The sequence below is a fragment of the Pseudomonas sp. MS01C9 genome, from assembly GCF_058202755.1.
Genome location: NZ_CM177073.1, coordinates 2539841 through 2585000, shown reverse-complemented (window position 1 = coordinate 2585000; position 45160 = coordinate 2539841). Strand labels below are relative to the sequence as shown.

Genomic DNA, 45160 nt, shown 5'->3' with positions numbered 1-45160 from the left:
ACAGGAGTTGCGTTTCATGATCGAGGTGATCTCCACCGCAGCCGTACCCTCATCCTTCATGCGACCCAGGCGCAGACAGCCTTGCAAGGCAAGAGTGATTTCGGTCTGCATATCGGCCAGCTTCTTCTGGATCAGCTGATTGGCCGCAAGAGGACGGCCAAACTGCTGACGATCCAGCGTGTATTGGCGAGCGGTGTGCCAGCAGAATTCAGCGGCCCCCAAGGCGCCCCAGGAAATCCCGTACCGCGCCGAGTTGAGGCAGGTGAAAGGCCCCTTCAAGCCCCGCACATCAGGAAAGATGTTCTCTTCCGGAACGAATACGTTATCCATGACGATTTCACCGGTGATCGAAGCTCGCAACCCGACCTTGCCATGAATGGCCGGCGCGCTCAGCCCCTTCCAGCCCTTCTCCAGCACAAAACCACGGATATCGCCGGCGTCGTCCTTGCCCCAGACGACGAATACGTCGGCGATCGGGCTGTTGGTAATCCACATCTTGCTGCCCGTCAGGCTGTAGCCGCCTTCGACTTTGCGCGCACGAGTAATCATCGCGCCCGGGTCGGAGCCGTGATTTGGCTCAGTCAGACCGAAGCAACCGATCCACTCGCCGGAGGCCAGCTTCGGCAGATACTTCTGCTTTTGCGCCTCGGTACCAAACTCATTGATTGGCACCATGACTAGCGAGGACTGCACACTCATCATTGAGCGATAACCGGAATCGACACGCTCCACTTCGCGAGCGATCAGGCCATAGCTGACGTAATTCAGCCCACTGCCACCGTATTGCTCGGGGATCGTCGCGCCGAGCAACCCCATGTCACCCATCTCACGAAAGATCGCCGGGTCGGTTTTTTCATGACGGAACGCCTCCAAGACCCGCGGCGCAAGCTTCTGCTGGGCAAACTGCTCGGCAGTGTCGCGAATCATGCGTTCTTCTTCAGTGAGTTGCTGGTCCAGCAACAATGGATCGATCCAGTTGAAGCTCGCTTTAACGGCCATGACAAAACCTCGCCAATCGAGTGAGAAATCGTGGATTGATCCTAGGCGCGGTTTCCTACCAGAGCAAACGAGGATTCCGCATGCTGTTGTGCTAATTTCTCACTCCGTAAACGCCAAAGACCTCGTTTACAACAACCATCAGTGAGGTGAGCGTATATGCGTCGGAAGATTCCCAGCACTGCCGCCTTGGTCAGCTTCGAGGCGGCCGCACGTCATGAAAGCTTCACCAAGGCCGCGCAAGAGCTTTCTCTTACCCAAGGGGCCATATGTCGTCAGATCGCCAGCCTGGAGGATTTCCTCGGAGTGGAGCTGTTCCGGCGCTCTCGCCGCGGCGTCAAACTCACCGAAGCCGGTATTTCCTATAGCCGTCGGATCGCTACCCAACTGGACGCAGTCGAGCGCGACACGCTTTCGGTGATGGGGCACACCGGCGCGAATGTAATCGAGCTGGCGGTAGTGCCGACATTCGGCACTCAATGGCTACTACCGCGCCTGAAGGATTTCCAGCAGCAACACCCGGAAGTCACCGTCAACCTGACTAACCGCACCCGTCCATTTCTCTTTGCGGACACCGAGTTCGACGCGGCTATCTATTTCGGCGATGCAGACTGGTCCGGTACCGAGTCCCACAAGCTCATGGGTGAAAATCCGATGCCGGTTTGCAGCCCCGCTCAGTTGGGCAATCAGACTCACCTGACAGCGGAAGCAATCGCCGAGCTGCCGCTCCTCCAACAAACCACCCGCCCATACGCATGGCGCCAATGGTTCAATGCCCAGGGCCTCAACGTCGCCCGAGACCTGACAGGACCGCGTTATGAACTATTCTCCATGCTTGCCCAAGCAGCCATGCACGACATGGGGATAGCCTTGATTCCACCCTTTCTCATACAGCGCGAGCTGGCGGAAAAACGCCTGGTCGTGGCCAATCCCAACGCGCTGTCGAGCCTCAAGGCGTATTACTTGATGATCCCCGAACGAAAAGTGGAATCGGCATCCTTGCGTGCTTTTCGGGATTGGCTGGTCAATCAAGCGAGGAGCTATCAGCTTGATATACAAGGAAAAGTTATATAATCGAGTCCGGTAGTCAGCTAACCAAAAGCGCTACAAATATAAGTTTTTGTCGCATACAGTCAATCTGTTATGAAATCGGTACAGTAGTCTCAGAACCGTTCAAATACGTGGCTTTGAGCCATATTGCGCAACCCATGTGTGCTCATTCATCCAGCCAATGGGAAATTTTATCGATTTGCGCCTGAATCCTTGAAAAGCACGGCCTGCACGGGATCAAGCCTAGTGATTGCGACATTCAGTCACAGGGTGACTTGTAGTTAATTTTTCGTCACCAGTCATAATCCCTTGATGGGCTGAATTTTCGCCTGCAAAATGCCGCGCCCCGCCTGATTCGGCGGGATCGTGCTGATCCGCCGCCCCAGCAGCACCATCCGAAGTGCCTGGGCTTACTCAATAAGATCACGCAGGAGATTTGACGTGCACATTGGTGTTCCTCTCGAAACCCAAACGGGTGAAACACGGGTTGCTGCTACCCCGGAAACCATCAAGAAGCTGATCGGCCAGGGTCATAAAGTCACTGTTCAAAGTGGCGCGGGCGTCAAAGCCAGCGTTATCGACAGTGCCTACGAAGCAGCAGGCGCGACCATTGGCAGCGCCAATGACGCATTCGGGGCCGAACTGATTCTCAAGGTGGTCGCTCCCAGCGACAGCGAGCTGATGCTGATCAAGAGCGGCACCGTTCTGGTGGGTATGCTCAATCCATTCAACAACGACATCATTGCCAAGATGGCCGAACGCGGCATTACCGCTTTCGCCCTCGAGGCCGCGCCACGGACCTCCCGCGCCCAAAGCCTGGATGTGCTGTCGTCCCAGGCGAATATCGCTGGCTATAAAGCGGTGTTACTGGCGGCTCATTACTATCCACGCTTCATGCCGATGCTCATGACCGCCGCAGGCACCGTGAAAGCGGCGCGGGTGCTGATCCTGGGCGCCGGCGTGGCCGGGTTGCAGGCGATCGCCACCGCAAAGCGTCTGGGCGCGGTGATCGAGGCTTCGGACGTAAGGCCCGCGGTCAAGGAACAGATCGAATCCCTCGGCGCCAAGTTCGTCGATGTGCCTTATGAAACTGATGAAGAGCGTGAATGCGCAGTCGGTGTTGGCGGCTATGCCCGCCCCATGCCGGCGAGCTGGATGCAGCGCCAGGCCCAGGCCGTGCACGAGCGCGCCAAACAGGCCGACATCGTCATCACCACCGCACTGATCCCGGGCCGCAAGGCACCGACCCTGCTGAGCGCGGAAACAGTCGCACAGATGAAACCCGGCTCGGTGGTCATCGACCTCGCCGCAGCCCAGGGTGGCAACTGCCCGCTGACGGTGGCTGACCAGGTAGTCGTCGAACATGGCGTGACCATCGTCGGTCCGACCAACCTGGCCGGTGAAGTCGCGGCTGACGCTTCGGCGCTGTACGCCCGCAACCTGCTGGACTTCCTGAAGCTGGTCTTCACCAAGGAAGGTCAGTTCGACGTGAACCTGGAAGACGACATCGTCGCCGCGTGCCTGATGTGCCGCGATGGCCAAGTCATCCGTAAAAACGCCTAAGCAGGGATTCAGACAATGGAAGAGCTTATCTCCCCCGGTATCTACAACCTGATCATCTTCGTGCTGGCGATCTATGTCGGTTACCACGTGGTCTGGAACGTTACACCCGCGCTGCACACGCCATTGATGGCAGTCACCAATGCCATCTCGGCCATCGTGATCGTCGGCGCCATGCTCGCCGCTGCGCTGACCGTCACACCACTTGGCAAGACCATGGGCACCCTTGCCGTGGCCCTGGCCGCAGTGAACGTGTTCGGTGGTTTCCTGGTCACGCGCCGGATGCTCGAGATGTTCAAGAAAAAAGCCCCGAAAGCCATAAAAGAAGAGGCGCCCAAGTAATGAGCATGAACCTGGTAACGACGCTCTACCTGATCGCGTCCGTTTGCTTCATCCAAGCCCTCAAAGGCCTGTCGCACCCCACCACGTCCCGCCGCGGCAACCTGTTCGGCATGCTCGGCATGGCCTTGGCGGTACTGACCACTGTCGGGCTTATCTATAAGTTGGGCGCCGAGCTCGCAACCGCAGGCATCGGTTACGTCATCGTCGGTCTGTTGGTGGGTGGCACCGCCGGTTCCATCATGGCCAAGCGTGTCGAGATGACCAAGATGCCGGAACTGGTGGCGTTCATGCACAGCATGATCGGCCTGGCAGCGGTGTTCATTGCCATCGCAGCTGTCGTCGAGCCTCAGTCTCTGGGCATCGTCAAGCAGTTGGGCGATTCGATTCCGGCCGGTAACCGCCTGGAGCTGTTCCTGGGTGCAGCCATTGGTGCAATCACCTTCTCCGGTTCGGTGATCGCCTTCGGCAAGCTGTCGGGTAAATACAAGTTTCGCCTCTTCCAGGGCGCACCGGTACAGTTTGGCGGCCAGCACAAGCTCAACCTTATCCTGGGCCTCGCTACGCTGGGCCTGGGCCTGACCTTCATGTTCACTGGCAACCTGGGCGCCTTCGCCCTGATGCTGGCCCTGGCATTCGTGCTGGGCGTGCTGATCATCATCCCGATCGGCGGCGCGGACATGCCGGTAGTGGTGTCGATGCTCAACAGCTATTCGGGCTGGGCAGCGGCGGGGATCGGCTTCTCCCTGAACAACTCGATGCTGATCATCGCCGGCTCCCTGGTGGGCTCCAGTGGCGCGATCCTGTCGTACATCATGTGCAAGGCCATGAACCGTTCGTTCTTCAACGTGCTGCTCGGTGGCTTTGGCAACAGCGCCGATGCCGGCGGCCCGGCGGGCTCGAAAGAGGCGCGCCCGGTGAAATCCGGTTCTGCCGACGATGCCACGTTCCTGCTGACCAACGCCGATACGGTCATTATCGTCCCGGGTTACGGCCTTGCGGTGGCTCGCGCGCAACACGCACTGAAAGAGCTGACCGAGAAGCTGACCCATCATGGAGTGACCGTGAAATACGCAATCCACCCGGTAGCCGGACGCATGCCCGGACACATGAACGTCCTGCTGGCCGAGGCCGAAGTGCCCTATGACCAGGTGTTCGAGATGGAGGACATCAACTCCGAGTTCGGCCAGGCAGACGTGGTGCTGGTGCTGGGCGCCAACGACGTCGTCAACCCGGCGGCGAAGAACGATCCGAAGTCGCCTATCGCCGGCATGCCGATCCTCGAGGCGTTCAAGGCCAAGACCATCATCGTCAACAAGCGCTCGATGGCCAGCGGGTACGCTGGCCTGGATAACGAGCTGTTCTACCTGGACAAGACCATGATGGTGTTTGGCGACGCCAAGAAAGTCATCGAAGACATGGTCAAGGCAGTCGAATAAAACCTGCGCGATTCACCCAAAACGCCCCGACTTGTCGGGGCGTTTTGATTTGTATCAAGCCCATTCGTTACCGATCCGGTAATAATGTTTTGCCTGAAACGCCCGTAATAGACGCCTCAAATGCGACTTTTGTAGCGGGACGGGCACGGAGTGAATTCACTAGACTGCGCATCCTGCTTCCAGCCCGAGATAGCCCCCCATGTACCAAGATCGCATCCGCCTGCCTTCGTTGTCGAATAAAGTGATGAGCGCTGCTGACGCAGCTTTGTTGATCGAGGACGGCATGACCGTAGGCATGAGCGGCTTTACTCGCGCTGGCGAAGCGAAGGCCGTGCCTCACGCCCTCGCCGAGCGTGCCCGGATCTCGCCGCTCAAAATCAGCCTGATGACCGGAGCGAGCCTGGGCAACGACCTGGATAAACAACTCACCGAGGCCGGTGTACTGGCGCGACGCATGCCTTTCCAGGTCGATAGTACCTTGCGCAAGGCGATCAATGCCGGCGAGGTAATGTTCATCGACCAACATCTTTCCGAAACCGTCGAGCAACTTCGCAACGCTCAGCTCAAACTGCCCGATATCGCCGTTATCGAAGCGGTGGCTATCACCGAACAGGGCCATATCGTACCAACGACGTCAGTAGGCAATTCGGCCAGCTTTGCCATCTTCGCCAAACAGGTAATTGTCGAGATCAACATGGCCCACAACCCGAACCTGGAAGGGTTGCACGACATCTATATCCCGACCTATCGCCCAAGCCGCACCCCCATCCCCTTGGTAAAGGTCGATGATCGTATCGGCAGCACCGCCATTCCGATCCCGCCCGAAAAAATCGTTGCCATCGTCATCACCAATCAACCGGACTCGCCTTCCACCGTTCTGCCACCGGACAGCGACACCCAGGCCATTGCCGATCACTTGATCGATTTTTTCAAGCGGGAAGTTGCCGCCGGACGCATGACCAACCGGCTCGGACCGTTGCAGGCCGGGATCGGCAACATCGCCAATGCGGTGATGTGCGGCTTGATCGACTCCCCGTTCGAAGAACTGACCATGTATTCCGAAGTGCTGCAGGACTCTACGTTCGACCTGATCGACGCCGGCAAGCTGAGCTTCGCATCGGGCAGCTCCATCACCCTGTCCAGCCGTCGCAATGCCGATGTGTTCAGCAACCTCGAGAGATACAAGGACAAGCTGGTCCTGCGACCGCAAGAGATTTCCAACCATCCGGAAGTGGTACGCCGCCTGGGCATCATCGGCATCAATACCGCGCTGGAGTTCGACCTGTACGGCAACGTCAACTCCACCCATGTCTGTGGCACCCGGATGATGAACGGTATTGGCGGATCGGGTGATTTCGCCCGCAACGCACACTTGGCGATCTTCGTCACGAAGTCGATCGCCAAAGGAGGGGCAATCTCCAGCGTCGTGCCGATGGTCAGTCACGTGGACCATACCGAGCATGACGTCGATATCCTGGTCACCGAGATTGGTTTGGCCGACCTGCGGGGCCTTGCGCCACGGGAGCGGGCACGGCAGATCATCGACAATTGTGTGCATCCCTCCTATCGTCAGGCCTTGAACGAATACTTCGAAGCTGCCTGTGCCCTGGGTGGGCATACGCCACACATCCTGCGTGATGCACTGCGCTGGCACCTGAACCTGGAAGAAACCGGGCGCATGTTGGCGGTTTGATACAGCTGGAATACCGGTGTCGCGAGTACAGTTTTTGCTGGCCATGAAATTCAATGCAGTCCTGGCAAAATCTGTACTGCTGTACCGGTGTTTTCCTACAAGGTATTCCTACCAGAGCGCCGAAAATGACCAAAAACGCACCAAATAAGTGCAAACAAGTACAGTTGCCTCAATATTGACCAGCACACCCCTATTTAACAGTTAACTGGTCTCGCACAATACAGATGAACTGTATCTACAGAGACTGGCTAAACGAGAGGATCATGGGCACCAGTCAAGCCACTACCTGATCCCGCCAAAAGCGGAAGGATGTCAACCATGGAACGTACACTCAGTTCCGAGCTGTTTTTCGAAGACAAAGCTGCAAAAAACCAGGCTTCCCTGCCTCTTCGCGTTATCGCCAACCTGATGCTGTGGCAGCGTCGCATTGCCAGCCGCCATCAACTGGCTCGTCTGGATTCGCGCCTGCTGGCCGATGCCGGTATCAGCGAAGCACAACGCTACGAAGAGCTGAGCAAGCCGTTCTGGCGCTAACTCAGCGTCGCTGGCCCTGACCCGTCGGGTCCACCGCCAGCATCGAATTGAACAAACAAAACCCGTCGCGGGAAACCGCGACGGGTTTTGTCGTTTAAAGGCGTTTCGATTCACTGTGACCTCGAACAAAACAGTTTAAATAAATTGCACGACAGACCAGTACAGTCAGAAGAGCGGAAGATTAAAGCATCCAAATCTTTTGAGAGCTGCCATCTCTCCCGTTCTGACTTAATATCTGGTTGACCGTGGCGAAGCGAGCCGAGCCTGCGTCTGCTCAGGTACCTGCATCGGCGTCACCCCACAACTCAAGGAGTTTCATCATGATCCGTCTTCGTCTGCTCAGCGCCGCGACCCTGCTGGCCATAGCCGCCCAAGCCAATGCCAGCAGTTTCATCGTCACCACCGATTCCATCGTAGGCGCCCTCAAGGCCACGTCCGACGTGACCTCCGATGCCACCTCCTCGCTGCGAGACAACAAAATCGTTCAGGCGGCCCGTGACGACGCTGCCAGCTTCGTGGCCAGCGAAGGCGCAATCCGCGGCGTCAAGCTGGAAAGCGCGCTGGATTACATCCGTCAGCAAGCCCCACAGTTGAAAGCCACCGACGCGCAATTGGCCCAAGCCATATTGGTGATCTGAGCTACATGAAACATCGGGACGCCAAAGGTGTTCCGATGTTTCAGCGCTGGCTCTGGCCCGCCGGTTTGCGCTAGCCTTCAGGTTCGTCATCAACCGTCGAGTCCCATGCGTTTCCATTCGAATCTGTTCGTCACCGCTGTCTTCACCACTGTCTGCTGGTCCGTTCCGGCCCATGCCCTGGATGTCTCCACCCAACAATTGGTCGCCAGCGGCTACGCCACGAGCATGGTGACCTCAGCGCCCTTCGACCATAAAATAGTCGCCGCCGCCCGCGACGACGCCGCGGCATTCATAGCCAGCGACGGGCAATTGCGAGGTGCACGACTGGAATCGGCCCTGGGTTACCTGCGCCAGAACCAGCCAAAACTTCATGCCAGCGACCTTGAACTGGCACAGGCAATTCTCGTCCAATAGTCATCCTTATCTTTCGGAGTCGTTCCATGCGTAGCCCGCTGATTGCTGCCGCCCTTGGCCTGTTGGTATTGGCCGATATGGCCCAGGCGCATACCCTGGTAGCCACCAGTAACATCATCGTCCGCGCCTCCCAGCGCTCGATCGATTTCACCTCCGATACCACCACTTCCATCCGTGACTCGAAAATCGTGCGCGAAGCCCATGACGATGCCGCCAGCTTCGTTGCCAGCAACGGTGAGATCCGTGGCGCACACCTCGAGGCCGCTTTCGATACCCTGCGTGCCCGCGTGCCGGAAGCCCGCGACGCCAGTGACCAGGTTCTCGCCGAAGCCATCCTCGCATTGTGAGGCGGCTCGCCGCCTGGTTGACGACCGGGGTGCTGCTGCTCATGGGCAGCACCGCCCAGGCCGGCCTGCAACTGCACCTCAATACTGAAGGCTTGAGCCCGGCAGAGCAGCAGGCCAGCCAGGCGCTGCTCGATGAAGCCATGCAGGCCTTGCCGCCGCGCTTCATTGAACAGTTGGATCGACGCATCGATGTCGGCTGGACCGACCAGATGCCAGCCAATGCCTATGGCCAGGCCGCGCTGGTGTCGCAGCTCGACCTCAACAGCAATTTGCTCGAAAGCCTCACTGACGGCAGCGCTGCCACGCAGAAGACCCACCGTCCCCACGGCACCGTTAGGCGGGAATTGCTCGCCACCGTCCTGCATGAGCTGACTCATATCTACGACCGCGCGCGCTTGTGGCCCGATGCCGAACGCACGCAGATCCAGCGCTGTACCCGTCGCACCGCAAGTTCCGGGCTGATCGGCCTGCCTGACAATTGCCGAGGCCAGAACGACCGTCGCTTTACCCTCAGCGATGATCCGCGCCTGCTGGATCTCGCCGGCTGGCCGCAATATGTCGGTCGTCGCGGCGAACGCGAACAGCACAACCGCCAGGTCGCCCGCAGCCCGGATCTCTACGAGACCAGCAGCCCCAAGGAATTTGTCGCGGTCAACATGGAGTACTTCCTCCTGGACCCAAGCTACGCCTGCCGCCGGCCCGCCCTGTATCGCTATTACCAGCAGCATTTCGGCTGGGCTCCTGCTGCCAGGGATACCTGCGCCAAATCGTTCGCGTTTCTCAACGCCGGCAATGATTTCGCCAGGACGCCGCTGGGCAAGGTCGATCCGGAACGCGTCTACGCCGTCGACTACCTGCTGGCCGAAGCCAACCAGAACTGGGTCAGCCGTTGGGGGCACAGCATGCTCCGGCTGGTGATCTGCGCACCGGATCGCCCCCGTGGGCCGGATTGCCGGTTGGATCTGGACCAGCATCTGGTGCTGTCGTACCGGGCGTTCGTGGGCGACGTACAACTGTCGAGCTGGGATGGACTGGTGGGCAAGTACCCTTCGCGCCTGTTCGTGCTGCCGCTGGCCCAGGTGATCGATGAATACACCAAGACTGAACTGCGCAGCCTGGCATCGGTGCCCTTGAACCTGTCGCGTACCGAAATCGAGAAAGTAGTCGAGCATGCCGCCGAAATGCACTGGAGCTACGACGGCAACTATTACTTCCTGTCCAACAACTGCGCCGTGGAAAGCCTGAAACTGCTGCGCAGCGGAAGCGACAACGAGCAACTCAAGGGGCTGGACAGCATCATGCCCAACGGCTTGCTCGAAGTGCTCAAGGGTCGCGGGCTTGCCGACACCAGCGTGCTCGACGACCCCAAGGAAGCGTTGCGGCTGGGCTACCGCTTCGACTCATTCCGCGAACGCTACCAGGCCATGTTCGAAGTGCTGAAAAAGCACTTGCCCATCAAGCAACAGACGGTGGAGGACTGGCTGGCCCTGGACGCCGCAGAGCGTCGCGTGTGGTTCGAAAAGGCCGACCTGCGTACCAGCGCAGCGTTGCTGCTATTGGAACAGGCCAGCTATCGTCGTCAGTTGCTGCTGGCCCAGGATGAAGTCAAGCAGCGTTACCTGGGTGCCCGCGAACTTCAGAACGGCGGTATGGAAAGGGCCAACGCTACGCTGCAACAGATCCTCGCCAATAGCGGCTTCCTCAGTCGTCCTGCAGAACTGCTGGGCAGCAGCGGCTATGGCTTGCCACAACCCAGCGAATGGCAGCGGCTGGAATCGGAAAGCAGCTTGCGTCAAAAGCAGCTTCAGACACTGACCGGGGATCTGGACAAGGAAGTCAGGGCCTTGCTCGAGCCAGGTCGGGCCGCAGAAATCAACGCGAACGAAGCCAACGTCAAGGCCATCGGCGAGCATCTGCGCAAACTGCACAAGGCCGGCGGCGGGCTGGAGTTGCCCTGATTATGTGACGCTCTGAAAGGCGTCGAATCTCAGGCTAAGCCAGTCATCTGTCCGTGCTTATGAAAAAAGGGTTCAGAACCAGGTCCTGAACCCTTTTTTCATGACCAAAAACCGCTCCAATCAGCTGAGGCGTGCTTTCTGCACTCCGTCGGCCAGGGCGGCACACAAACTCAATACGCCATCAATCGCCTGCTCCGGGGTGTCGGCGCTGGCGATATGGTCGATCAGTGCGGAGCCCACCACGACACCATCAGCCAACCGCGCAATAGCGGCGGCTTGCTCAGGCGTACGAATGCCGAAGCCGATGCTGATTGGCAAGTCGGTGTGCCGCCGCAGACGTGTGACGGCCTCTTCCACATGCTCCAGCGTCGCGGCACCAGCGCCGGTCACGCCCGCCACCGATACGTAGTACACGAAGCCCGAGCTACCGTTGAGCACCGTAGGCAAGCGCACATCGTCAGTAGTCGGCGTGGTCAGGCGGATGAAATCCAGCCCAGCCGCCTGGGCCGGCTCGCACAGCTCGCTGTTGTGCTCGGGCGGCATGTCCACGACGATCAGGCCGTCGACCCCACTGTCCAGTGCCTCGCCGATGAAACGCTGCACGCCATAACGATGGATCGGGTTGAAATAACCCATCAGCACCAGAGGGGTCTGGGTGTTGTCCTTGCGGAACTCGCGAACCATCTGCAAGGTTTTGGCCAGATCCTGCCGAGCCCCCAGCGCACGGATGTTCGCCAACTGAATAGCCGGGCCGTCGGCCATCGGATCGGTGAAGGGCATGCCCAGCTCGATCACATCAGCGCCGGCCGCAGGCAGGCCCTTGAGAATTGCCAGCGAGGTGTCGTAGTCCGGGTCTCCGGCGGTGACGAAGGTCACCAGGGCGGCACGGTTCTGTTCCTTGAGTTCGGCAAAACGGGTTTGCAGGCGGCTCATCAGTGTTTCTCCTGCTGGGACTGTTCCATGTGGTGCATTACGGTTTGCATGTCTTTGTCGCCACGACCGGAAAGGTTGACCACCATCAGGTGGTCTTTCGGCAGGTTCGGCGCGCGTTTGAACACTTCCGCCAGGGCATGGGAGCTTTCCAGGGCCGGAATGATCCCCTCCAGGCGGCAGCACTTATGGAACGCATCAAGGGCTTCGGCATCGGTGATCGAGGTGTACTGGACACGGCCGATGTCGTGCAACCAGGCGTGTTCAGGGCCGATGCCCGGGTAGTCGAGGCCGGCGGAGATCGAATGGGCGTCGATGATCTGGCCGTCTTCGTCCTGCAGCAGGAAAGTGCGGTTGCCGTGCAACACGCCGGGGACACCGCCGTTCAGGCTCGCCGCGTGCTTGCCGGTCTCGATGCCGTAGCCCGCCGCTTCGACGCCGATGATTTCGACGCTCTTATCGTCCAGGAATGGATGGAACAGGCCCATGGCGTTGGAGCCGCCGCCGATGCAAGCCACCAGGCTATCCGGCAGACGGCCTTCCTGGGCTTGCAGCTGATCGCGGGTTTCCTTGCCGATCACTGCCTGGAAGTCGCGAACCATGGCCGGGTACGGGTGCGGGCCGGCCACGGTGCCGATCAGGTAAAACGTGCTATCGACGTTGGTGACCCAATCGCGCAGGGCCTCGTTCATCGCATCCTTCAGCGTGCCGGTGCCGGCGACCACCGGGATCACCTCGGCGCCGAGCAGCTTCATGCGAAACACGTTGGCCTGCTGGCGTTCGATGTCGGTGGTGCCCATGTAGATCACGCAGTCCAGACCGAAACGCGCGGCCACGGTAGCGGTCGCCACGCCGTGCATGCCAGCGCCTGTCTCGGCGATGATGCGTTTCTTGCCCATGCGCCGCGCCAGCAGGATCTGGCCGATGCAGTTGTTGATCTTGTGGGCGCCGGTGTGATTCAGCTCTTCGCGCTTGAGATAGATTTTTGCGCCACCGCAGTATTCGGTCAGGCGTTCGGCAAAATAGAGGGGACTTGGACGACCGACATAGTCACGCTGGAAGTAGGCCAGTTCCTCGAGGAACGCAGGATCCTGCTTTGCCACTTCATATTCGCGGGCCAGATCCAGGATCAGCGGCATCAGGGTTTCGGCCACATAACGGCCACCGAAGGCACCGAACAGGCCGTTGGCGTCGGGGCCGCTGCGAAGGTTGAAAGGGGTCGTAGGCTGGGTCATCGGGGCGCTCCAGGCAATGCGTAGAAGAACAATGAGCCCACTCTACCCCTGACATGCCACGCTGAAAACCGATAAGATCGCCACAACCTGTCAGGAAATCTCACATATAAAATGAGTCATGACCTTCCTCCACTCAATGCCCTCAGGGCGTTCGAAGCCACCGCCCGCTTGAACAGCGTAAGCCAGGCGGCCGAGCAGCTTCACGTTACCCATGGGGCCGTCAGTCGGCAACTGAAGGTGCTGGAGGAGCATCTGGGCGTCAGCCTTTTCGTCAAGGAAGGGCGCGGCCTTAAACTCACAGATTCCGGCGTTCGCCTACGCGACGCCAGCGCCGAAGCCTTCGAGCGGCTACGTACCGTTTGCGCCGAACTGACGCGAAGCACGGCGGATGCGCCTTTCGTATTGGGATGTTCGGGCAGCCTGCTGGCGCGCTGGTTCATTCCGCGGCTGGGCCGGCTCAATACCGACCTGCCGGACTTGCGCCTGCATCTGTCCGCTGGCGAGGGCGACCTGGACCCCAGGCGGCCGGGACTGGATGCCTTGCTGGTGTTCGCCGAGCCACCCTGGCCAGTGGACATGCAGGTGTATGAACTGGTCAGCGAGCGGATCGGCCCGGTGATGAGCCCCCGTTATGCCGGCTTCGCTCGTTTACAGGCCGCACCGCCAAGGGCCCTGTCGGACGAGCCGTTACTGCATACCACCTCACGCCCCCAAGCCTGGCCGACCTGGGCACGACAAAACGGCCTCGACCCACAAACCCTGAGGTTGGGCCAAGGTTTCGAGCATCTCTATTATCTTCTGGAAGCTGCTGTCGCAGGGCTGGGCGTGGCAATCGCTCCCGAGCCGCTGGTCGCCGAAGATGTGCGCGCCGGACGCCTGGTCGCGCCATGGGGCTTCGATGAAACCCCGGCGCGACTGGCGTTATGGCTACCCAAGCGGGCGGCGGATGGCCGGGCGCGGCAATTGGCCCAGTGGCTCAGGCACGAGTTGAATCAACCGGCTCAGTGACCGCGTTTGCACAGCAGATAGGCGGCGAGCAAACCAATCGCCCCCACCGCGACACCTGCCGTGGTCCATGGGTGCTCCTGGGCGTAGTCACGGGTAGCGAGCCCGGTTTCACGGGTTTTCACCTTGACTTCCTCGTAGGCGTCGCTGAGCAGATGACGAGAATGTTTCAGCGCATTTTCGGCATTGGCCTTCAACGACTTGAGGGTCTTACGCGACTCGTCCGAAGCGTCGTCCTTCAGGGTCTCCAACGACTTGAGCAGACTCTCGATCTCCGCTTCCATGCTTTGCAACGAGGCTTTACGTAATGAAGTGCTGGCCATGGTGGCTCTCTCCTGCAGTGGTTGAGTGCGTGTGAAGTTGGGACTGCGAGGGTTTGTGAAAGTGCAGTAAATCTGAACTTCGAAGCGTAAACGGCACCACACGTAAGGCGAAAAATCGCTGCTAGGCTGTTAAAGACAACCAAGGAGAACGTCATGAGTGATCATCACACCTATAAGAAAGTCGAGCTGGTCGGCTCGTCTGCTACCAGCATCGAAGATGCCATCAACAATGCCCTGGCCGAAGCCAGCAAGAGCCTCAAGCACCTGGAATGGTTCGAAGTCACGGAAACCCGTGGTCATATCGAAAACGGCCGGGCCGCGCATTTTCAGGTGACACTCAAAGTCGGGTTCCGGATTGCAAATAGCTGATGAAGCTGTGAACTTGCACGCTGGCGGAGTGCCATAGGGAATGGCGATGCGCTATCCGACAAGCGCATCCGCTTTCTCGATACCAGCCCAGTCTGATCCGACCAAGGAGTGCGAGCGATGAAAAAGTTGATGGTGGCCCTGGGGTTACTGAGCCTTGCAGGTTCTGCGTTTGCGGCCGGTAAACCCTGCGAAGAGCTCAAGGGCGAAATCGCGGCGAAGCTTGATGGTAAAGGCGTGTCAGGTTATTCGCTGGAGATCGTTGATAAAGGCACAGCGTCCGATGGGGAAGTCGTCGGCAGCTGCGAAGGTGGTACAAAGGAAATCGTCTATAAACGTTGATTTCGCGTGTATGCAAAGCCGACGCATTGCGTCGGCTTTTTTCATGGGCGCGATTCAGCCTTTCATGACCTGGGCCAGCACTTCATAGGAACGCAGGCGGTCGGCATGTTCATACAGGTCGCTGGTGAAGATCAGTTCGTCTGCCTGGGTCTGCTCGATCAGCACCTCCAGTCTGGCGCGGATCTTCTGCGGTCCACCCACCATGGCCAGGCCCAGGAAGTCGCCCACCGCTTCCTTCTCGTGGGGCAGCCACAGACCATTCATGGTTTCCACCGGAGGGCGCTGCACCAGGCTCTGGCCACGGATCAACGCCAGGATGCGCTGGTACACCGAGGTCGCCAGGTAATCGGCCTGTTCGTCAGTGTCCGCCGCCACTAACGGTACGCCAAGCATCACGTACGGCTTGTCGAGCGTCGCCGACGGCTTGAAATGGTTACGGTAGATGCGAATCGCCTCGTGCATGAAGCGCGGTGCGAAATGGGATGCGAAGGCGTAGGGCAAACCGCGTTCACCGGCCAGCTGCGCACTGAACAGGCTCGAACCCAACAGCCATACCGGCACGTTGGTGCCGGTACCGGGCATGGCGATGATCCGCTGATCGGGAGTGCGTGGGCCGAGGTAGCGCATCAGTTCGGCGACGTCATCCGGAAAGTCATCCGCACTGCCGGAGCGTTCGCGGCGCAAGGCCCGGGCGGTCATCTGGTCGGAGCCTGGCGCGCGCCCCAGGCCCAGGTCGATCCGGCCAGGAAAAAGGCTCTCCAGCGTGCCGAACTGTTCGGCGATGACCAACGGCGCATGGTTGGGCAACATCACTCCGCCGGAGCCGACGCGAATGGTCGAGGTACCCCCTGCCAGATAACTCAGCAGCACCGCTGTCGCTGAACTGGCGATGCCATCCATGTTGTGATGCTCGGCCACCCAGAAGCGCGTATAGCCGAACTTTTCCACGTGCTGCGCCAAATCCAGGGAGTTGCGCAAGGACTGGCCGGCGTTGCCGTCCGCACGGACAGGGACCAGGTCGAGGGTTGAGAATTTCACGTCGGACAGCTGTTTCATGGGCCAGGATCTCCAACGGCGCTGGGGCTTTTCCACGGGCAAAAGCCTGCCGTTTACTAAAGGTGTGTTCCATGCAATGTGGGCATATACCCGAGTTTCAATAGCTGGATCGAATTTTCCTACTAAATCGGTCAGCTAATCGACAGGATGAACTTTATCGACCGGTCTATCCTCACAACCCTGACAACGGAAAACACCCTGGCGCGAATTCCTCGCGCCGGTTCTTGAGGAGGCAAACATGGCTATCGTTAAGAAAGCATCGGCACACTGGGAAGGTGACCTGAAAACCGGCATCGGCTCCATCTCGACGGAAACCGGCGTGTTGCGCGAAGCCCCTTATGGCTTCAAGGCGCGCTTCGAAGGCGGCAAGGGCACCAACCCTGAAGAATTGATCGGCGCGGCCCATGCGGGCTGCTTCTCCATGGCGTTTTCGATGATCCTGGGGGATGCCGGGCTCAAGGCCGACAGTATCGACACCAATGCCGAAGTGACCCTGGACCAGGTCGATGGCGGCTTTGCGATCACGGCGGTCAAGCTGATTCTCAAGGCGAAAATCCCCGGCGCGAGCCAGCAGCAGTTCGAAGAACTGAGCAACAAGGCCAAGGAAGGATGCCCGGTCTCCAAGGTGCTTAACGCCAAGATCACCCTGGACGCGACGCTGGTGGGCTGACGCGTGGAAACGGTCGCAGCCTTCAGGCGATAAAGGCTGCGACCTTGCAGGGTATCTGTCAGCCCCGCTCAAATTGTGGTCGAATGCACGCCAGCAGTTTCAGCGCCCAGGCAGTGCGCGCTGCAATGAGGAATTCGAGCATGAAACGACTTGCCCTGATGGTCATCGGTTGCGCATTGGCCTCATCGGCGCTCGCCGCACCCAGGTCCTGCGAAGAACTGAAGGCGGAAATCGAAGCGAAGATCCAGGCCAACAACGTGTCGTCCTACACCCTGGAAATCGTCGCCAACGAGGAAGTCCACGACGAGAACATGGTGGTGGGCAGTTGCGAAAATGGCACCAAGAAAATCATCTACCAGAAGAACGACCGTTAGAACACTTCAGGGGATACAACGGGCCTGGCGATCCTCGGCCACGATTTCCCGCCTGGCGTTATAGAGCCGGGCGCTTGGGGTGTAGGCCAGGTTACGCGCTTCCAGGCGATAGCGCTGGCCCGCCTCGAAATGATCGTACCGCACGGTCAGGTAGCACAGCCGTTCTTGCGGCTCGCTCAGCATTCCCAGGCCACCGCCGCTGAACACTTCAAAATCGAAGCGCGCTTCCAGTTCGTGACTGCCCGGCGAAACCTGGAAGAAGCGTCCGTCCTGCAGTCGCTGACCATCCAGCTTCTCGGCCATCAGCACCTTGCCACCTGGCATGGGCGTCGAAAAATCGATCCAGGCCATGTTCGGATCAACCGCAGGCAACGGGCTCGTGGCGCAACCGCCCAGAGCAGCGAGGGCGAATAACAGCATATGAATGCGCATGATCCAGGCTCTGTTCGAAAAGTCTTGAGACGAAGGTCAAGCAAGGCCGAAACAGCCGAGCAAGCGCAGTGTAGTGGAGTCCATGAGCATTGCGAGGTAGTTTTCAACGCAGCATGAACGAGTGTCAGGGCTTTGCGTACAGAGCCGGGACCTGGGCAGTCAGGCCCTGGGCACAGCGCCGATCAGCTTTGTTGGCAGCCCGCCGGCGTACCTTGACCTACCACTTTGCGCTGTTGGTCATAAAGCTTGGCCCAGGGCCGAAATCCAATGTTGCCGGCCTGCAATTGATAGCGCTGGCCTGCGTTGAAATCCTCGAATTTCACATTCAGACGGCAATCGCGCCACAACGGCTCGGCATCCGGGCCGATGTTGCCGGGCTCGACGGCGAACTGATAACGCACCGTCAGCTCATGGCTGCCGGGCTGCACTTCGAAATAGCGTCGGTCGACGGATGTCATGTCATCGACCTCCAGAGCCTGCAGTGCGGTGTTCTGCTGGTTTCCCAGGTCGATCCAGGCTTGCGACGGATCAGGGTCAGGCAGACCGGCACAGCCGGTCAGCAACAACAGGCCACTTGTCAGCATCAAGACGCGCATAGCGAAGCTCCGGGCAGGCGGGATAGTCTTGTTGGTCAGACTTTTCCCAAGGTGATTCCAATTGATCAGGCCGCGTTCAAGCCATCGGTTACTCGACCGCGTTTTCCGGATTTTGTTTCCAGGCCTCCTGCTTTTGTTACTCAACGGTTGCTCCAGCGCCGGTTACTACAGCCAGCTCGTCGGTGGACAGCTGCGGCTGCTGCAGGCCCGCGAGCCTATCGACCAGGTCATCGCCGACCCGGCGCGCGATCCCCAACTACAGGCGCATCTGGTCCAGGCCCGGGCAGCCCGGGAGTTCGCCAGTTCGCACCTGCACCTGCCCGAGAACCAAAGCTATCGCCTGTATGCAGACATTGGCCGGCCATTCGTAGTCTGGAATGTCTTCGCCACGCCTGAATTTTCCCTGGCACCGCAAATCCACTGCTTCCCCATCGCCGGTTGCGTGGCGTATCGCGGTTACTACAGCCAGGGCGCCGCCCGTGGCGAGGCCGCGCTGCAGCGCCTGAAGGGCATGGACGTGGCGATTGGCGGTGTAGAGGCCTATTCGACGCTGGGCTGGTTCGACGACCCGATCCTCAGTTCGATGATGCACTGGGGCGATGAGCGCCTGGCAACGCTGATCTTTCACGAATTGGCACACCAGCGCTTCTACATAAAGGACGACACGGAATTCAACGAGTCCTTCGCCACCTTCGTCGAACAGGAAGGCACTCGCCAATGGCGGGCGAGCCGCGGGCTGGCGCCGGACACCGGTAAACGAATGCGTCAGCGCGATCAATTCATCCAACTGGTCCTCGACACACGTCAGCGGCTCGAACAGCTCTACACCCAACCTCTACCGGCCGAGCAGATGCGCCAGCGCAAGGCCCAGGAGTTCCAGCGCCTGCGCACCCACTATGAACACCTGCGCGACAGCCAATGGGCGGGTGACAAATACTTCGACGCGTGGGTCTATGCGCCGCTGAACAACGCGCGACTGTTGCCGTTCGGATTGTATAGCCGATGGGTGCCGGCTTTTGGGGCATTATTCAAGCAGGTAGACGGCGATTGGCTAGCGTTTTATACCGAGGTCGAAAAGCTGGGCAGGCTTGGGGCTCAAGAACGCAAAGCGGCACTGGAGGCGCTGATGGAGCAGGCCACTTCGCGAGCGAGCTGACTTCGCATTCGGTTGTTGGCAGTCAAGCTTTGGGCTTATAGCCAAGCCTTTGTAGACCAGATGACTGGCGAGAACAGACCCGCCAAATGCGGTCATTGCCGAACCAGCATCCCGGCTCATTGAACATAAATGCAGACGGGCACAGTGCAAGCGCCATGCTCGCCCGTTACGGTGATGTATTTGATAAGGCTGTTTTCCGGAATCCTTATGCTGATAGGAGCCTGGGGATAACTCACGCTGTCATAGCCGCGCGTGGGTTCAATGGACACCGGTGAACGGCCTTTCTGGCTGACTTCAATGGGTACTTTGCTTCTGTTCCAGACCTGCGCCGTCACCGGCTTCGTGACATCCGGAGGCTGGACAGTAGCCGCAGGCGTTTCGCCTTCGGGTAGGCCGGCGGGTGCAACCGTTGTATCGGCATGGGTAGGTTGCAGGTATGACGCAAAGAGCAGGACCACCCAGCAGTGTCTTTTGACGTCCATTTCCGGTTCCCTTGGTCAGGTTGGAAAGTGCACAAAGCCAACGCGCATCATGGCCTCGATTAAACAATCCGTTTGACCGGCCGTCACCTGTAAGAACTAACAGGGCCTCTAGCGAAAAACGCGATCTTTCCAGGGTCTGGAAACCCTGAAGCTCCAAATGGAAAACCTGCACCTAGCTGGCGTGCAGGTGCACATTGCAAAGACCTGAGCTTGGCAACACCCAGGTCGTAGCCGATCCTATGCCGTTTTCACGTTCATGGTGATCTTGGCGGTAAACACCTTCACATTCCCTTCATCAAAGATATCCACAGGAACGATCTTGTCTCCGGCTGTCTCCCAATCGATGCCATTGCCATCCGCAACGGCGCGAACATCTGATTTAGCTTTCGCCAGGTATTGCACCGTCATGCCCTTGGGAATCCATCTGGCGCCCGAAGGGATGGAGGCGTCGGTCATCATCCCGCCCGCCAATTCGGCGGCGTTGCACAGCGCGATGGCGTGTACCGAGCCCAGGTGGTTGGTGATTTCCTTGCGAAAGGGAACATTCACCACCGCATGCCCCTGGCTCAGCTCGGAAATTTCGGGCGCGATAGTGCTGAAGTAGGGCGCCATCTGACACGCCAGCTGACTGAACGCAGCGGGACCAACGCTGTTAAACATGCTTAGAGCCTGGCTCATAGGATTTCCTCTTGTTAGTTACAGAATAATATTCTGTAACGGAACAATATTCCGCATTTTCCAGGCTTGTCAAGCATCACTTTCCTCGCCAATCGATGTACCTTTACGCCTCTGGCAACCCGGCATTTTCTTTATGCATTCAAACGATCTGATCGAACGCGCCTTCCCCGGCAGGCGAGGCGAGCTCAAGCGCAGCATTCTGCGCCAGGCACTGGCCTGCTTTAACGAGACAGGTATCGAAGCGACAAATATCGAAACGATCCGCGCGAAATGCGAAACGAGCGTGGGGGCGATCTATCATCATTTCGGTAATAAAGAGGGCATTGTCGCCACTCTGTTTTTCACAGCCCTGGAGGATCAAGGCGCCCTGCGCGACAGCTATCTGCAAAAGGCCCAAACCGCTCAAGAGGGCGTCGTTGCCCTGGTTCACAGCTATGTCGAGTGGGTAGATGAGCATCCAGACATGGCGCGCTTCGTGTTCCAGAGCCGTTTTGCCGTTTCAAGCGGCCCGTTCCAGCAGCAATTGCTTTCGCGTAACAAACAGCGCAATAAGCAGCTATTGGAATGGATAAATGTGGAAGGTCGTAAAGAGTATTTCCGCCATATTCCCGCCGAGCTCTTGCCGTCGCTCATCATCGGTGCTGCAGAAAACTATTCGCGGGCCTGGCTTTCCGGAAGGGTCAGCAAGAGCCCTCGTGAATACAAGGATCTTCTGGCAGAAGCAGCCTGCAGAGCCATCATCTGATCTGCAGGCTTGCCTGCGCCTGCTCGGCAATCTGGTCTCTATCCGTTGTTGCCTGGCCGTGTCACGCGGTGACGGACGAGCACCTGAGGAGCATGCCTGTCACCCGCGCATGAATGCCTGGTGCAACGCTTCCAAGGTCTGGAAGTGGAACGCCGGGTTTTGCGCGCTCAACTCTTCATGGCTTCCAAACCCATACCCCACCGCTGCCGCATCCAGCCCATTGCTGCGGGCACCAATCAAATCGTGCTTGCGGTCACCGATCATCAGGGTATTGGCCGGATCCAGGCCTTCCTCAGCCATCAAGTGAGCAATCAACTCGACTTTATTGGTACGGGTGCCGTCCAGCTCACTGCCGTAGATCACCTTGAAATGCCGGGCAAAGTCGAAGTGCCGGGCGATTTCCCGGGCGAAGACCCAGGGTTTGGAGGTAGCGATGTACAGCTGCCGGCCCTGCTCGCCCAGGGTTTGCAGTAAGGGCATCACGCCGTCGAAGACCCGGTTTTCGTACAGCCCGGTGACCTTGAAGCGCTCGCGGTAGAAGTTGACCGCTTTCCAGGCCCTGGCTTCGTCGAAGTCATAGAACTGCATGAATGCCTGCAGCAGCGGTGGACCGATGAAATGTTCCAGGCGAGAGAGGTCGGGCTCGTCGATGCCCAGTTTGCCCAGGGCGAACTGGATCGAACGGGTAATGCCCTCGCGCGGGTCGGTGAGGGTGCCGTCGAGGTCGAAGAGTACGGTCTGGTAATGCATGGCAATTCCTGGGGCAGCGTCACGATGTTTGCGAGAGCAGGCGCCCTCGCCACAATGGAAGGTTCGAACGACTCAGGCCTGGTCGTAGCCTTCGGCCAGGTGCAGATCCTTGAGTTTTACGTAGTTGGCTGCGCTGTAGGTGAAAAAGGCGCGTTCCTTGTCCGTGAGTGGCCGGGCCTGCTTGACCGGGCTGCCCACGTACAGAAAGCCGCTTTCCAGGCGTTTGCCCGGCGGTACGAGGCTGCCGGCGCCGATAATCACGTCGTCTTCGACAACCGCACCGTCCATGACGATGCTGCCCATGCCGATCAGCACCCGGCTACCCACCAAGCAACCATGGAGCATGACTTTGTGGGCGATGGTTACATCATCGCCCACCAGCAAGGGGAAGCCATCGGGGTTGAAGGGGCCGGCATGGGTGATGTGCAGCACGCAGCCGTCCTGGACGCTGGTTCGGGCACCGATACGGATGCGGTGCATGTCGCCGCGAATGACCGTCAGCGGCCAGACGGAGCTGTCTTCGCCGATTTCGACGTCGCCGATCACCACCGCGGTGCTGTCGACAAAAGCGCCACGGGCGAGCCGCGGGGTGTGATTCTGGTACGTGCGGAGGGTCACGATAGGCTCTCTCTTCTGTATTGATAGCTGCGGTGAGGGGCGATTGTAATTAAGATGGGGCCATGTTTCTTCCAGCCAAGGTGCCCACCGTGAGCGTGAACAACCCTCTTTTGCAGCCCTACGACCTGCCGCCATTCTCGGCGATCCGTGCCGAACATGTGCAACCGGCCATCGAACGGATCCTGGCTGACAATCGTGCCGCCATCGCTGAAATTCTCAAGACCCAGGGCAACCAGCCTACCTGGGCCGGCCTGGTACTGGCCATGGACGAGCTCAACGATCGCCTGGGCGCGGCCTGGAGCCCGGTGAGCCATTTGAATGCCGTTCGCAACAGCCCGGAACTGCGCGAGGCCTATGAGGCCTGCCTGCCGGCATTGAGTGCCTACTCCACGGAACTGGGTCAGAACCGCGAATTGTTCCAGGCCTACGAGGCGCTGGCCAACAGCCCCGAAGCCGCCAGCTTCGACGTGGCACAGAAAACCATCCTGGAACATTCCATGCGTGACTTCCGCCTGTCGGGCATCGACCTGCCGCCCGAACAGCAGAAGCGCTACGCCGAAGTACAAAGCAAACTGTCCGAACTGGGCAGCCGTTTCTCCAACCAACTGCTGGATGCCACCCAGGCCTGGACCAAGCACATTACCGAGGAAGCCGCCCTCGCCGGCCTGACCGACTCGGCCAAGGCGCAAATGGCCGCCGCAGCCCAGGCCAAGGAACTGGACGGCTGGCTGATCACACTGGAATTCCCCAGCTATTACGCGGTGATGACCTACGCCGAAGACCGCGCCTTGCGCGAAGAGGTCTACGCCGCGTACTGCACCCGGGCGTCCGATCAGGGCCCCAACGCCGGCCAGCACGACAACGGCCCGGTGATGGAGCAGATCCTCGACCTGCGCCAGGAACTGGCCCAACTGCTGGGCTTCGCCAATTTCGCGGAGTTGAGCCTGGCGACCAAGATGGCCGAGTCCAGCGATCAGGTCCTGGGCTTTCTGCGCGACCTGGCCAAGCGCAGCAAGCCGTTTGCCGCGCAGGACCTGGAACAGCTCAAGGCCTATGCCGCCGAGCAGGGCTGCCCCGACCTGCAAAGCTGGGACAGCGGTTTCTATGGTGAAAAACTGCGCCAGCAACGCTACAGCGTGGCCCAGGAAGCCCTGCGAGCCTACTTCCCGATCGACAAGGTACTGAGCGGCCTGTTCGCCATCGTGCAACGCCTCTATGGCATCGAGATTGCCGAACTGAAGGGCTTCGACAGCTGGCATCCGGACGTGCGCCTGTTCGAAATCAAGGAAAACGGCCAGCACGTCGGCCGCTTCTTCTTCGATCTCTATGCCCGCGCCAACAAGCGCGGCGGCGCCTGGATGGACGGCGCCCGGGACCGTCGCCGCACGATCGATGGCGTGCTGCAGAGCCCGGTCGCCAACCTGGTGTGCAATTTCACCCCGGCCGACAGCGGCAAGCCGGCACTGCTGACCCATGATGAAGTCACCACGCTGTTCCATGAGTTCGGCCATGGCCTGCACCACCTGCTGACCCGCGTCGAACACGCCGGTGTGTCCGGCATCAACGGCGTGGCCTGGGACGCGGTGGAGCTGCCGAGCCAGTTCATGGAAAACTGGTGCTGGGAGCCAGAAGGCCTGGCACTGATTTCCGGCCACTACGAAACCGGCGAGCCGCTGCCTCAGGACCTGCTGGAAAAAATGCTCGCGGCGAAGAACTTCCAGTCGGGCCTGATGATGGTCCGTCAGTTGGAGTTCTCGCTGTTCGACTTCGAACTGCACGCCACCCATGGCGATGGCCGCAACGTCCTGCAGGTGCTCGAAGGTGTGCGCGACGAGGTGTCGGTGATGCGTCCGCCGGCCTACAACCGCTTCCCCAACAGCTTCGCCCATATTTTCGCCGGCGGTTACGCGGCGGGTTACTACAGCTACAAATGGGCGGAAGTCCTGTCGGCCGACGCGTTCTCCAAGTTCGAAGAGGACGGCGTGCTCAACCCCGACACGGGCCGCGCCTTCCGTGAGGCGATTCTGGCCCGCGGCGGTTCCCGGGAACCGATGGTGCTGTTCGTCGACTTCCGTGGCCGCGAGCCATCGATTGACGCACTCTTGCGCCATAGCGGCCTGAGCGAGGACGCGGCAGCATGAGCGAGGGGCCTGTGATCACGAAGAAACGCTTTATCGCCGGGGCGGTCTGCCCGGCGTGCAGCGAGCCGGACAAGCTGATGATGTGGAACGAAGACGGTGTACCACATCGCGAATGCGTGGCTTGCGGTTATTCCGATACGCTCAACGAACAAGGCCTGTCGGTGCCCAAGGAACTGGGTACCCGGGTCAATACATCGGCGCTCAAGGTGCCCGATGCGAAGGTCCAGGCGGTGCAGTTCTTCCCCAATCCCAAGTTGAAGAAAAAGACCGACTGACACGTCATGTATCACCTGCGGGCCGTCCGGGTCGCAGGCGATACATATATACCGCCAACCCGCGCGCCTTCCTGCCCAGACTGTCCCTCCAGTCCAGACAGAAAGGTTTCCCATGCGCGACGATGACAATCCGCTGTTGCAGGCCCATGACCTGCCGCCCTTTGAGCAGATCCAGGCCAAACATTTCCTGCCGGCCCTGGAGCGGATCCTTGCGCAAAGTCGTGCCCAAGTGGCCGCGATCATCAAGACCCAAACGCCGTTTCCCACCTGGGATGACCTGGTGTTGGCCATGGACGAAATCCATGCGCGCCTGAAAACCTTCGACTACGTCCTCGATACCCTGGCCTCCACCCGAACGGAAGACGCCTGGACCCAGGCCTCACTGGACTGCCGGGAGCGGCTACACGACTTCCAGCAATCACTGGCGAGGAATCCCGATCTGTTGCGCCTCTATCGACAGTTGGCGGACAGCCAGATCGCCAGGCACTTCGAACCCGCGCGAAAGCGAGCCCTGGAAAAGATCCTGCAGCGTTTTCGCCAGCAAGGCCTGAACGGCTTGCCGGACGCTGTCCAGGCAGACTTGAATGCCTTGGAAAGGCGAATGCAGACGGCTCGGAATCTGTTTCTCGATCACTTGCACCAGGCCAACAAGGCCTGGAACACATCACTTGTCGATGAGGCTCAGTTGAGCGGCCTGCCACAGGGTTTCAGGCAGCGAATGGCGAACCAGGCACGGAAAGCCGGGCGCCCGGGTTGGTTGTTGACGCTCGATGATGAGTCGTTCGGCATCGTCACAACCTATGCCGACAGTCGCCTTCTGCGTGAACAGATCTACCTCGCCTACAGCACACGCGCATCGGATCGAGGGCCCCACGCCAGTCAGTTCGACAACGGCCCCGTCCTCTGGCAACTGCTGCAGGACCGCCGTCGCTATGCCAGCTTGCTGGGCTACACGGACTTTGCCCAGATGGCTATCGAGCCGGAACAAGCCGAATCCACGGCGCAGGTCATGGCCTTCCTGCACGAGCAGCTCCAACGGCACCAGGACGCGTTCAGAGGAGATACCCAACAGCTCGAGGCATTCGCCGCCCGGCAAGGTTTCAGCGAGCTCCACCCATGGGATTACCCCTACCTGGCGGAAAAACTCCGCGAGCATACGACGGGCCTTTCAAGGCAGGCCCTGAGCGCCTGGTTCCCGATGCAATCTACGTTTTCACAATTGCTGCTGATCGCCAAGGACCTGTTCGGCGTGGAGTTCATCGAGCGCCGGGATGTGCCGACCTGGCATTCGGACGTTCGCCTTTTCGAAGCCAGGGAATGGGGAGAAACCATCGGCCATCTCTATTTCGACCCTTTCGAAGAGCCCGGCCGGGACGGTTATCCCAACACCACCACACTGCGCAATCGCCGCATCACCGCGGAGGGACGCCCCCGGCACCCGATTGCGGTCCTGCATGGCTGGTTGCCGCGCCCTGCCGACGACAAGCCGGTGTTGCTCAACCATATGCAGCTGCGCATCCTGTGCCATGAGTTCGGCCATTGCCTGCACCACCTGCTGACACGGGCAGAATATCGCGACATTTCGGGCATCACGGAACTCTCTCGCGATACCTGCGAGTTCGCCGGCATGTTGTTCGAGCAGTGGTGCTTCACCCGCGAGGGCCTGGTCCGCTTGTCGAGCCATCACCCGTCCGGAAAACCGCTGCCCGAGGAAGTCGCCGACCGGATACTGGCCTTCGTCGACACCCAGGCCAGCTGGGAAACCGCCGCGCTCTTGCGTAATGCGTTGTTCGATATCGAGCTGCACCGAAGCCACGGCGACGGGCGGACCGTCCAGCAAGTGTTCGACCAGATCAGTGCACAGGTGGGGCATCTGCCCACCACTGGCCAAGAACGTTGGCCCAACGCCCTGGATTACATGGTGACCGGCTACGCAGCCCGGATCTATGCCTATATCTGGTCGAAGGAACTGGCCCTGAAAACGTTCCAGAGGTTCAAGCGCGACGGACTGTTCAACGGGACGACTGGCCGGGAGCTGCGTGAAACGGTCTTCGGCCTCGGCGATTCACGGCCGCTGTCAGAATCCGTCAGAGTATTTACCGGATCGGAGGCGATCATTGCCCCGGCAGCGTGAGATGCGGGGCCAGGGGTTGGGCCGTCGTGGTCGAGTTGACCCAGCTCTTGAGGGAGCAAAGGGCGAAGACGCTGGTACTGCAGTCACCGTTCGCCAACGCGGCGCGGAGCTTCTTGACGTCGGCGTGCATGACATAACGAATCCCGTCCTTGAAATGATGACTGTCACCAAAGCCACCTTCGGTCATTTCGTTCAAGGCATCCTCCTTGCTCCAGCCCTGCACCACCACCCGGTACATGGCAGCCACCAGCCCGGTGCGGTCGGAGCCGTGCTTGCAGTGCATCAGCACGGCCCCCTTGGCTTCACCCGCCTGAATGGCCCGCAAGGCGCTGAGTATGTCGCTGTCATCGACATGATTGGTGCGGTAAGGCAGTTGCACACGGTCTACACCGGGCGTGGATAACCAATCGGCATCCGAGTCGGGCAGGAACGTGATGACCGTGCCGACCCCGAGCTTCGTCAATAACGGCACCGCAGAGCCATCCGGCAAGGCGCTGCGGTAGAGGGTTGGCGACATCTGATACAGGTCGTAGCGCCTCGCCACCGATCGAGCCCATTCGGCAGGCCGCGTCTCAACGGAGTCAGCCGCCTGGGCAGCGGGCTCGGCCAAGGCGATAAGCAACGCCAGGCAGAACAATGAATGGAGCTTGAACATGTAGGGCGACCGGACCTGGAGGATTCGAGGCGTCCAGTTTCGGCCCCGGCCGGTTAAAAACCTGTCGGCCAGACGTCAAAGCCGTGTCAACGGATACCCGATCGGGTCTCGACTCGGCCGGGCTGCTCAATGGCACTGGTCTAAATGAATTCCAGCGAATACTGTATGTACATACAGCTTAGCGGAGTATCCCCATGTCAGCCTCTCTTCCACCCCGCGGTCGTGGCACCGCCGCCAACCCGCACAACCGCTTCGCGCCGAGTCGCTCGGTGGCCGAGGACGATGGCTGGTATCAGGAAGTACCGCCGACCCAAGGCACTGAAGTGCGCATCGAAATGGCGAAGACCATCATTACCCGCAACACCTCACCGGACATCGGTTTCGACCGCTCCATCAACCCCTACCGGGGTTGTGAGCACGGCTGCATCTACTGTTATGCACGGCCCAGCCATGCCTACTGGGACATGTCGCCCGGGCTCGACTTCGAGACAAAACTGATCGCCAAGACCAACGCCGCCGATGTGCTGGAAGAGCAATTGTCCAGGCGCGGTTATCAATGCGCGCCCATCGCCCTGGGCTCCAACACCGATCCTTACCAGCCGATCGAGCGCGAACAGCGCATCACCCGACAGATCCTCGAGGTGTTGCTGCGCTACCGTCACCCGGTGACGATCGTCACCAAGGGGTCGCTGATCCTGCGTGACCTGGACCTGCTGAGCGAGCTGGCCCGACAGCGCCTGGTCAGGGTCATGATCAGCCTGACCACCCTGGACGATGAGCTCAAGCGCATTCTCGAACCGCGCGCGGCGGCGCCCAAGGCTCGGCTGCGGGCAATCAGGGTCATGCGCGAGGCCGGTATCGCGGTGGGCGTGTTGTGTTCGCCGATGATTCCGATGATCAATGACAGCGAAATCGAAAGCCTGCTGGCCGAGGCCCATGCCGCCGGCGCGCAAAGCGCGTCCTATATCATGTTGCGCTTGCCGCTGGAGGTCGCACCGCTGTTCGAAGACTGGTTGCAGGCCCACTATCCGCAACGCGCCGCCCATGTCTTGAGCCTGGTGCGCCAGAGCCGCGGCGGCGAGCTCTACGACAGCCGGTTCGGGACGAGAATGCGCGGTGAAGGACCGTTCGCCGACCTGCTGGCCCAACGGTTCGCCAAGGCGCTCAAGCGCCTGGGCCTGGAGCGACGAGGGGGTTACGATCTCGATTGCGACGCCTTTTGTCCGCCGGGCCGACAGATGTCGTTGATTTGATTAAAGTTGACCTTGTGACATGGGCTGAGGATGATCGCACCTGCACTTTAGGTCATGCCTGTAATCCTTGTTCTAGAGCCATCGATTCAGTTTGAGTTAAGTTTCGGTCGCTACCTTGTCCATCGAGTGACTGACAGGTCGGGCAATTCGACCTGGACGTTTTTTAAACAGCCACTAGTGGCCACACAGGCCCCCGTCAAAGAGGATGAATCATGAGTGACAAGGATAAACAGCCGTTGGCTGCGTCGGCTTCAGCCCAACCCGAGGCGGAAACCGCCGATGCAGCGCTGCAGCATATTGTTGACGGCTTTTTGCATTTCCATCACGAGATCTTTCCGCAGCAGGAAGAGCTCTTCAAGAAACTCGCCACCGCCCAGAAACCCAGGGCGATGTTCATCACCTGCGCCGACTCGCGCATCGTGCCCGAGTTGATCACCCATAGTTCTCCAGGCGATCTGTTCGTGACCCGAAACGTCGGCAACGTCGTTCCACCTTACGGACAGATGAACGGCGGCGTCTCCACCGCCATCGAATACGCCGTGCTGGCCCTCGGGGTGCAGCACATCATCGTCTGTGGCCATTCCGATTGCGGCGCCATGCGCGCGGTACTCAACCCCGATACCCTGGAAAAGATGCCCACCGTCAAGGCCTGGCTGCGCCACGCCGAAGTGGCCAAGACCATGGTCCACGACAATTGCCCGTGCGGCGACGAAAAACAGACCATGCCCGTGCTCACCGAAGAGAATGTGATCGCGCAGCTGCAGCACCTGCGAACGCATCCTTCGGTGGCTTCTCGCATGGCCAGCGGCCAGTTGTTCATCCACGGCTGGGTGTACAACATCGAGACCAGCGAGATCAAAGCCTTCGATGCGGACAAGGGATGTTTCCTGCCGCTTGATGGCAGCCATCCGATTCCGGTGGCGACGCCCAAAGCGCGCTTCTAACCACTCCTAAACATCCTTGCATGGTTCAAGCCTTGCTGCTCTTCGAGCGGCCGGGCCTTGCCATGCCTGAAGAAAACTGCGGGAGAGTCGCCATGCGTGCTGCTCAATTGAAAGCTGTTCTGCCACGGGAGCTATTGGCTTCCGTGGTTGTGTTTCTGGTGGCGCTGCCGTTGTGCATGGGCATCGCCATTGCATCCGGCCTGCCGCCAGCCAAGGGGCTGATCACCGGTATCGTCGGTGGCCTGGTGGTGGGTTTCCTCGCCGGTTCCAAGCTGCAGGTCAGCGGGCCGGCTGCGGGCCTGGCGGTGTTGGTTTTCGAGCTGGTGCGCCAACACGGCGTAGGCATGCTCGGGCCGATCCTGCTGCTGGCCGGTTTTCTGCAATTGCTGGCCGGGCGCTTTCGCCTGGGGTGCTGGTTCCGCGTAACGGCGCCGGCGGTGGTGTACGGGATGCTGGCGGGTATCGGCGTGCTGATCGTGCTGTCCCAGGTCCATGTGATGCTCGATGCGGCACCCAAGCCGTCGGGCCTGGATAACCTGGCCGCGTTCCCTGGCGCGGTGGCCCAGGCGTTGCCGTCCTTCGGCTGGCAGGCCGGATTGCTCGGGCTCTCGACGATTGCAGTGATGTGGCTGTGGGAAAAACTGCGTCCCCACAGCCTGCGCTTCATTCCCGGTGCTTTGCTGGGTGTCGGCCTGGCGACCGTCGCCAGCCTGCTGCTGGCTTTGCAGGTCAAGCGTGTGGAAGTGCCGGCGAACATGGCCGAAGCCATTGATTGGCTGCGCCCCGCGGACCTGCTGAACCTGGCCGACCCCGCCGTACTGATCGCCGCATTCGCAGTGGCCTTCATCGCCAGCGCCGAAACCCTGCTGTCAGCAGCCGCCGTCGATCGCATGCACAGCGGTGAACGTGCCGACTTCGACCGGGAACTGTCGGCGCAAGGTATAGGCAACATGCTGTGCGGCCTGCTCGGTGCCCTGCCGATGACCGGCGTGATCGTGCGCAGCTCGGCCAACGTCCAGGCCGGCGCCACCACGCGGATGTCGACGATTTTCCACGGCCTGTGGTTGCTGCTGTTCGTGTTGTTGCTATCCAGCGTGCTGCAAAGCATTCCGGTGGCGAGCCTGGCGGGTGTGCTGGTGTACACCGGTTTCAAACTGGTGGACCTCAAGGCCTTTCGCGGCCTGGGCCGTTACGGCCGGATGCCGATGTTCGTTTACGCCGCGACGGCGTTGGCGATCATCTTCACCGACCTGCTGACCGGTGTGCTGATCGGTTTCGGCCTGACCCTGGCGAAACTGGCCTGGAAAGCCTCGCGCCTGAAAATCAGCCTGATCGACTTGCCCCAGGACGGTGAGATGGAACTGCGGTTGGTGGGTGCGGCGACCTTCCTCAAGGTGCCAGCCCTGACCCAGGTGCTGAACACCATTCCAGAAGGTGCGACAGTGCATGTGCCGCTCAACAACCTGAGCTACATCGACCACTCCTGCCTGGAACTGCTTGAAGAATGGAGCCGGGCCAATGCCAGCAAGGGTTCGAAGCTGCTGATCGAATCCCGCGGGCTCAAGCGCAGGCTGGAGGGGCGATTGCGCACGACCGTGGGGGTTGGCGCGGCTTCTGCCTGACACCCAGAAAATCCTGTGGGAGCGAGCTTGCTCGCGATAGCGACGTGTCAGCCAGCTGCGAGGTGGCTGGTCCAATGCCATCGCGAGCAGGTTCGTTCCCACAAAGATTTAAGTTGCCCTGTTGGATCAAGCCGCCGGCTGGTCCAACTCCAGCCCCACGCCCAGGCGCCGGGACATGCACGGCCAGCGCTTCCAGGCCGCGCCGGTTTCCGGGCTGCTGAGCTTCTCGCGGTAGCTCTCTACCGACTCCAGTGCAAACGTCTCGTCGTTGAGCATCTCATCGAACGTGTGATGCACCACTTCATCGAGTTGGTTGGCGAATTGCTCACCGATCAGCTGGTGAGCAATCAGATTGGCGACCGTCATGTCCAAGGGGATCAGTGGCTGGCCGAAATGCTTGATGTACAGGTCGTTGACCTCTTCGACAAACCGGTGCGCCAGGTAGGCTTCGTCCAGCAGGCTGTCGAGCCCGACGTGCCCGGCCATGATGGTCGGCGGCTGGAGGAAGTACTGTTCGGCGATCTTCAGTACCGGTTTGATCTGCGACTCGATACCCGCTTCCCTGGCGACATCGTTGGCGGCGTCCAGCAGGTCGGGGACTTCGTCGATATAGGCGGCGACAAAACGCGCCAGGACGTCGTTGGCGTTCGCGTCCGGCAATTGAATGGCACGGTGCAGGTTCGGCAGTTGCTCCGTCAATTGACGGGTCAACTGGCCGGTCTCGGCTTCATGTTGTTGGGCTTTTTGGATCTGCTCGCGCAATGCGGCGGTGTTCATGACAACTCCAGGAAAACAAAGGCAATGAAATAGGGAAGACATAACTTAGCTGGCGTAAAAACACTCCTAAGACCCATTTGTCATAAATACCCCTTGCTTGATGCATCAGCGCTATATCGATTTGCCATCACTCAGGTTCGCATCCTTCTCCATTCGCGGGCTCGGGCGCAAGTCCCGTCTGTTTCAAGCGATTTACGCCATCGCGTTGCGAGGTTGCAGTCGCTGTCTATACTCGGGTTGGAATGGAGTTAGCTGATGAACCCGATGTTAGGCAGCAAGGCAACGGCGCAATGAGTTCGTAGTCTGATGTAGCCGCTCCCTTGCCGAAGGCGTGACGCCTACGGGATAACAAGAACGATAAGGGGAACCCGCAATGATGCGACATCCACATGTATGGATGGGCCTCCTGTTGTGTTCGATTTTCAGCCAGGCACAAGCGGCCTGGACTGTGAATATGGCGCCTGGAGCGACACAGATCAGCAATGCAGTATTCGACCTGCACATGACCATCTTCTGGATCTGTGTAGTGATCGGCATCATCGTCTTCGGGGCCATGTTCTGGTCGATGATGATGCACCGCCGCTCGACGGGCCAGAATGCGGCCCACTTCCACGAAAACACCCGCGTCGAAATCCTCTGGACCATCGTGCCGTTCCTGATCCTGGTGGCCATGGCGGTTCCCGCCACCGCCACGCTGATCAAGATGTACGACTCCAGCGAATCGGAGATCGACATCCAGATCACCGGGTATCAGTGGAAATGGCACTACAAGTACCTGGGCCAGGACGTGGAGTTCTTCAGCAACCTGGCCACCCCCACCGAACAGATCCATAACCAGAGCGCCAAGGGCGAACACTACCTGCTGGAGGTCGACAAGCCGCTGGTGCTGCCGGTCGATGCCAAGGTGCGCTTTTTGGTGACCTCCGCCGACGTGATCCACTCCTGGTGGGTGCCGGCCTTCGCGGTCAAGCGCGATGCGATCCCCGGCTTCGTCAACGAAGCCTGGACCCGCGTCGACAAGCCCGGCCTGTACCGTGGCCAATGCGCCGAGCTGTGCGGCAAGGACCACGGCTTCATGCCCATCGTGGTGGAGGTCAAGAGCAAGCCCGACTATGAAAAATGGCTGGGCGAACGCAAGGCCGAAGCCGCGCAGCTCAAGGAGCTGACCAGCAAGGAATGGACCCTCGAAGAACTCAAGGAACGTGGCGACAAGGTCTACCACACCACCTGCGTGGCCTGTCACCAGGCTGAAGGCCAGGGATTGCCGCCGATGTTCCCGGCGCTCAAGGGGTCGAAGATCGCCACCGGGCCGATCAAGGATCACCTGAACATTGTCTTCCACGGCAAACCCGGCACCTCCATGGCCGCGTTCGGCAAACAGTTGTCGGAAGTCGATATCGCCGCGGTCGTGACCTATGAACGCAACGCCTGGGGCAACAACAAGGGCGACATGGTGACGCCCAAAGAAGTGCTGGAACTCAAACAGGCGCAAAGCCAATGAGCCGGCCTGACGTGTGTTCCCGCAACCGGGCGGGGCTCGTTGCCCCGCGCCGTCCAGCCCATTCGTTCGAAGGAGACAGGACATGAGTGCTGTGATCGATGACCACGGTCATGCCGGCGCCGACCACGCCCACGGCCCCGCCAAGGGCCTGATGCGCTGGGTACTGACCACCAACCACAAGGATATCGGCACGCTGTACCTGTGGTTCGCATTCTCCATGTTCCTGCTGGGCGGCTCGTTCGCCATGGTGATCCGCGCCGAGCTGTTCCAGCCCGGCCTGCAGATCGTGCAGCCGGAATTCTTCAACCAGATGACCACTATGCATGGCCTGGTGATGGTCTTCGGCGCGGTGATGCCGGCCTTCGTCGGCCTCGCCAACTGGATGATCCCGCTGATGATCGGCGCGCCGGACATGGCCCTGCCGCGCATGAATAACTTCAGCTTCTGGCTGCTGCCAGCGGCGTTCCTGATGCTGGTGTCGACCCTGTTCACCCCCGGGGGCGGGCCGAACTTCGGCTGGACCTTCTATGCGCCGCTGTCCACCACCTACGCACCGGAAAGCGTGACGTTCTTCATCTTCGCCATCCACCTGATGGGGATCAGCTCGATCATGGGCGCGATCAACGTGATCGCCACCATCCTCAACCTGCGCGCCCCCGGCATGACCCTGATGAAGATGCCATTGTTCGTCTGGACCTGGCTGATCACCGCGTTCCTGCTGATCGCGGTGATGCCGGTGCTGGCCGGCTGCGTGACCATGATGCTGATGGACATCCACTTCGGCACCAGCTTCTTCAGTGCCGCCGGCGGCGGTGATCCGGTGCTGTTCCAGCATGTGTTCTGGTTCTTCGGCCACCCCGAGGTGTACATCATGATCCTGCCGGCCTTCGGTGCCGTCAGCTCGATCATCCCGGCCTTCGCCCGCAAGCCGCTGTTCGGCTACACCTCGATGGTCTACGCCACGGCGGCCATTGCGTTCCTGTCGTTCATCGTCTGGGCGCACCACATGTTCGTGGTGGGCATTCCGCTGGTGGGCGAGCTGTTCTTCATGTACGCCACCCTGCTGATCGCCGTGCCCACCGGGGTGAAGGTGTTCAACTGGGCCAGCACCATGTGGCAAGGCTCGCTGACCTTCGAGACGCCGATGCTCTTTGCCGTGGCGTTCGTGATCCTGTTTTCCATCGGTGGTTTCTCCGGGCTGATGCTGGCCATCGCACCGGCGGACTTCCAGTACCAGGACACCTACTTCGTAGTCGCCCACTTCCACTACGTGCTGGTGCCCGGTGCGATCTTCGGCATCTTCGCCTCGGCCTACTACTGGCTGCCGAAATGGACCGGCCACATGTACGACGAAACCCTCGGCAAGCTGCATTTCTGGCTGTCCTTCGTGGGCATGAACCTGGCCTTCTTCCCGATGCACTTCGTGGGGCTGGCGGGCATGCCACGGCGGATTCCCGACTACAACCTGCAGTTCGCCGACTTCAACATGGTCTCGTCCATCGGCGCGTTCATGTTCGGCACCACGCAGATCTTCTTCCTGTTCATCGTGATCAAGACCATCCGTGGCGGCGAGCCGGCACCGGCCAAGCCGTGGGATGGCGCCGAAGGACTGGAATGGAGCGTACCGTCGCCGGCGCCGTATCACACCTTTACCACGCCGCCGGAAGTGAAATGAGATGACTCATGCAACCCCTGTGGGAGCGAGCTTGCTCGCGATAGCGGTCTTCCTGGCACACCGCGTCGCCTGCATCGCGAGCAAGCTCGAGTCCACAGGAATACGGATGAGGAACGAGGATCATGGCTGATTCGATTTCACTGAAAAAACTGGTCACCCGGCTGTTGCTGGTGGTGGTGGCCATGTTTGTCTTCGGATTCGCCCTGGTGCCGATCTACGACGTGATGTGCAAGGCGTTCGGCATCAACGGCAAGACCGGCGGACAGTACGAAGGCGAGCAGACCGTCGACGAGTCGCGGCAGGTGCGCGTGCAGTTCCTGTCGACCAACGCCGTGGACATGGTCTGGGACTTCTACCCCAGGGGCGATGAGCTGGTGGTCAAGCCCGGGGCGGTGAACGAAATGGTCTTCGTGGCCCACAACCCCACCGACCGGCCAATGAGTGCCCAGGCCGTGCCGAGCATTTCACCGAGCAACGCGGCGGCCTATTTCCACAAGACCGAATGCTTCTGTTTTACCCAGCAAGTGCTGCAACCCGGCGAGCGTATCGAAATGCCCATGCGCTTCATCGTCGACCGGGAAATGCCCAAGGAAGTGAAGCACCTGACGCTGTCCTACACGCTGTTCGACATCACTGCTCGTCATCCACCGGTGGCCGTAAACACTGACCGATAGCGTGCCCGATAAGGAGAACAATAAATGGCAACTCATGAGCACTATTACGTTCCGGCCCAGAGCAAGTGGCCGATCATCGCCACGGTCGGGATGTTCGTCACGGTGTATGGCCTGGCGACCTGGTTCAACGACCTGAAAGCCGCGCGCCCGGATTCCCACGGCCCGCTGATCTTTTTCGTCGGTGGCCTGTTGCTCGCCTACATGCTCTTCGGTTGGTTCGGCGCGGTCATCAAGGAAAGCCGCGCCGGCCTGTACAGCGCGCAGCTCGACCGCTCGTTCCGCTGGGGCATGAGCTGGTTCATCTTTTCCGAAGTGATGTTCTTCATCGCGTTCTTCGGCGCCCTGTTCTATGTGCGCATGGTGTCGGCGCCGGGCCTGGCCGGCGAAGGCAGCAAGGGCCTGTCGGAGATGCTCTGGCCGAACTTCGAATACGTCTGGCCGCTTTTGAACAACCCCGATCCGAAACTCTTCCCGCCGCCCAAGGACGTGATCAGCCCCTGGGGCCTGCCGCTGCTCAACACCGTGTTGCTGGTCAGCTCCAGCGTCACCGTGACCATCGCCCACCATGCCCTGAAGAAAGGCCATCGCGGCGCGTTGAAACTCTGGCTGGCGATCACCGTGCTACTGGGGTGCGCGTTCCTGGGCTTCCAGGCCGAGGAATACATCCACGCCTATAAAGAGCTGGGCCTGACCCTGGGTTCGGGGATCTACGGTGCGACATTCTTCATGCTCACCGGCTTTCACGGCGCCCACGTCACCATCGGCACGATCATCCTGTTCGTGATGCTGATGCGCATCATGCGCGGGCACTTCGACAACGAGCACCAGTTCGGCTTCGAGGCCGCGAGCTGGTACTGGCACTTCGTCGATGTGGTGTGGATCGGCCTGTTCATCTTCGTCTACGTGCTCTAAGACCACCGTCACCAAGGCGCGTGAGAGACCAACTGGCCGCTGAAGAAACCCCAGGCGATCAAGCCGACGGTGACAGCGGCCAGGCTGACCCGCACCGCCAGGGCGATGACCAGGCGATTGGAATCGCTTTCGTCCTTGACCAGAAAAAACAGGCCACTGAACAGGCTGGCAATCGTGGCAATCAGCATCAGGACGATGGCTGCTTTGAGCATCAGGAACACTCCGGGGGGACGCGATGCACGTGAGTATAGCTATCTCGTTCGACAGCTTTGGGGCGGCGCCATGAAAGGCTTCCGGCCAGGCATCGTGCCGTCGCTGGTGGTGGCCGTGCTGGTGCCGGTGATGGTGTGCCTGGGGTTCTGGCAACTGAGTCGGGGCGAACAGAAACGCGTGCTCATGGACACCTATGCCGAGCGCCGGGTGGCGCCGCCGATGGCCAGCGTCGAACTGCCGCAAACCCAGGATCCGGCCTTTCGCCGGGTCAGCCTGCACGGCCAGTTCGACGCCGCCCACAGCATCCTGCTGGACAACCGCCAGCACGACGGCAAGGTGGGCGTCGAGTTGCTGCAACCTTTTCTCGACCAGGCGAGCGGACAGTGGCTGCTGGTCAATCGTGGCTGGCTGCCCTGGCCCGACCGCCGCACCCCACCGGTCTTCAGCACCCCCGAACAACCGGTGAGCCTGCAGGCCTGGGTCTACGTCGCGCCGGGCGCCACCTTCCAGCTCCACGCCGACCCGGTGGATGCGCCGTGGCCGCGACTGGTCACCGCCATCGAACCGGACAAGCTCTGGGCCGAACTGGATCGCCACGGCTTCGCCTATGAACTACGGCAACAAAGCGGCCCCGGCGCCTACCGGACCGATTGGCCGGTGGTGGCCATGGGGCCGGAAAAACACCTCGGCTACGCCGTGCAGTGGTTCGCCATGGCGGCGGCGCTGTTCGGCCTGTTTCTTTATCTTGGATGGCATAACGCAGGGAGACACCATGGGAACCACCATGAATCCAACCAACACGTCTGAGGCCGCCACCGCGCGCAATCGGCGCAAAGGACGCGTGCAGTTGCTGTTGATCGTGCTGGGGGTGATCGGTCCGATGATCCTGGCCACCGGCATGTACAAATTCCAGTTCTGGGTACCGGAAAGCCGCAGCTACCACGGCGAGCTGATCGGCACCGGCCAGACCCGCGCCGAAATCGGCGTACAGGCCGACGAACAGCGCTGGCAGATCCTCGTCACCGCGCCGCAGGAATGTTCGGTGGACTGCCGGCAGCTGGTGTACCTGGCCCGGCAGGTGCAGATCGGCCTGGGCCGCGATGCCTCCCGTGCCAGCCACGCCCTGGCGGCCGCCCAACCGCTGGATGCCGAATACGACGCCCAGCTGCAGCGCGAATACCCGCAACTGCAACGCTACTCGCTGGACCTGCCGGCCTATCAGAAAGGCGCCCAGGGTTCCGGCGGTGCCCAGCTGTGGATCATCGATCCCCACAGCAACCTGGTGCTGCGCTATGACGCCCGGGTCAAGGGCAAGGACCTGCTCAACGACCTGCGACACCTGCTGAAACTGTCGAACATCGGATGAGGGCATCGACATGGCCAAACCAGGATTTCGCCTCGCGCTGTTTGCCACACTGCTGGCACTGATCGTCGTACTGCTGGGCGCCTACACCCGACTGACCCACGCCGGCCTCGGTTGCCCCGACTGGCCCGGTTGCTACGGCTTCATCAGCGTGCCCAAGAGCGAAGCCCAACTGGCCCATGCCGAACTGCACTTTCCCGACGCGCCGGTGGAAGCCCACAAGGGCTGGAACGAGATGGTCCATCGTTATTTCGCCGGCGCGCTGGGGTTGATGATCGCAGTGCTGGCCGCCCGCGCCTGGATGGACCGGCGTCGTCCCGGCCAGCCGTTGAAGCTGCCGCTGTTCCTGCTGGCGGTGGTGTTCGCCCAGGCGGCGTTCGGCATGTGGACCGTGACCCTGAAGCTCTGGCCCCAAGTGGTCACCGGACATCTGCTGGGTGGGTTCGCCACCTTGAGCCTGCTGTTCCTGCTCACCTTGAGATTGTCCGGCGTACTGCCGGCGCTGACCGTGCCCAAGCGCCTGCAACACTGGGCCACCGCCGGGCTGCTGCTGGTGATCGGCCAGATCGCCCTCGGCGGCTGGGTCAGCTCCAACTACGCCGCCGTGGCCTGCATCGATTTCCCCACCTGCCACGGCCAATGGCTGCCACCGGCCGACTTCGCCAACGGCTTTCACCTGACCCAGCACATCGGCCCGAACTACCTGGGCGGGCAACTCGATAGCGACGCCCGCACCGCCATCCACCTGACCCACCGCATCGGCGCGTTGCTGGTGACGCTGGTGCTGCTGGGCCTGGCCTGGCAGTTGAAGAGCGTCGGCATGACCCGGCTGGCCGGCCTGGTGCTGGCGGCCCTGGCGGCGCAGATCACCCTGGGCATCAGCAACGTGCTGTTCCACCTGCCGCTGCCGGTGGCCGTGGCCCACAACGCCGGGGGCGCCGCACTGCTGCTGACCCTGGTGCTGGTCAATTATCACGCCCGCACCAGCCTGGTCCGGGTCAAGCATCAGGTCCCGCTGCGCTGGCGGTTCAACCCGCATAAACACGGCGTCGCCCCCATCACGATAAAAGGAGAGATGCCATGGCAACCTTGACCGGTGAACGCCACAGCCAGGCGATCTGGCGCGATTACCTGGAGCTGACCAAACCCAAGGTCGTGGTGCTGATGCTGATCACCTCCCTGGTGGGCATGTTCCTCGCCACCCGCGCCGGGGTGCCGTGGACGGTGCTGGTGTTCGGCAACCTGGGCATCGCCCTGTGTGCCGGCGGCGCGGCGGCGGTGAACCATGTGGTGGACCGGCGCATCGATGCGGTGATGGCCCGTACACACAAGCGACCACTGGCCGAAGGCCGGGTCTCGCCGGCCGCGGCCCTGACGTTCGCCCTCGCCCTGGCGGTGGCCGGACAGGCCTTGCTGCTGGCCTTCACCAACCCGCTCACGGCGTGGCTGACCCTGGCTTCGCTGCTGGGTTATGCGGTGGTCTATACCGGGTTCCTCAAACGCGCGACGCCCCAGAACATCGTCATCGGCGGCCTCGCCGGCGCGGCGCCACCGCTGCTGGGCTGGGTGGCGGCCACCGGGCATGTCAGCGCCGAGCCGCTGTTGCTGGTGCTGATCATCTTCGCCTGGACCCCACCGCACTTCTGGGCCCTGGCGATCCACCGCAAAGAGGAATACGCCAAGGCCGATATCCCGATGCTGCCGGTGACCCATGGCGAGCACTACACCAAGGTGCATATCCTGCTGTACACCCTGGTGCTGCTGGCGGTGAGCCTGATGCCCTTCGTGATCCAGATGAGCGGCCTGCTCTACCTGGTTTGCGCCCTGGTACTCGGCGCCCGGTTCCTGCAATGGGCCGTGGTGTTGTACCGTGGCAGTCGGCCGCACGCCGCGATCAACACCTTCAAGTACTCTATCTACTACTTGTTCCTGCTGTTCATCGCCCTGCTTGTCGATCACTACCTATTGTTGAGCCTATGACCCGAACCCAGAAAACCGTCTTCATCCTCGCGGCCGTGATCGCACTGATCCTGGGCCTGACCATCAATAAGGTGCTGTCCGGCAAAGGCCAGGGCGACCCGACGGGGTTGATCGACGCCGGCATCATCCTGCTGCCCCAGAGCCGCAACCTGCCGGACGTGAAAATGACCGACCAGGACGGCCAGCCCGTGGCGATGGACGAGCTCAAGGGCAAATGGAGCCTGCTGTTCTTCGGCTACACCTTCTGCCCGGACATCTGCCCGACCACCCTCGCCCAACTGCGCCAGATCAAGAGCGAGCTGCCGCCCGAGGCGGTGGACAAGTTGCAGATCGTACTGGTGAGCGTCGACCCGAACCGCGACACGCCCAAGCAGCTCAAGCAGTACCTGGGTTACTTCGACCCGCAGTTCAAAGGCCTGACCCCTTCATCCATCGAAGACCTGCAAAAACTCGCCAACGCTGTGAGCATTCCCTTCATCCCGGCGGACACCAGCAAGCCCAACTACACGGTGGATCACAGCGGCAACCTCGCCGTCATCGGCCCGGACGGCAGCCAACGCGGCTTCATCCGCGCGCCGCTGAACAACCAGAAACTGGTGGCGCAGTTGCCGGAGATGCTCAAGCGCAAATAGCACCCCCAGGCATGCCGCTCAACCAAGCCATGCCGATCCCTTGTGGTGAGGAAGTCCCTTGTGGCGAGAGACTCCCTTGTGGCGAGGGGCTTTATCCCCGCTGGGCTGCTCAGCAGCCCCCCAAAAAGCTGAATGCGATCTACATGGCACAACGCGATGGCTGGGTCAGGCCGAGAGGCCTTGTGCCCCCGCTCCCACACCGGATGGTGATGAACACACTATCTGCAACAGGCCCCCAACCCCTGTGGGAGCGAGCTTGCTCGCGATGAAATCGACACGGTTCCAGAGCAAAACAAGTCACCCGCATCCCCGACAAACCCTGCTCCTACAGACCCCACCTACACCCCACCACCAAGCCACGCCTCCTTGCGCCTTTGCCTACAACTACGCCAGAATCCGCCCGCTTGTGCGCCTTGTCCTGGGGTTCTATTGTTTTCCTGCCACTGCCCATCAGTGGTCGGGTTTAGTAGCCCGGTTAAGGATACGGTCGCATGAGTCTCATCAGTCGGGCATTGCCCGCACTCGATGGTGGCTGTGCGCATGGCGCCTTCGGGCGCGCCGGGTTTTCCGTTTTCCTACCGGTCTACTAACTTGCGCACAGCTGCCTCCCTTTCGTTTAGTAGCGAGACGGTAGCGGCCTACTAACAAAGGAAACGTGAAAATGTTCAAAGCAACTCCAAATCCTCCAGAAGCAGAGCCCGCCCCACAGTCCGCAAAATCCAAAGCCAAGAAGCAAGACGAAACCACCAAACGCGTGCTCGATCACTACTTGCTGCCGAAGCCAGATCAATCCAAAGACGAACCGAAACCGGGGCAGGTCTTCACCGTTGTGAACGGTCTCGATAACGAATGCATGCTCGCTAACCTCAGTGAAACGCTGGCTTCAGCCGATGCAATGGTTGCTGATCTGGCATTTGATTTGGATGGCTCGCGGCGCCATTTGGCGATGGGGATTCAGCAGTTGATTGAGCTGAGTTCGTTGTTGGCGAATCAGGTGTTGGATAACGTAGAGCCGCGACAATAGTATTTATCGCCCAACAAAAAACCCGACGTCTTGCGTCGGGTTTCTCGTTTTTCATCCCTGGAAGCGGACGAATAGGCTCTAAATATCCTCAAATTCTTGAACCTTGCCCGGTATGACGTCTAAGGCTCGGGGGTCGTCTTCGGCTTGATCTGGACCTTCGCCGGGCCCTTGAAATCCGGAACTACCGCCTCCGGTTTAACCGCAGCCTCCGCCTCGCCCGTAACATCCGGAGCTGTCGCCCCCGGCTTGAGCTTAGCCTCTGCCATACCTTTAAAACCCACATCGACCTTCTTGTCTTTTGAGCTCATGACCCTGCAGTGAATGAACCTCGAAAGTGACGGACTCGGCCCTATCTGACCACTGTAAGAACTGTCACTTTTATACTGTTTTCGAACTCACCTGTTCCGCGATCTTCCATAAAGCCATAACCCCTTAAGGTCAATGCGAGCCTGCTCGCGATGAAATCAACACAGTCCCGTGGCGAAGGAGCTTGCTCCCGCTCAACTGCGCAGCAGCGAACAGGTGACCTCCAAATAAAAGCTCGTTCAGCAGCAATCTTACCCCACCTGCCACACTGTCCTTTCTAGCAAGAGGCTGTAAGCGGACAGAAACTGTCACTTCAATTCGCACGCTGGCAGCTAAGTTCGAAGCGCTCGTGTCCACCGCCACTTCTTTTGATACCATCACGCCATCAGTAAGGAGGCAAGCATGGCCAATCGAAGTGGATTCGAAAAGGTGATCCGAGCAATTGCTCGGGAGACAGCCAAGCAGCAGCGGCTGAACGAGTCGGAACGTCGCGCTGCACTACGAGCCTCTGAACGTGCGGAACGTCAGCGGCTCAGAGCGCAGGCGATTCGTGAGCGTGACCAAGCACGATATGACCGCCAATCTGAGCGAGCCGCTAAACAGAACTACATAGAGTTTCGTGAGCAAGAAGTTCGTGACGGTAACGCAACCATTCGATCTTGGATAGATGGTTTACAATCCATCTTATCGTCAGCGCTGATGGTTGATGACACTGTAACATTCGACTCACTTCGTATCACAGACAATCCGCCGCCGTTCGCACCAGCAAAATCTTTAACAACCGTAATTGAAGGCCCAGCGCTGCAATTCTTTACCTCGAAAGTTGCTCCCTTGCCTTGGTATCTCTCACTGATACCAAAGTTTAAAGTAAGGCATGCCGATCGGATGAGAGCCGCTAAGGAAAGATTTAAATTAAGCGAGGAAGAGCATAAAGCCCAGGAAGCACAGCGTCTACAAATGCTGAAGAGCGCGCGGGAGACCTATGAGCGTGGTGTATCGGCGTTCCTTGAGAAAAAAGCGCTCCGGGACTCTGAAGTCGATGCCTTCCGCTACTCGTACTATGAAGGAGACTCCGAATCAATTGTTGCTTATTGCAGCATGGTCTTGGAGAAGTCCGATTATCCAGAAGGGTTCCCGCAAAATTTCTCATTGGCGTTCCTGCCTGAATCGAAACAGCTTGTAGTGGAATACGAGTTGCCCACCTCGGATATAATTCCTGAGGTAGCCGAGTATCGTTACATAAAATCGAAAGACGAGGTCTCCGCTAAACAGCGCAAGCCAGCTGAGATCAAATCTTTATATGCCGACCTTATCGCAAGTCTCGCACTCAGGTGCCTTCATGAGCTTTTCGAGGCAGACCAAGGAGAATTCATAGAGGTCTGCTGTTTCAACGGTTATGTGAACACCATTGATCCCGCAACTGGCCGGGGGGTACAACCTCATCTCGTGTCTGTGCGCACCACGCGTGAAACGTTTATGGAGATCGATCTAACGCGCGTGGATCGTGCTGTGTGTTTACGAAACCTCGGTGCACATGTCTCACGGTCCCCAAGCGAAGCGCAACCGGTTAGACCAATTATTGAATTCAACATGGTCGACAAGCGTTTTGTGGATCAGCAGGATCTGGCCTCAAATCTCAGTTCAGCAACAAATTTAATGGATCTCAACCCCTATGAGTTTGAAGCACTGGTGGCAAATCTATTCGGAAAAATGGGATTAGAGTCGAAACTAACCAGGTCATCGCGTGACGGAGGAGTCGATTGCATTGCTTACGATCCTCGTCCTGTATTAGGCGGCAAGGTAGTTATCCAAGCAAAGCGCTACAAGCACACAGTTGGCGTTTCAGCAGTCAGGGATCTTTATGGAACCATGATGAATGAGGGCGCCAATAAGGGAATTTTGGTCACAACAAGCGGCTATGGCCCCGACGCGTTTGAGTTCGCGAAGGACAAGCCCATCGAACTCATCGAGGGCGGCGGGCTGCTTTTCCTCCTCCAAGAGATTGGCATTGAAGCGCGAATTTTGATGCCCATGGAGTGACCTAGCCGAAACACCTGTATTTAAGAGAAAAGGATTTGGTCCTAGACTTCTGTGCGTCGCCGAGGGTGCAGTACCAAACGCATGCCTCCAATTAAAGGAGACAGGACGGAAATGGGACGGACGGAAATCGGAAATGGGGACAGATCTATTTTCTGAAAATAGATCTATCCCCATTTTTATTCGCTTTGTGCACTGGGACGGTCAAAAACATGCCCCTTAACCAAACTTTATATGCCATGGAGACACCGAATGGAGCCGCTATTCCTAACTGGCAACAGAACGTCACTGTATCCACAGACAGCAAGAAAAAGAG

The 45160-nt window shown here is 59.9% G+C and carries 49 protein-coding genes (2 of these 49 cut by a window edge); 35 read left to right on the top strand and 14 right to left on the bottom strand.

Features of this window, described 5'->3' with window-relative positions; genetic code table 11:
- Positions 1-999, bottom strand: partial view of an acyl-CoA dehydrogenase gene (locus tag AC1M7R_RS11935; RefSeq protein ID WP_072398023.1) — the 5' portion only. The gene continues 183 nt to the left of window position 1, outside the view; the window shows 999 of its 1182 coding nt (coding positions 1-999); the start codon lies at positions 997-999; the stop codon falls past the left edge of the window.
- 156 nt (positions 1000-1155) lie between these two features.
- Between AC1M7R_RS11935 and AC1M7R_RS11930 the strand changes: the two genes are divergently transcribed.
- From AC1M7R_RS11930 to AC1M7R_RS11885, 10 genes are all read left to right on the top strand, one after another.
- Positions 1156-2070 (top strand): LysR family transcriptional regulator, encoded by a 915-nt coding sequence (locus tag AC1M7R_RS11930; protein ID WP_072459685.1) that lies wholly within the window; start codon positions 1156-1158, stop codon positions 2068-2070.
- Between the two features lie 417 nt (positions 2071-2487).
- On the top strand, positions 2488-3609 hold the full coding sequence (locus tag AC1M7R_RS11925) for a Re/Si-specific NAD(P)(+) transhydrogenase subunit alpha (protein ID WP_072398025.1): 1122 nt from the start codon (positions 2488-2490) through the stop codon (positions 3607-3609).
- A 15-nt stretch (positions 3610-3624) separates the two neighbouring features.
- The gene (locus AC1M7R_RS11920; protein ID WP_165888010.1) at positions 3625-3948 is read left to right on the top strand and encodes an NAD(P) transhydrogenase subunit alpha part 2; all 324 of its coding nucleotides are present in this window, start codon (positions 3625-3627) and stop codon (positions 3946-3948) included.
- Complete coding sequence (locus AC1M7R_RS11915; protein ID WP_072398026.1) at positions 3948-5384, top strand: NAD(P)(+) transhydrogenase (Re/Si-specific) subunit beta; 1437 nt, start codon at positions 3948-3950, stop codon at positions 5382-5384. Before AC1M7R_RS11920 ends, AC1M7R_RS11915 begins: the two co-directional genes overlap by 1 nt.
- 199 nt (positions 5385-5583) lie before the next feature.
- Positions 5584-7077, top strand: coding sequence for a succinyl-CoA:acetate CoA-transferase ScpC (gene scpC, locus AC1M7R_RS11910; RefSeq protein ID WP_072432235.1), 1494 nt, complete (start codon positions 5584-5586; stop codon positions 7075-7077).
- 318 nt (positions 7078-7395) lie between these two features.
- The gene (locus AC1M7R_RS11905) at positions 7396-7611 is read left to right on the top strand and encodes a DUF1127 domain-containing protein (RefSeq protein ID WP_072398028.1); all 216 of its coding nucleotides are present in this window, start codon (positions 7396-7398) and stop codon (positions 7609-7611) included.
- Positions 7612-7931: 320 nt separating this feature from the next.
- Positions 7932-8249, top strand: a complete 318-nt coding sequence (locus tag AC1M7R_RS11900; RefSeq protein WP_072398029.1) for a DUF2388 domain-containing protein — start codon at positions 7932-7934, stop codon at positions 8247-8249.
- A 105-nt stretch (positions 8250-8354) separates the two neighbouring features.
- The gene (locus tag AC1M7R_RS11895; protein WP_072398030.1) at positions 8355-8663 is read left to right on the top strand and encodes a DUF2388 domain-containing protein; all 309 of its coding nucleotides are present in this window, start codon (positions 8355-8357) and stop codon (positions 8661-8663) included.
- A gap of 26 nt (positions 8664-8689) precedes the next feature.
- On the top strand, positions 8690-9010 hold the full coding sequence (locus AC1M7R_RS11890) for a DUF2388 domain-containing protein (RefSeq protein WP_072398031.1): 321 nt from the start codon (positions 8690-8692) through the stop codon (positions 9008-9010).
- Complete coding sequence (locus AC1M7R_RS11885) at positions 9007-10968, top strand: DUF7844 domain-containing protein (protein ID WP_076405806.1); 1962 nt, start codon at positions 9007-9009, stop codon at positions 10966-10968. Before AC1M7R_RS11890 ends, AC1M7R_RS11885 begins: the two co-directional genes overlap by 4 nt.
- A 120-nt stretch (positions 10969-11088) precedes the next feature.
- Here AC1M7R_RS11885 and trpA read toward each other — a convergent pair whose 3' ends face one another.
- Both trpA and trpB read right to left on the bottom strand, forming a co-directional pair.
- On the bottom strand, positions 11089-11901 hold the full coding sequence (gene trpA, locus AC1M7R_RS11880; protein ID WP_072398033.1) for a tryptophan synthase subunit alpha: 813 nt from the start codon (positions 11899-11901) through the stop codon (positions 11089-11091).
- Entirely contained in the window at positions 11901-13133 is a 1233-nt protein-coding gene (gene trpB, locus AC1M7R_RS11875) for a tryptophan synthase subunit beta (RefSeq protein ID WP_072398034.1), read from the bottom strand. Before trpB ends, trpA begins: the two co-directional genes overlap by 1 nt.
- Positions 13134-13244: 111 nt before the next feature.
- Between trpB and AC1M7R_RS11870 the strand changes: the two genes are divergently transcribed.
- Positions 13245-14141, top strand: coding sequence for a LysR family transcriptional regulator (locus AC1M7R_RS11870; RefSeq protein WP_072398035.1), 897 nt, complete (start codon positions 13245-13247; stop codon positions 14139-14141).
- On the opposite strand, the gene AC1M7R_RS11865 is transcribed toward AC1M7R_RS11870, so the two are convergent.
- Positions 14135-14461: an ElaB/YgaM/YqjD family protein gene (locus AC1M7R_RS11865; RefSeq protein WP_072398036.1), complete on the bottom strand. Its 327-nt coding sequence runs from the start codon at positions 14459-14461 to the stop codon at positions 14135-14137. The two genes, AC1M7R_RS11870 and AC1M7R_RS11865, sit on opposite strands and share 7 nt — an antisense overlap.
- A gap of 153 nt (positions 14462-14614) precedes the next feature.
- Here AC1M7R_RS11865 and AC1M7R_RS11860 point away from each other — a divergent pair, with 153 nt between their 5' ends.
- Positions 14615-14830 carry a dodecin gene (locus AC1M7R_RS11860; protein ID WP_072398037.1) on the top strand — a complete coding sequence of 72 codons (216 nt, stop codon included), beginning with the start codon at positions 14615-14617 and terminating at the stop codon, positions 14828-14830.
- Between the two features lie 117 nt (positions 14831-14947).
- Complete coding sequence (locus tag AC1M7R_RS11855; protein WP_072398038.1) at positions 14948-15169, top strand: DUF1161 domain-containing protein; 222 nt, start codon at positions 14948-14950, stop codon at positions 15167-15169.
- Positions 15170-15223: 54 nt separating this feature from the next.
- On the opposite strand, the gene AC1M7R_RS11850 is transcribed toward AC1M7R_RS11855, so the two are convergent.
- Positions 15224-16225, bottom strand: a complete 1002-nt coding sequence (locus AC1M7R_RS11850) for an LLM class flavin-dependent oxidoreductase (RefSeq protein WP_072398039.1) — start codon at positions 16223-16225, stop codon at positions 15224-15226.
- Positions 16226-16463: 238 nt separating this feature from the next.
- Here AC1M7R_RS11850 and AC1M7R_RS11845 point away from each other — a divergent pair, with 238 nt between their 5' ends.
- Positions 16464-16895 (top strand): OsmC family protein, encoded by a 432-nt coding sequence (locus tag AC1M7R_RS11845; RefSeq protein ID WP_072398040.1) that lies wholly within the window; start codon positions 16464-16466, stop codon positions 16893-16895.
- Between the two features lie 140 nt (positions 16896-17035).
- Positions 17036-17269 carry a DUF1161 domain-containing protein gene (locus tag AC1M7R_RS11840; protein ID WP_072398041.1) on the top strand — a complete coding sequence of 78 codons (234 nt, stop codon included), beginning with the start codon at positions 17036-17038 and terminating at the stop codon, positions 17267-17269.
- 6 nt (positions 17270-17275) lie between these two features.
- On the opposite strand, the gene AC1M7R_RS11835 is transcribed toward AC1M7R_RS11840, so the two are convergent.
- Both AC1M7R_RS11835 and AC1M7R_RS11830 read right to left on the bottom strand, forming a co-directional pair.
- Positions 17276-17701: a PA0061/PA0062 family lipoprotein gene (locus AC1M7R_RS11835; RefSeq protein ID WP_072398042.1), complete on the bottom strand. Its 426-nt coding sequence runs from the start codon at positions 17699-17701 to the stop codon at positions 17276-17278.
- Between the two features lie 182 nt (positions 17702-17883).
- Complete coding sequence (locus AC1M7R_RS11830) at positions 17884-18297, bottom strand: PA0061/PA0062 family lipoprotein (protein WP_072398043.1); 414 nt, start codon at positions 18295-18297, stop codon at positions 17884-17886.
- Between the two features lie 61 nt (positions 18298-18358).
- Between AC1M7R_RS11830 and AC1M7R_RS11825 the strand changes: the two genes are divergently transcribed.
- Positions 18359-19453 (top strand): aminopeptidase, encoded by a 1095-nt coding sequence (locus AC1M7R_RS11825; RefSeq protein ID WP_072398044.1) that lies wholly within the window; start codon positions 18359-18361, stop codon positions 19451-19453.
- Positions 19454-19569: 116 nt separating this feature from the next.
- Here the strand turns inward: AC1M7R_RS11825 and AC1M7R_RS11820 are convergent, their stop codons facing one another.
- Positions 19570-19935, bottom strand: coding sequence for a hypothetical protein (locus AC1M7R_RS11820; RefSeq protein WP_072398045.1), 366 nt, complete (start codon positions 19933-19935; stop codon positions 19570-19572).
- A gap of 237 nt (positions 19936-20172) precedes the next feature.
- Positions 20173-20613 carry a hotdog fold domain-containing protein gene (locus AC1M7R_RS11815; protein ID WP_072398046.1) on the bottom strand — a complete coding sequence of 147 codons (441 nt, stop codon included), beginning with the start codon at positions 20611-20613 and terminating at the stop codon, positions 20173-20175.
- Positions 20614-20746: 133 nt separating this feature from the next.
- Here AC1M7R_RS11815 and AC1M7R_RS11810 point away from each other — a divergent pair, with 133 nt between their 5' ends.
- Positions 20747-21358, top strand: coding sequence for a TetR/AcrR family transcriptional regulator (locus AC1M7R_RS11810; protein ID WP_072398047.1), 612 nt, complete (start codon positions 20747-20749; stop codon positions 21356-21358).
- A 99-nt stretch (positions 21359-21457) separates the two neighbouring features.
- Here the strand turns inward: AC1M7R_RS11810 and AC1M7R_RS11805 are convergent, their stop codons facing one another.
- Together AC1M7R_RS11805 and AC1M7R_RS11800 are read right to left on the bottom strand one after the other, a co-directional pair.
- Complete coding sequence (locus AC1M7R_RS11805) at positions 21458-22108, bottom strand: HAD family hydrolase (RefSeq protein ID WP_337349817.1); 651 nt, start codon at positions 22106-22108, stop codon at positions 21458-21460.
- A gap of 72 nt (positions 22109-22180) precedes the next feature.
- Positions 22181-22726 (bottom strand): gamma carbonic anhydrase family protein, encoded by a 546-nt coding sequence (locus AC1M7R_RS11800; RefSeq protein ID WP_072459682.1) that lies wholly within the window; start codon positions 22724-22726, stop codon positions 22181-22183.
- A 62-nt stretch (positions 22727-22788) separates the two neighbouring features.
- On the opposite strand from AC1M7R_RS11800, the gene prlC reads away from it, so the two are divergent.
- The 3 genes from prlC (at position 22789) to AC1M7R_RS11785 (ending at position 27276) form a co-directional block, all read left to right on the top strand.
- Positions 22789-24867 (top strand): oligopeptidase A, encoded by a 2079-nt coding sequence (prlC, locus tag AC1M7R_RS11795; RefSeq protein ID WP_490610421.1) that lies wholly within the window; start codon positions 22789-22791, stop codon positions 24865-24867.
- Positions 24864-25142 carry a YheV family putative zinc ribbon protein gene (locus AC1M7R_RS11790; protein WP_024778466.1) on the top strand — a complete coding sequence of 93 codons (279 nt, stop codon included), beginning with the start codon at positions 24864-24866 and terminating at the stop codon, positions 25140-25142. The genes prlC and AC1M7R_RS11790 overlap by 4 nt, the downstream gene beginning before the upstream one ends.
- Before the next feature lie 112 nt (positions 25143-25254).
- Positions 25255-27276 carry a M3 family metallopeptidase gene (locus AC1M7R_RS11785; RefSeq protein ID WP_490610420.1) on the top strand — a complete coding sequence of 674 codons (2022 nt, stop codon included), beginning with the start codon at positions 25255-25257 and terminating at the stop codon, positions 27274-27276.
- Here AC1M7R_RS11785 and AC1M7R_RS11780 read toward each other — a convergent pair.
- Entirely contained in the window at positions 27257-27931 is a 675-nt protein-coding gene (locus tag AC1M7R_RS11780) for a phosphatase domain-containing protein (RefSeq protein ID WP_103894785.1), read from the bottom strand. The genes AC1M7R_RS11785 and AC1M7R_RS11780 overlap by 20 nt on opposite strands.
- 194 nt (positions 27932-28125) lie before the next feature.
- On the opposite strand from AC1M7R_RS11780, the gene AC1M7R_RS11775 reads away from it, so the two are divergent.
- From AC1M7R_RS11775 to AC1M7R_RS11765, 3 genes are all read left to right on the top strand, one after another.
- Entirely contained in the window at positions 28126-29184 is a 1059-nt protein-coding gene (locus AC1M7R_RS11775; protein ID WP_072398059.1) for a PA0069 family radical SAM protein, read from the top strand.
- Between the two features lie 212 nt (positions 29185-29396).
- The gene (locus tag AC1M7R_RS11770; protein ID WP_072398060.1) at positions 29397-30128 is read left to right on the top strand and encodes a carbonic anhydrase; all 732 of its coding nucleotides are present in this window, start codon (positions 29397-29399) and stop codon (positions 30126-30128) included.
- A gap of 92 nt (positions 30129-30220) precedes the next feature.
- The gene (locus AC1M7R_RS11765) at positions 30221-31750 is read left to right on the top strand and encodes a SulP family inorganic anion transporter (RefSeq protein WP_072398061.1); all 1530 of its coding nucleotides are present in this window, start codon (positions 30221-30223) and stop codon (positions 31748-31750) included.
- 126 nt (positions 31751-31876) lie between these two features.
- Here the strand turns inward: AC1M7R_RS11765 and AC1M7R_RS11760 are convergent, their stop codons facing one another.
- Positions 31877-32527: a hypothetical protein gene (locus tag AC1M7R_RS11760; protein ID WP_076405819.1), complete on the bottom strand. Its 651-nt coding sequence runs from the start codon at positions 32525-32527 to the stop codon at positions 31877-31879.
- 373 nt (positions 32528-32900) lie between these two features.
- On the opposite strand from AC1M7R_RS11760, the gene coxB reads away from it, so the two are divergent.
- The 4 genes from coxB to AC1M7R_RS11740 all read left to right on the top strand — a co-directional run bounded on the left by coxB (position 32901) and on the right by AC1M7R_RS11740 (position 37289).
- Complete coding sequence (gene coxB, locus AC1M7R_RS11755; protein ID WP_072398070.1) at positions 32901-34028, top strand: cytochrome c oxidase subunit II; 1128 nt, start codon at positions 32901-32903, stop codon at positions 34026-34028.
- A gap of 82 nt (positions 34029-34110) precedes the next feature.
- The gene (gene ctaD, locus AC1M7R_RS11750; protein WP_072398072.1) at positions 34111-35703 is read left to right on the top strand and encodes a cytochrome c oxidase subunit I; all 1593 of its coding nucleotides are present in this window, start codon (positions 34111-34113) and stop codon (positions 35701-35703) included.
- Positions 35704-35825: 122 nt separating this feature from the next.
- A complete protein-coding gene (locus AC1M7R_RS11745) occupies positions 35826-36377 on the top strand; it encodes a cytochrome c oxidase assembly protein (RefSeq protein ID WP_072398074.1) in 552 nt (183 codons plus the stop codon).
- 24 nt (positions 36378-36401) lie between these two features.
- A complete protein-coding gene (locus tag AC1M7R_RS11740) occupies positions 36402-37289 on the top strand; it encodes a cytochrome c oxidase subunit 3 (protein WP_053149528.1) in 888 nt (295 codons plus the stop codon).
- Positions 37290-37297: 8 nt separating this feature from the next.
- Here the strand turns inward: AC1M7R_RS11740 and AC1M7R_RS11735 are convergent, their stop codons facing one another.
- A complete protein-coding gene (locus AC1M7R_RS11735; protein ID WP_053149525.1) occupies positions 37298-37501 on the bottom strand; it encodes a twin transmembrane helix small protein in 204 nt (67 codons plus the stop codon).
- 70 nt (positions 37502-37571) lie between these two features.
- Between AC1M7R_RS11735 and AC1M7R_RS11730 the strand changes: the two genes are divergently transcribed.
- The 8 genes from AC1M7R_RS11730 to AC1M7R_RS11695 form a co-directional block, all read left to right on the top strand.
- Positions 37572-38309 (top strand): SURF1 family protein, encoded by a 738-nt coding sequence (locus tag AC1M7R_RS11730; RefSeq protein ID WP_072398078.1) that lies wholly within the window; start codon positions 37572-37574, stop codon positions 38307-38309.
- Positions 38275-38868: a PA_0111/PP_0108 family redox-active disulfide protein gene (locus AC1M7R_RS11725; protein ID WP_490610419.1), complete on the top strand. Its 594-nt coding sequence runs from the start codon at positions 38275-38277 to the stop codon at positions 38866-38868. Before AC1M7R_RS11730 ends, AC1M7R_RS11725 begins: the two co-directional genes overlap by 35 nt.
- A 10-nt stretch (positions 38869-38878) precedes the next feature.
- Positions 38879-39958 (top strand): COX15/CtaA family protein, encoded by a 1080-nt coding sequence (locus AC1M7R_RS11720; protein ID WP_072398090.1) that lies wholly within the window; start codon positions 38879-38881, stop codon positions 39956-39958.
- Positions 39946-40845: a heme o synthase gene (cyoE, locus tag AC1M7R_RS11715; RefSeq protein WP_072398092.1), complete on the top strand. Its 900-nt coding sequence runs from the start codon at positions 39946-39948 to the stop codon at positions 40843-40845. Before AC1M7R_RS11720 ends, cyoE begins: the two co-directional genes overlap by 13 nt.
- Entirely contained in the window at positions 40842-41477 is a 636-nt protein-coding gene (locus tag AC1M7R_RS11710) for an SCO family protein (protein WP_490610418.1), read from the top strand. The genes cyoE and AC1M7R_RS11710 overlap by 4 nt, the downstream gene beginning before the upstream one ends.
- A 661-nt stretch (positions 41478-42138) precedes the next feature.
- On the top strand, positions 42139-42501 hold the full coding sequence (locus tag AC1M7R_RS11705) for a DUF6124 family protein (protein WP_440776635.1): 363 nt from the start codon (positions 42139-42141) through the stop codon (positions 42499-42501).
- A 708-nt stretch (positions 42502-43209) separates the two neighbouring features.
- Positions 43210-44847: a restriction endonuclease gene (locus tag AC1M7R_RS11700; RefSeq protein ID WP_440776634.1), complete on the top strand. Its 1638-nt coding sequence runs from the start codon at positions 43210-43212 to the stop codon at positions 44845-44847.
- A 249-nt stretch (positions 44848-45096) separates the two neighbouring features.
- A protein-coding gene (locus tag AC1M7R_RS11695) for a hypothetical protein (RefSeq protein ID WP_490610417.1) crosses the window boundary here: on the top strand, positions 45097-45160 show its beginning. Its footprint extends 557 nt past the window's final position; the window shows 64 of its 621 coding nt (coding positions 1-64); its start codon is at positions 45097-45099; the stop codon falls past the right edge of the window.

What these genes read in the sequence shown, in the direction of transcription:
- AC1M7R_RS11855 (WP_072398038.1), top strand. Translation starts at nt 14,948, where the DNA reads ATGAAAAAGTTGATGGTGGCCCTGGGGTTACTGAGCCTTGCAGGTTCT.
- AC1M7R_RS11915 (WP_072398026.1), top strand. Translation starts at nt 3,948, where the DNA reads ATGAGCATGAACCTGGTAACGACGCTCTACCTGATCGCGTCCGTTTGC.
- ctaD (WP_072398072.1), top strand. Translation starts at nt 34,111, where the DNA reads ATGAGTGCTGTGATCGATGACCACGGTCATGCCGGCGCCGACCACGCC.
- AC1M7R_RS11895 (WP_072398030.1), top strand. Translation starts at nt 8,355, where the DNA reads ATGCGTTTCCATTCGAATCTGTTCGTCACCGCTGTCTTCACCACTGTC.
- AC1M7R_RS11905 (WP_072398028.1), top strand. Translation starts at nt 7,396, where the DNA reads ATGGAACGTACACTCAGTTCCGAGCTGTTTTTCGAAGACAAAGCTGCA.
- AC1M7R_RS11765 (WP_072398061.1), top strand. Translation starts at nt 30,221, where the DNA reads ATGCGTGCTGCTCAATTGAAAGCTGTTCTGCCACGGGAGCTATTGGCT.
- AC1M7R_RS11735 (WP_053149525.1), bottom strand. Translation starts at nt 37,501, where the DNA reads ATGCTCAAAGCAGCCATCGTCCTGATGCTGATTGCCACGATTGCCAGC.
- AC1M7R_RS11830 (WP_072398043.1), bottom strand. Translation starts at nt 18,297, where the DNA reads ATGCGCGTCTTGATGCTGACAAGTGGCCTGTTGTTGCTGACCGGCTGT.
- cyoE (WP_072398092.1), top strand. Translation starts at nt 39,946, where the DNA reads ATGGCAACCTTGACCGGTGAACGCCACAGCCAGGCGATCTGGCGCGAT.
- AC1M7R_RS11820 (WP_072398045.1), bottom strand. Translation starts at nt 19,935, where the DNA reads ATGGACGTCAAAAGACACTGCTGGGTGGTCCTGCTCTTTGCGTCATAC.
- prlC (WP_490610421.1), top strand. Translation starts at nt 22,789, where the DNA reads ATGTTTCTTCCAGCCAAGGTGCCCACCGTGAGCGTGAACAACCCTCTT.
- AC1M7R_RS11815 (WP_072398046.1), bottom strand. Translation starts at nt 20,613, where the DNA reads ATGAGCCAGGCTCTAAGCATGTTTAACAGCGTTGGTCCCGCTGCGTTC.
- AC1M7R_RS11745 (WP_072398074.1), top strand. Translation starts at nt 35,826, where the DNA reads ATGGCTGATTCGATTTCACTGAAAAAACTGGTCACCCGGCTGTTGCTG.
- AC1M7R_RS11840 (WP_072398041.1), top strand. Translation starts at nt 17,036, where the DNA reads ATGAAACGACTTGCCCTGATGGTCATCGGTTGCGCATTGGCCTCATCG.
- AC1M7R_RS11780 (WP_103894785.1), bottom strand. Translation starts at nt 27,931, where the DNA reads ATGTTCAAGCTCCATTCATTGTTCTGCCTGGCGTTGCTTATCGCCTTG.
- AC1M7R_RS11850 (WP_072398039.1), bottom strand. Translation starts at nt 16,225, where the DNA reads ATGAAACAGCTGTCCGACGTGAAATTCTCAACCCTCGACCTGGTCCCT.
- AC1M7R_RS11725 (WP_490610419.1), top strand. Translation starts at nt 38,275, where the DNA reads ATGGGAACCACCATGAATCCAACCAACACGTCTGAGGCCGCCACCGCG.
- AC1M7R_RS11775 (WP_072398059.1), top strand. Translation starts at nt 28,126, where the DNA reads ATGTCAGCCTCTCTTCCACCCCGCGGTCGTGGCACCGCCGCCAACCCG.
- AC1M7R_RS11930 (WP_072459685.1), top strand. Translation starts at nt 1,156, where the DNA reads ATGCGTCGGAAGATTCCCAGCACTGCCGCCTTGGTCAGCTTCGAGGCG.
- AC1M7R_RS11920 (WP_165888010.1), top strand. Translation starts at nt 3,625, where the DNA reads ATGGAAGAGCTTATCTCCCCCGGTATCTACAACCTGATCATCTTCGTG.
- AC1M7R_RS11740 (WP_053149528.1), top strand. Translation starts at nt 36,402, where the DNA reads ATGGCAACTCATGAGCACTATTACGTTCCGGCCCAGAGCAAGTGGCCG.
- AC1M7R_RS11865 (WP_072398036.1), bottom strand. Translation starts at nt 14,461, where the DNA reads ATGGCCAGCACTTCATTACGTAAAGCCTCGTTGCAAAGCATGGAAGCG.
- coxB (WP_072398070.1), top strand. Translation starts at nt 32,901, where the DNA reads ATGATGCGACATCCACATGTATGGATGGGCCTCCTGTTGTGTTCGATT.
- trpB (WP_072398034.1), bottom strand. Translation starts at nt 13,133, where the DNA reads ATGACCCAGCCTACGACCCCTTTCAACCTTCGCAGCGGCCCCGACGCC.
- AC1M7R_RS11710 (WP_490610418.1), top strand. Translation starts at nt 40,842, where the DNA reads ATGACCCGAACCCAGAAAACCGTCTTCATCCTCGCGGCCGTGATCGCA.
- AC1M7R_RS11890 (WP_072398031.1), top strand. Translation starts at nt 8,690, where the DNA reads ATGCGTAGCCCGCTGATTGCTGCCGCCCTTGGCCTGTTGGTATTGGCC.
- AC1M7R_RS11785 (WP_490610420.1), top strand. Translation starts at nt 25,255, where the DNA reads ATGCGCGACGATGACAATCCGCTGTTGCAGGCCCATGACCTGCCGCCC.
- AC1M7R_RS11760 (WP_076405819.1), bottom strand. Translation starts at nt 32,527, where the DNA reads ATGAACACCGCCGCATTGCGCGAGCAGATCCAAAAAGCCCAACAACAT.
- scpC (WP_072432235.1), top strand. Translation starts at nt 5,584, where the DNA reads ATGTACCAAGATCGCATCCGCCTGCCTTCGTTGTCGAATAAAGTGATG.
- AC1M7R_RS11720 (WP_072398090.1), top strand. Translation starts at nt 38,879, where the DNA reads ATGGCCAAACCAGGATTTCGCCTCGCGCTGTTTGCCACACTGCTGGCA.
- AC1M7R_RS11845 (WP_072398040.1), top strand. Translation starts at nt 16,464, where the DNA reads ATGGCTATCGTTAAGAAAGCATCGGCACACTGGGAAGGTGACCTGAAA.
- AC1M7R_RS11770 (WP_072398060.1), top strand. Translation starts at nt 29,397, where the DNA reads ATGAGTGACAAGGATAAACAGCCGTTGGCTGCGTCGGCTTCAGCCCAA.
- AC1M7R_RS11835 (WP_072398042.1), bottom strand. Translation starts at nt 17,701, where the DNA reads ATGCGCATTCATATGCTGTTATTCGCCCTCGCTGCTCTGGGCGGTTGC.
- trpA (WP_072398033.1), bottom strand. Translation starts at nt 11,901, where the DNA reads ATGAGCCGCCTGCAAACCCGTTTTGCCGAACTCAAGGAACAGAACCGT.
- AC1M7R_RS11860 (WP_072398037.1), top strand. Translation starts at nt 14,615, where the DNA reads ATGAGTGATCATCACACCTATAAGAAAGTCGAGCTGGTCGGCTCGTCT.
- AC1M7R_RS11730 (WP_072398078.1), top strand. Translation starts at nt 37,572, where the DNA reads ATGAAAGGCTTCCGGCCAGGCATCGTGCCGTCGCTGGTGGTGGCCGTG.
- AC1M7R_RS11870 (WP_072398035.1), top strand. Translation starts at nt 13,245, where the DNA reads ATGAGTCATGACCTTCCTCCACTCAATGCCCTCAGGGCGTTCGAAGCC.
- AC1M7R_RS11700 (WP_440776634.1), top strand. Translation starts at nt 43,210, where the DNA reads ATGGCCAATCGAAGTGGATTCGAAAAGGTGATCCGAGCAATTGCTCGG.
- AC1M7R_RS11900 (WP_072398029.1), top strand. Translation starts at nt 7,932, where the DNA reads ATGATCCGTCTTCGTCTGCTCAGCGCCGCGACCCTGCTGGCCATAGCC.
- AC1M7R_RS11705 (WP_440776635.1), top strand. Translation starts at nt 42,139, where the DNA reads ATGTTCAAAGCAACTCCAAATCCTCCAGAAGCAGAGCCCGCCCCACAG.
- AC1M7R_RS11810 (WP_072398047.1), top strand. Translation starts at nt 20,747, where the DNA reads ATGCATTCAAACGATCTGATCGAACGCGCCTTCCCCGGCAGGCGAGGC.
- AC1M7R_RS11805 (WP_337349817.1), bottom strand. Translation starts at nt 22,108, where the DNA reads ATGCATTACCAGACCGTACTCTTCGACCTCGACGGCACCCTCACCGAC.
- AC1M7R_RS11790 (WP_024778466.1), top strand. Translation starts at nt 24,864, where the DNA reads ATGAGCGAGGGGCCTGTGATCACGAAGAAACGCTTTATCGCCGGGGCG.